The organism is Thalassospira permensis NBRC 106175 (assembly GCF_000714555.1).
GTDB lineage: Bacteria > Pseudomonadota > Alphaproteobacteria > Rhodospirillales > Thalassospiraceae > Thalassospira > Thalassospira xiamenensis.
The window spans coordinates 115344-173014 of sequence record NZ_AUNC01000045.1; the positions used below are offsets into that span (position 1 = coordinate 115344).

Below are 57671 nucleotides of genomic sequence, written 5' to 3' on the forward strand. Positions count from 1 at the left end.
GAGGTTCACATCCTGCCCGAGGATCTGCGCCCCGACCATATGCGCAGAGGGTAATCATACCCGGCGATAGACGCGCCCGCCGCCGCGCTTTTGGCCGGTATCCTCGACCGTGGGGAATTTACCGGCCCGGACCGCATTGAGAAATTCCCGCCCGATCCTGACCTTGTCGCCGATATAAAGCGTGTCCCAGCCGGGGCCGTAGATTTCCGGAAAGTGAAATGTGCCGGGCGCACGGGCGGCGAGGCGGCTTTGCAGGCGGGTGATTTCGTTGGCATCCATGAGGGGAGCCATGATGGCCTCCTTTTTTTGCGGGCGGCTTTCCTTCAGGTAGTTTTCAGGCGGGCATAAAGAAAGGGCGATGCCGGGATGGCACCGCCCTTTTGCCTTTGAGATCGGCAGGATCAGACGAGTTCGCCCAGCGTTGCCGGATCAAAGCCGAGCAGGGCATCGGTTTGATTGTCGCGCACCTTGGCGGTCCATGCCGCGTCGGTGATCAACGCGCGGCCGACCGCGATCAGATCGAACTCGTTGCGTTCCATGCGTTCGATCAGGGCATCGAGGCTGGTGGTCTTGGAGCCTTCGCCCGCGAAAGCGGTCAGGATGTCGCCTGAAAGCCCGACGGAGCCAACACTGATGGTGGCTGCCCCGGTCAGTTTTTTGGCCCACCCGGCACAGTTCAGGCCCTTTTCGCCGTCCAGTTCGGGGAATTCCGGTTCCCAGAAACGGCGTTGCGAGCAATGCAGGATATCAACTCCGGCATCGACCAGCGGGCCCAGCCATGCGGTCATTTCATCGGGAGTGGGGGCAAGACGGACGGTCAGGTCCTGCTGTTTCCATTGGCTGACGCGCATGATGATCGGGAAATCCGGGCCGACGGCGGCGCGCACGGCACGCACGACTTCGACCGCGAAGGTTGATCTTTCGGCGATGGTTTTGCCGCCAAAGCGATCGGTGCGCAGATTGGTGCCCGACCAGAAGAACTGATCGATCAGGTAGCCGTGCGCGCCGTGAATTTCAAAGGTATCGAAACCGGCATTTTTGGCATCAAGGGCGGCCTGGGCGTAGGCGGCGATGGTGTCGGCAATGTCGGCATCCGACATGGTGTTGCCGTGCGGTTCATTGGGCGCGATAAGGCCGGACGGGCTTTCGACCGGAGCATCTGGCACCCATTCGGTCTGGGCGCTTTTGACCGATCCGGTATGCCAAAGCTGCGGGCCCATTTTGCCGCCGGCTTCATGAACGGCATCAACGACGGCCTTCCAGCCGGCAAGGGCATCGGCCCCGTGGAAAAGCGGAATGCCCGGTTCATTGCGCGATGCCGGGCGGTTGATCACCGTGCCCTCCGACAGGATCAGGCCAACGCCGCCTTCGGCGCGTTTGCGGTAATATTGCGCATTGGCGGCACCCGGAATGCCGTTCGGGGCGCTGGAACGGGTCATCGGGGCCATGACGATACGGTTGGGAAGCTCAAGGGTTTTCAGCTTGAAGGGCTGAAACAGAATGTCGGTATTTGACATCGGATATTCTCCGTTTGGAAATGGGTGTATGGTGGCTACTAGATATACGTTGTATACCTACTGTCAATCAGGCACCTTGAGGTTACCAGGTATACTTGAGGAAACCTGCATGACAGTGCGCCGGAGGAAATGACATGGAAATTAAGGAATGTTCTGCCCTGATGTTCCGCTCGAACTGCCCGAGCCGGGAGCTTCTGGACCAGATTGCCGATAAATGGTCGATGATGATCCTGGCGGTTCTGGCGGAAGGGCCATTACGGTTTAACGCGATCAGGCGCGGGCTTGAGGGCATTACGCAGAAGGCATTGACGCAGACGCTGCGCAAGCTTGAGCGCAACGGCATTGTCGCGCGCCACGTGATCGCGACATCACCGGTCGCGGTCGAATATGAAATCACCGAACTTGGCCGGTCGCTGGTCGGGCCGTTCAAGGCGCTTTATCTGTGGACGCGCGATAACTACGACGAAGTGGAAAAGGCGCGGGCAGAATTTGATGCGCGGATGGAGGAGCGGGTTTAGTTGGCCTTTATTGTCTTGCCTTAAATCGAAATAATATTTATAGTTATTTCGAGTGTTGATTAAGGGCAGGGCATGCTGAAAATCACGATATCGAAGCAGGCGCTGAAGGTTTTGCAGAAGATGCAGCCAAAGCAGGCGCGGCGCATTCGTGATGTCATCAAACTCATCGCGGAAAATCCGGCACGGGATGATCTTGATATCAAAAAGATGGTCAATATGGATGCGTATCGCGTGCGTGTCGGCCAGTATCGGGTGATCTATAGCGAGGATGGTCACATTCTTGATGTGATCCGGGTTGGTGTGCGCGGTGATGTTTACAAGGCCTGAGCTTTTTCGGCTTTCCGGGAAAGGGAATGGATGAGATGAGCAAAATCAATCTTTTGCGCGACGAGCTTTCAAACAAGCCGGTTGCGGTGACGATGTCTTTTCAGACGTTTCGCGACATTGCACCGGAAATGGCCGAGAGCTTTCTGAGTGACGAGGAACTGGCGGAGCTGGCCATCGGTGAGGATGACGGCAGCCGTTATCCGTTTGAGCTGGCAAGCCGGATTATCGATGGGGAGCATCCGCTTAAAGTTTATCGCGAATGGCGCGATATGACCCAAACCGAGCTTGCGGAAAAAGTCGGCGTTGCCGGGAACTATATCAGCATGATCGAGCGGGGGAAAAACCTGCCGTCGCGCAAGTTGCAGCATGCCCTGGCCAGGGTGCTTGATGTGGACTACGACATGCTTGAGGCGGGCCCTGCCTTTGAAGGCGAATAACTCCGCATCTCAGCATTCGGCAGCCGATGCTCTGGCTGTTGCCTAGTGCAGCGAACGTATGTCGGGTTTTCTTGCCTGACAGGAAAACCGCAAATGTCAGAAATAACTGACAAATCCGTTGGCTTTGGCATTTCCCCCATAAATGTAAGATATATATGACATATGGCATTGAGTGCGGATCATGACGGGGTGTCTGTCGCACGGGCCTTCAGGGCATTGATCCTTGCCCCGTTCCCTTACACAGCGTAAGAACAGGGCAGGTATTTACAAGCACGGAGCAGGTCGCGTGGGGTGGTACAAGTCACTGGTTTTGCCGGTTGTGCGCTGGATCGATGCGGAGACCGCGCATGGTCTTGCGATTTGCGCATTGAAAAACAATCTGGTGCCGCGCGATGATGATGCGCTGGATGCCACGCCGATCCTTGAGACCGAGGTTTTCGGGCGCAAATTTGCCAATCCGGTCGGGCTTGCCGCAGGGTTTGACAAAAATGCCGAGGTGCCCAATCAGATGCTTCGCCAAGGGTTCGGCTTTGTTGAAATCGGATCGGTGACGCCCGAACCGCAACCGGGCAACCCCAAGCCCCGGCTTTTCCGGCTTTATTCCGACCGGGCGGTGATCAACCGCATGGGCTTTAACAATGAGGGTGCGCAAGTGGTGGCTGATCGCCTGCGCAAGCGTGCGCGGCGCGGCATTTTGGGTGCCAATCTTGGCAAAAACAAATATTCCGAAGATGCGGCGGCCGATTATGTGAAGGGCGTTGCGGCCCTTGGTCCCTATGCCGATTATCTGGTGGTCAATGTATCCTCGCCCAATACGCCCGGTTTGCGCGCACTTCAGGGGCGCGGGCCGCTTGAGACGCTTCTGACGTCGGTTTTAAAAGCGCGGGATAGCCATGCCAATGGTGTGCCGGTCCTGCTTAAGGTGGCACCCGACCTGACGGAGGAAGACAAGGCCGATATTGCCGCCGTGGTCTTGAAGCTCCGGCTTGATGGCATGATTGTTTCAAACACCACGATTGACCGGCCGGTCGGGCTTAATTCCTATGATCAGGATGAAAAGGGCGGTCTTTCCGGCCCGCCGCTTATGGAGCCCTCGACCAAGGTTCTTGCCGATTTTTACCGCCTGACCGAAGGCAAAATCCCGTTGATCGGGGGCGGCGGGATTGCATCGGGCAAGGATGCCTATGAGAAGATCCTCAATGGGGCGTCGCTGGTGCAGCTTTATTCCGCCCTTGTCTATCACGGGCTGGAGCTTGTGACCGATATCAAGGAAGACCTTGCACGGCGGTTGCGCAAGGATGGGTTTGCCAGTGTTGCCGATGCGGTTGGGGCGGCGTATCCGGAAATTTCCGGGCGGAAGGCTCCGGTTGATGAGGCACGCGCGGCCAAGGCGGCAGTGAAGGCGAAGGCGGAAACGGCCCCGGCCCCGGCGACTAAAAAGCCCGCTACGAAGGCCAAGCCTGCGGCGAAAAGTAAGGCTGCGCCGAAGGCGGCACCAAAGGCTGGGCCAAAGAGCGGACCGGCGGAATAGATTTACCTGTGGCGGCATGGACTCCCGCCTGCGCGGGAGTGACGGATATTGGGGATGGTTTTGGGCTTTTCCGTCAAACCCGCCGCGACAATGACGACGATTTTAACATGAAGTGGAATGGGTGAATGACGGTTGGCACCAGCTATCAGATGATCAACGGCCTGTCGGAAGTGATCGAACAGTACGATGCGGTGATCCTTGATCTTTGGGGCGTGGTGCATGACGGGGTCACACCCTATCCAAGCTCCATCCCGGCGATGCGCGCCCTTCAAAATGCCGGTGTGCCGGTCGCCCTTCTGTCGAACGCGCCGCGCCGGTCAAGCGTCGTGGTCGCACGCATGGAAGATATGGGTATCGCGCGCGACCTTTATGGCCCGGCGGTGGCTTCGGGCGAGATCGCCTATAGCCAGCTTCTCGCACGGACCGACCCTTGGTACGCCAAGCTTGGCCGCAAGGTCATGAGTGTCGGCCCGGTGCGCGACATGTCGATGTTTGAGGGGCAGGATATCGAGATTGTGAAAGATGTCGCCGATGCCGACTGGCTTCTGGTGACGGGGCCGAATGACGATTATGACGCGGTTTCGGTCTATGAGGATCTGCTGCATGCCGCCAAGGCGCGGGATTTGCCGATGCTGTGCCCGAACCCGGACCGCGAAGTGATCCGCGGCGGGGATCGCATCATCTGTGCCGGTGCGATTGCCGCACGTTACGAGGTGCTGGGCGGCAATGTCCGCTGGGAAGGCAAGCCGCTGGCGAGTGCCTATGATTTCTGCCTGCAACTGTTTGACAAGGGGCCGGATGCGAAGCTTCTGGTGGTGGGTGACAGCCTTTCGACCGACGTTGCCGGATCAAACAATGCCGGGCTTGATGTTGCGCTTGTGACCGGTGGCATCCATGCCGAGGAACTTGGCGCACCGCGCGGGACATTGCCCGAAAAGGGCAGGCTTGACGCGCTGCTGAACGCGACCGGGCGCAGCATTACCTATGCGGTTGGGGATTTTTGTTGGTAACGCTTTATTGGTGACACATGGCCTATCGTGATGACTTTGTCAGTATTCTGGAATTGTTGTCGCGTGCTTTCGACGTCGTTGAAAGCAAAGGTTTCAGGCGTCCGGTGATTGTTGGCGGGGCGGCTGTCGAACTTTATACGCAAGGTGCGTTGGTTTCCGGCGATATCGACATTGTCACACCGTGGCAGGTGGAACTTGAAGACGCGCTTGAGGGCATTGGCTTTGTCCGCAGCGTTGGGGCTGGTGCCTTTGCACGCGGGTTCCAGCATCTTGACCTTGGTTTTGGCGTCGAGATTGTCGGCCGCACCCTGATGGAAGGCCATGCCGATCAGGACAGGATACTGATCATTGATCTGGCGGGTGGCGGAAGTGTCGATTTCATCGCGGTCGAGGATTTGATTGCAGATCGCATGGGGCAATACAATGCCCCGCCAACGATGCGTCCCGATATGCTCCATCAGGCAGCCGAACTGCTGAAACTTGCAGAAATCATCGATAAAGCTTATCTTGATCGCAGGATTTCCGAAGAAACCGCAGGTGATTTCGGACTTTCATTTTTGGAAGAGCACATTGATGCGCAGAATGACGCTTGAACAGCTTTCAGACTCCATTGACCGGAAAAAGGCCGAGCTTGGCTATTCCGGAACGGATTATGTTGCGCGCAATTCCGGGAAATACCGTACCCAAAGCAAACGCGACCTGCTGCGCAACATTGCCGAAGCGGCAGCGGCGCGCGGTGAAAAGCCGAAGTTTGACGCGAATTACTGATCGGTTGTAACCGTCGTTTTGCACCCGCCTTTCCCGTTGGAAGGCGGGTTTTGTTTTTGTGGTTGCGGCAGCGCCGACTGGATTCCCGCGTTCGCGGGAATGACGGTTTGGGGGAGCATCAGCTTTCGGCCACGCGCTTTTCGCGGAAGATGATGAAGATGCCGCTTCCGGTGATGATGGCCGCACCGACAAAGGTCAGAAGATCGGGTGTTTCGCCCCAGAAAAACCAGCCAAGCCCGGTGGCCCAGACAAGGGCGGTGTAATCAAACGGGGCGACGGTTGGGGCGTCGGCAACCCGGAAGGCCTGGGTGATCAGGGTCATGCCGCTGGTGCCGACAAAGGCGATGGCGATGAAAAGCCCGATATCCTCCGCCCGGATCGGGGTCCAGAAATACCAAACGGCACAGGCACTAAGCAATGTGCTGGTGAAGCTGAGGTAAAACAGAAGCGTCCACATGCTTTCGCGGGGGTCGAGCAGGCGCGCACTTAGCATCAGAAGCGCATAGGTAAAGGCGGTCGCCACCGGCAAGAGCGAGACGGGCTCAAACGTTGCCGCACCGGGGCGCACAATCACCAGAACACCCAGAAAACCGACCATCACGGCCACCCAGCGCCGCCAGCCGACCCGCGCAATCAGCACCGATGAAATCGCGGTGATGAAGAGCGGGGCGACAAAGGCAAGGGCGGTGGCTTCGGCCAGTCCCATCAGATGGATGCTGGTGAAGAACATGATGGTCGCGGCGATCCAGATGACGGTGCGCATGAAATGCACGCCGATCCGATTGGACCGCAGGCCGCCCAACCCGACCATTTTAATCGCCAGCAGGGCGGCAAAGGGCAGGGCAATCGAATTGCGCAGAAAGATGATCTGGATCGGTGAATAATGATCCATCAATCCCTTGGCCAGGGCATCATTGACACACAGCAGGGCGACACCGGCACACATCAGAATGATGCCGGTCAGGTTGTGCTGGGGCTGTTGTGCATTCATGGTTCGTGGCGCTTTCCCTGTGTGATGGTGGGTTATCGCAATCACCATCTGTTTTCCGAGCTTTAGGGCAAAGTGCCGGTTGAGGCCAGAAAAGAAAGCGGTCGGTGGGGCTGCGGGTTCGATGGGTGGTTTTGAGGATGTGGCACGAAGGACTGGATTCCCGCCTGCGCGGGAATGACGGTTTAGGGGGGGAGGGCTATGCGCAACTTTATCGTCACTCTCGCGAAAGCGGGAGTCCATGGGGCCGTGGGTTCGGTCGCGAGGCCCCGATTATTGTCACGTGCCACAAAAGGCGGCATTCGGCTTTCTGCGAAATCAATTACTTAACATTTTCGATTGCCAGATAAGTTGTAAGCGTCGTGTCACGACTACCTTGACAGGGCCTGCGATATCCTTTCGGAGAGTGGATCAGTCCTGGGGGTCTATGTTCCAAGGAAGCAGGGCGTCGATCTTGTTGATCGGATGATCTGCAATGCGCTCAAGGACGGCGCTGAGGTATTTGCGCGGATCAAGGCCCTGCATCTTTGCTGTCTTGATGAGACTGTAAATGGCCGATGGCCAAAGGCCGGATGGCGCGTTCTGCGGCATTGTTGCTGATCTCGCATCTGCCATCATAAGCATACGTCCCACCGGGTCAGGGCATAACGCAACGCTCCGGCCAGATCGCTTTTGTCCGGTATCTTGCGCAAGGAATGCGCGAAGCAGTTTTTTGTTTCGCCAAGTTGCCTCAGGCTGTGAGACTGACGCACCGCCAAACGGTCATCAGGCGGCTTGTTGATAATTTGACGTTCAATGTCGAACAGATGCCCGATATGATCGAGTGCCTCCTTCGTCGGCTTCGATATGGAGATGACCGGTAAAGTCTTGCAGAACCGTCTGCGGATGAAGGCCCTTGCGATCAGGTGTATAGCTATAAAGGGCGGCTGGTGGCGTATCACCGCCATGCGGCCGTTCTTCTCGTGAAGATAAATCCATAACCGGTCCTGCCTTGTTTTCCCCCGGCCAAGCTCAAGGACAGGCACCGGTGTATCGTCGCATGGATATGCGACCCGGCCAGAACATGCCGTTCAATCGCATCAATCAGCGGCTCCATCAGGCTTGAACATTTGCCAACCCAGTTGGCCAGCAATGATCGGGACAGCTCCATGCCGCCGCAGGCATAAATGCCGCTTTGCCAGTACAACGGTAAATGATCGGCATATTTCGAGACCAGCACATGGGCGAGAAGATTGGCCGTGGGCATGCCGCGCTCAATCGGCAGGGACGGCATCGTTTCGCGCACTTCAAAAAGACGGCCATTGGACAGGCGAACAGTCCATCAAAAAGTTTGCCACGACGGATTTTCTGCCGGTCGGGAATCGTATTCTTCACGCGATTTTCGAAACTGATCCGAATTTTCAACAACCCATGTCCAAAGCGGGATCATGCGAATAAGCAGCCCCATTCCCAGCTCTGTCAGCTCGTATTCCACGCGTGGCGGCATCTCCACGAGATCATAACGTGTGACCAGCCCATCCCTCTCAAGCTGACGGAGGGTACGTGTCAACATTCTCTGGGTAACGCCATGCATTCGTCGTCCGATATCCGCATGGCGTAGTCTGCCATAGACACCCAAGGTGTGGATGATGCCCAGCGACCATCTGTTCCCTGCGTGGGTCAGAACTTCGCGCCTTACTCCGTCTTCATCCTCGCGAAGACCGTCGCAGACAGCTTGAGAATAGCTCAGCATTTCGTCTCTGGTCATCTTCCTGCCCTCCGGTATCACGCGTGTGCCTTCTTACGACAGCTTTCGAACTATGTCATCTATCCGGTCATATCAACGATGAGATTAGGAAGGATTTCCACGATGAACTATTCGCAAACAGTCGACGCACAGTCGATCTTGGTCATTGGTGCCGGAGAACTCGGCATGCCGGTTCTGCGCAATCTTGCACGTAAAGCCAAGGCGCATGAAGGGACAACGGTCAGCGTTCTCTTGCGGGCGGCCACCGTTGAATCCATCGATCCAGTGAAAAAGCGCGACGTCGCTGAAATTCGCGCATTAGGGATCGAGATCGTACCCGGAGATATCCTTGCCGCTTCGATAAGCGAGCTGGCAGCGATCTTTGCACCTTATGATACAGTGATCGGCTGCGCAGGCTTTTCCGCCGGTCGAAACACTCCAATGAAACTCGCAAAGGCTGCGCTTGAAGCCAACCTGAAGCGATATTTTCCTTGGCAGTTCGGTGTCGATTTTGACGTCATCGGTCGCGGCAGCCCCCAGGACCTGTTCGACGCCCAGATTGATGTGCGTGAACTCCTGCGCGGCCAAGACAAAACGGACTGGGTCGTAATTTCCACGGGAATGTTCACGAGCTTTTTATTCGAACCAATATTTGAGGTCGTTGATCTCAAAAAGAATGCGGTCCACGCGCTGGGCAGCCTGGATACGGAAGTTACGCTGACGACCCCTGATGATATCGGTGCCTTGACCGCAGAGGTGGTCTTTGCTCAACCGGCGATCCGAAACGAGATCGTCTACCTTGCGGGTGACACGGTGACGTATGGGGAGGTTGCAGACAAGCTTCAGACTGTGCTTGGGCGTCCGTTTACGAAATCGGAATGGACAGTTCCTCAGCTCAAATCGGAGCTTGCACAGGACCCCGACAACCACATCAAGAAATATCGGGCTGTCTTTGCCGAAGGGAAGGGTGTGGCATGGCCCAAACGCGACAGCTTCAATGAGCGGAATGGCATCAATGTCACGACCGCTGAGGAGTGGATCAGAGAAAACCTTCGCTCCTGAGGGCGATGATACGGTCTACAGTCTCAGATGCTGTCGGGTTGTGGAGTTTCCTGGGGCGTGATGATTTCATCATTTCCGGCGAGAATTTCATCTTCTCTGGCGAAAATTTCAACTTTTCTGGCACTCGACAATTATTTCAGACAAACAAAAAAACGCCGCCCCGAGAAGGAGCGGCGTTTTGCGTTTGGGACGCGAGATGCGGATTGATCAGATCGCGGTGGCGCGGTTGGCTTCGATATAGATTTCGCGGAGCCGCTTGGCGATCGGGCCCGGCGTGCCGTCGCCGATTTTTTTGCCATCGACTTCGGCGACCGGGCAGACGAAGGCCGAGGCCGAGGTTGAGAAGGCTTCCTTGGCGGCATAGACTTCATCGACGGTGAACAGGCGTTCTTCGACCTTGAGCTGCAATTCTTCGGCGCATTTCAGGACGGCCTTACGCGTGATGCCGTGCAGGATGTCGTTGGAAAGCTGCCGGGTGACGATGACGTTATCCTGCGTCACGATATAGGCGTTGTTTGACGAGCCTTCGGTGACATAGCCATCGAGCACCATCCACGCATCATCGGCCCCCTTGGCGGCGGCTTCGGTTTTGAGAAGCGACGCATAAAGAAGCTGCACGGTTTTGATGTCGGAGCGGCGCCAGCGGACATCCGGGTAGGTCAGGATTTTCTGGCCGCGTTCGGCCAGCGGCGATTTGATCAGGGATTTCGACTGCGTGAACAGAACAACCGTGGCCGGGGTGTCATCCTTGATCGCGAAATCACGGTCACCGGCCGATCCGCGCGAGATTTGCAGGTAAACCAGGCCTTCGGTGATGTTGTTGCGTTTGACCAGTTCGCGATGGATTTCAAGCAGTTCGTCGATATCGGCCTTGTATGTAAAGCCGAGTTCCGAGAGCGAACGCGCCAGACGGGTCATGTGGCCGTTGAAATCGATCAGCTTGCCATCAAGTACCGAGGTGACTTCATACACGCCGTCGGCAAACAGGAAGGAACGGTCAAAGATCGAAATCTTGGCTTCATTTTCCGGCAGATAATCGCCGTTCACATAAACAGTACGCATGTCATCTTCCTGTCTGTTCGGGAACCGGTCGCAATGGTGCGGGCATTCGCGAGCGTTACATCATATACCATTTCGATAGCACAGAGCAGGCGGGTTTGTCGCGCCGCGCTTTGGTTGTTGCGTATAAAAGGTGGAAAATTGCCTTTGTGGCCTTTGGGATGCCGCAATGTTGCACATATATGCGTTTATTGGTGTTCAGGGCCGCAGAACATTCGATGAAAATCTTTTGAAATTAGTGTTTGACCTGAACTTAACTTGAGGTCCTATGGTTCTGCTCCTGAGATAGAAGTTCTTCGATATACCGCCCATACCGCCCCGAACGGACAAGACACGGAGCCACCCGATGAATACGCATCTGCCGATGAGTGCCCCCAAATTCGATGATGCCACGATCCATTCCAGCGTGCAGAACGCGATTGACGCAAGCTGGGCGAAGCCCTTTAACCTGCCGGAACCGCAGGTCGATCTGGATGCCTATTTTGCCCGGATCGGCTATGACGGCCCGCGCGAGGCGAGCCTTGAGGTTTTGCGCGATCTGCATGCGCTCCATCCCGCGCATATCCCGTTCGAGGCGATCAATGTGCTGTGCCGCAAGGGCGTGAGCCTTAACCCCGATGATATCGACCGCAAGATCATTTTTGACGGGCGTGGTGGATATTGCTTTGAGCAGAACGGCCTGTTCCGGCGTGTGTTGCGCAGCCTTGGTTTCGAGGTCGAAAGCCTTGCCGGGCGGGTGTTGTGGGGCTATTCCGAGAGTGATGGCCCGCGGCCGCGTTGCCATATGGCGATGCGCGTCACACTGGATGGCGAGGCGTGGCTGGTTGATGTCGGGCTGGGCGGATGTGTTCCGACCGCGCCGCTTTTGCTGGGCGTTTCGGTGCCGCAGGTGACCCCGCATGATACCTTCCGCGTGCGGGAACGCAATGGCCGTTACCTGACGGAGCTTGAACGCGACGGGGTGTGGAAGCCGGTGCATGAGGTCGATATCGTCCCGGTCGAGGATATCGATTACGAAGTGATGAACTTTTATGCCAGCACCCATCCCGAAAGCGGCTTTGCCAAGGTTCTGATGGTGGCGCGCAGTGCGCCGCATGCAAGGTTTACCTTGTTAAACAACCGTCTGACCATCCGGTTGCGGACGGGCGAGGAAGAGGTGCATCACCTGTCGGTCGGCGATGTCGAGCAGACATTGAGCGATATTTTCGGGATCAGCGTTGATCCGTCGTGGCGGAGCTACCTTGAGGACGTGATCGCCAGTGCCGAGGCCGTGCGCAGGCAGGGGTAAGGCCGCGAAATTCAGATAATAAAGGGCCGTGGCGTTGATGCTGCGGCCCTTTTGCATGTGGGGTCAGTAATTGACCGTCAATTCATGCCGGTTCATCAGGCTTTCAAACGTGCCGTTCTGCTTGACGGTGGCGAGGGCTGTGTTGAAGCGTTCGAGCAGTTCATCGCCGTTCGGGTAATCCTTTGAGGTCATCAGGAAAAGCCCCGATCCTTCAAGCAGCGGTTTTTCAATCGTATAGAATTTTTCGACTTCTTTTGGCGGGAAAAGGTTTCGGATGGTGTACCAGCCGACGGAGCGCGCGGTGGAGAACAGGTCAATCCGGCCGATGTGAAGCATTTTGAAATTCTGTTCTTCGGTCAGGGCATATTCGACGGAAAGCCCGGCTTCCTCAAACCATGGCTGATAATAATATCCCTGTATCCCGCCAAGGCGGTAGGGTTTGAGATCAGAGAGTTCTTCATAGTGAATGGCCGGTTTGCGACCGTTCGCGTTATAGGCGAAAAACGGGGAATCTTCGATATAGAGTGCATCAGAGAAATTGAATTTTCGCGCGCGTTCTTCGGTGCGGCGATAGGGCAGCGTGCCCCATGCTTCGAGATTTTCAACATCCTGTTCGCCGCGCTTCCACGGTTTGAAATGAAATTCAAACGTGACATTCATTTCATGGCCGATGGCATCAAACAGATCAGGCAGGAAGCTTCCATCCGCGTCGGCGTGCGCATAGGGCGGGTAATCGTTGGTGACGATGACCAGCGTTTCGGTTGCGTGTGCCGATGGCAGTTCATGCGCGTTGGCGTGCGTCTGAACGTTTGTCTGGGCGAGCAGCAAAAGGGCGGCTGCGAGCCCGATTTTGCGAAAAAATGTCATCCGCGTCCTTTCCCGATGCCCCGGGGCGATTGGTTGCGGTGTTCTGTGGTGGTCGCAATTCAACCGTGTGTTTCATTGTATATGGGTAGGGCAGAAGAACTTTGCAGGGGGATGCAGGTTTGGCTTTGAGGTATCGGGCATAAAAAAAAACGCGCCGCATGGGGGATGCGGCGCGTGAAGTCGGGCAGATGTTGAGGGAGGCAGGGGTTGAAGATCAGTTGGTGTTGGCGGCCTTCAAGATCAGGTCGGCAACAGCTTTGGGGTGGGAAACCATGACGACGTGGGAGGCGCCATCAATCACGACGGTTTCCTGTGAATTCGCACGTTCCGCCATGAATTCCATTGCCGCCGGCGGGATGTTTTTATCAGCCGTGCCATAGATGTGGTAGGACGGCAGGTCTTTCCATGCGGTATCGCCAGACGGCTCGTTCAATGCAAAGTCGGTGACCGGGCGTTGGGCAATCGCCATCAGGCGGGCCTTGTCAGCCGGGACGTCGGCGGCAAATTGCGCGTGGAATTTCGCCGGATCGATATAAAGATCATTCACACCGTTGCCGAGCGGAACCGGGGCTGCCAGGGCTTCACCCAATGTGCCGCCGGGGAATTTTGCTGCCAGTTCGGCAATGGTTTCACCCTTTTCCGGGGCGAAAGAGGCGACATAAACCAGCGATTTCACATTGGCTGCACCGGTTGCGGCGTTGCTGATGACCGGCCCGCCGTAGGAATGACCGACCAGAACCACCTCACCCGGAATGCTGTCGATAAGCGAGCGGGTATAGGCGGCATCGCCCGAAACACTGCGCAGCGGGTTGGCAACGCTGATCACGCGATATCCTTCGTCCTGCAGGATCGGCGCGACACCGTCCCAGCTGTCAGAGGCGGCAAAGGCACCATGGACCAGAAGGATGGTTGGTTTGGTGTTGGCGGCATTCGCGGCCGCAGTGTCAGCGGCAAAGGCCGGAGATTGAGCGGCCATCAGGCCAAAAGCAAAAGCGGTCGCCTTGAGCAGGTTTTTCACATTCAGCATTTTCATCTTCCTTTTCCCGGTTTCGCCGATGACCGGCCAAACGTTGTTTCGATGAAATGCTTGTAGCCGTGAATTTATGATCGCGCAATATTAAATCGTGTGCGATTTAATCACGTGCAATCACATAAGCGTGAGGTCGGTGTTATGGCCCGTGAGCGGGCGGGGCGGGTTCGAGGCCGAAATCCCAAAGTTTGGGGATTGAAATTGCAGGGGGGATCAAAAGGTCGGCAAAAGCAAACAGGCCCGGAGAGTTTGTCCGGGCCTGTTGCAGTTTGCGCGTGTTTTATATCGTTGCCTGTCTTTACGTCAGGCCGCTTTCACGGCGTTCAAGAACGTCTCGACTTTCTGGCGCAGGGTTTCGGCCTGTTCGGACAGGTCCCCCGATGCGGCAAGCACCTGTTCGGCCGCCGCACCGGTTGAGGCTGCGGCTTCGTTGACGCCGTGAATGTTTGAGGTTACCTCGGTGGTTCCGTCAGATGCTTCCTGAACATTGCGGTTGATTTCCTGGGTTGCGGCACCCTGTTGTTCAACGGCGCTTGCGATGGTGGCCGAAATTTCGCTGATTTCGGCAATTGTCGTGCTGATGGAACCGATGGCAATCACCGCTTCCTCGGTTTCGGACTGGATCATTGTGATCTGGCTGGTGATTTCGTCCGTCGCCTTTGACGTTGCATTGGCGAGGTTTTTGACCTCTGCTGCGACCACGGCAAACCCTTTTCCGGCCTCGCCCGCGCGGGCGGCCTCGATCGTGGCGTTAAGGGCCAGAAGATTGGTCTGGGCTGCGATATCGCTGATCAGGCCGACAACATCGCCGATTTTCTGGGCTGCTTCGGCAAGGCCGCGGACCTGGGCGTTGGTGCTTTGGGCTTCGGCAACGGCTTTGCTGGCGACCTGTGCGGACTGGCTTACCTGATGGCTGATTTCAGAAATCGAGGCGCTCAGTTCCTCGGAGGCGCTGGCCACCGTCTGTACATTGTTTGATGCCTGTTCGGCCGCGGCGGCGACAACCGTGGACTGGCGGCTGGTTTCCTCGGCAGTTGCGGTCATGGATGTTGCAGTTGCCTGCATTTCGGTCGCGGCAGATGCTACGGTTTTCAGAACCACGGACACATCGCTGTCGAAATCGTTGGTCAGTTTTTCGATCAGTCTGGTCCGCGCTGCCTGCTGTTTCTGGGCCTCGGCCTCTTGGGCGGCGAGTTCGTCGGCCTTGATCATGTTTTCCTGAAACACCAGAACGGCTTTGGCCATGTCGCCAATTTCGTCCTCATGATTCTGGCCGGGGATCAGGATGGTTTTATCGCCATCGGCAAGTTTGCGCATTGTCGTCGTGATCGCCACAATCGGGCGGGATATTCCGGCCCCGATGAACCAAGCGGCAACCATACCGACAATAACAGCGACAACGGCAATTATTTCGGTAACCACGATCTCGAACTCGATGCCGTTGATCGTCTGGTCCGCAAGTGCATCCTGTTCCTGCTTGCTGGCAATCCGGATCTCTTCGATTGCCGTTGCAATTCGGGCACCAATCACGTCAAGCTCACTTTCGATGATTTCCTGGCGCTCGGATGCATCATTGCTTGCGCTGAATTTATTCAAAGATGCAAGGAAAGCCTGAAAGTCCTGTTCTGCCTGACGGGCAGCCGCGATTTTGCTTTGACTGTCAAGGATGGCGATAAGCTTCTTGTTCATGTCAAGTGCGGTCGACAGCTTGCCGACGGCTTGCTCTCTTAGCGCGCTTGACGAATTGGTTTGATAGGTCGCAATGCCGATACGCGCATCCTGAATATTGGCAAGCACGTAGGATGACTGGTTCGATATTTCCGCCAGCTCGTGATATTTCGCGAAGTTATCTTCTGCGCGATAAAGGGAGAAGACGGAAATAATCGCCAAGACCCCCAAAAGCACGAGAATGATCCCGAACCCGCCAAATACTTTGTGGGATATCTTGATTTTACCAAAAAACGACATTTTAACTCACCAAAATTTCTAAACGCACATCCTCTCGAACGTGCTCTATTTTGAATAGCATTACTACTCATATGGATAGTTATACGATACTTTGGTAGGTTTGGTTTGCCGCCGTGTGATGTTATTCACCTTTGGGTGGAGAGGGAAAAAAACGCGCCGCAAAGAAGGATGCGGCGCGTATGGGATGGCCCAAAGGACAACAGGTTTTTGAGAGATCAGAATTTCATTCTGAACCCGGCACTGGCGGCATGTTCGCGGCGGCTTTTGGAGATCGAGGGCTGGTAATCTGCATAGAAGCTCCAGCCATCGTCATCGGCAAGGGTCATGCCGAGATTGCCGACCAGTGTATCGCGGTCGGTTTCGCTGCCTGCGACCGTGAAGGAGGATGTGCCGGTAAAGGCCAATGTGGTGCTGTTGGCTGTCGGGCCAAGGTGATGGTCCCAGCCAAGACGGAATTGCGGGATCAGGGTTTTGCCATTGCCGGTTTCAAACATGCCCGCCATCCTTAGCCCGAGGCTTGCGGTTCCGGTCAGGGTGCTGACAGATGCGCGTGACAGATTGGCCGATCCGGCCCCGGTTTCGGTAAAGGCGTCATGATCGTTCCAGAGCACGCCCAGCGCGCCATAGGGTACAAGCCGCCAGTTAGGGGCAACGTCAAATCCCCTTGCCAGTTCAAGATTGGCATTGAGCGCATTGTCGGTGTAATCCGCCGTGGCGGTACGATCAATACCGCCAAAAACAAGATTACGGCGGCTGTCATTTGCCGTTCGGGTCCAGCCGGCCTGCCCGGAAAGCCGCAAATCATCGCCAAGGTCACGTGTGCCATAAAGCCCGGCCATGAAATTGCGACTATCGAGGGTGGCATCCCGGCCAGCCTGACGGTTCCTGGCGTCGGCATAACCGAAATAGACCCCCAGAATGGTGGTATCGGAAAGCTGTGTGTCAAAGCCGCCAACCATGCCGGTCCATTGGTAATCGGTGGTGTCGGCATTGCCATCACCATCGATCCGGCCGGTTGCCCCAATCGCCTGAAGCCAGATGGCGGAGGCGGACTGTGGCGCATTTTCAGTGCCCAGCGACAGCATGTTTGCGTCACTTGCCATCGGACCGGAACGGGCAAAGCCGGTAAGTTCGGCGGGGGACAGGGTGCTGGCGGCGACAAGGGACCCGCTGGTGGTTTGGGCAATGGTGCGGCTGCGGTTCAGATCGGCAAGGCGTGCGCCGATCTGGCCGGTGGCCTGATGGGTGATGCGGGCATTCATGGCAGGGGCGGCGGCAAAGATATCGCCCGAGAGCTGTTGATAGGCGTGCTGTGCCCCGGCATTCGTCAGGCCAAGAATGGCGTTGCTGATGGTGGTGCCGTCCGTGCCCGAAAGGTTGCCGATCTGGCCAGCGACGGCTTTTTGATTGGGGGTTGTGGCAATGTCGGTAAAGCCGCTGGCGTTGCGGGTCAGTGTCAGGGAGACATCATTGCCAGTGCCGCCCGTGGTCGAATTGCTGGCATCATAAAAGGCAAGCTGATTGTCAATTGTTGCGAAATCGCCGGTAATTGCATCAACACCATCATTTTCGATAATCACATAATTATAGGTCGTTTGGCCGGAGAAATTGTTCCCCGATACGCCTTTGATCCGCAGCGTCGAGCCGGTGATATCGACCGTGCCAGTCACGATGACCTTATCGGAATTTCCTGCGCTATCCACCTCGATCTCGAGGATGGAACCGGCATTGAGGAGATAGGCACCATTGACGGTTTGTGTGCCGATGGAATTGCCCGGCGCATGAATGCCGCCTGATGAGATGGTGGTTTGCCCGACGGTTCCCGTGCCGCCAAGGGTGGCACCGTTCGCGACCGTGACGGCAGAGGCAATTGATCCATTGACCGCAAGGCGGCCCGCAGAGACGGTCGTGGTGCCGGAATAGGTGTTGGCGCCGCTGAGTGTGACGGTGCCGGTGCCGGTTTTGGCAAGCGCCCCGGTTCCGGCCAGAACGGCACTGATCGTGCCCGACTGGGTCGCGAAAGTGCCCGATGATGACAATGTGCCGTTTGACACGGTTGCGCCATTGATCGTGATGGTGCCGGTGCGGGTCTGTGTTGTCGTGCCGAGATCAAGCGTTCCACCGGTCAGGTTAAGCGTCCCGGCGGCATCCCCGAGTGTTCCCGATCCTGACAGGGTTAATGTTCCCGCCGAAAGGTCCGTTGCGCCGGTATAGGTGTTGGCGGCACTAAGTGTGACGGTGCCGGTGCCGGTTTTGGTCAGCGCCCCGGTCCCTGCCAGAACGGCACTGATGGTGCCCGACTGGGTCGCGAAAGTGCCCGATGATGACAATGTGCCGTTTGACACGGTTGCACCATTGAGTGTGATGGTGCCGGTGCGGGTCTGTGTCGTGGTGCCGAGATCAAGCGTTCCACCGGTCAGGTTAAGTGCGCCTGCGGCATTTCCGAGTGTTCCCGATCCCGACAGGGATAATGTGCCCGCCGAAAGGTTTGTTGCGCCGGAATAGGTGTTGGCGGCACTGAGTGTCAGGGTGCCTGCGCCGTTTTTGGTTAGTGCCCAACTGCCGGTGCCGCCTGATCCGGCCTGATCGGTGATGGTATTGGCAAGGGTTTGCGTGTTGCCGGTATCAGGATTGAAGGTCAGGGTGCCGCTGCCTTGCAGGAAAACACCATCGCCAAAGGCAGAGCCGTTCTGTGCCGTGCCCGCCGCACCGGTTCCGCCGGTTCCGCCGGTGACGGTGTTGTTATTGACGGTCAGGGTTCCGGCGATGGTCAGGGTTGCGCCATCCATGACAAAGATGGCACCCCCGGCCCCAAGGCCACCACCCCCGGCAGCCTGAGCGATGGTGCCGCTCGATACACCGTCGCCAGCGCCAAATCCGCCCTGACCGACATTGGCGGTGCTGCCAAGGCCGCCGCCGCCACCCCCGCCACCAAAACCGCCATCACCCCGGAATGCGCCACCCCCGCCGCCAAAACCGCCATTGCCGATGCCGCCGCCGCCGCCACCAAAACCGCCATCGGGGTCTTCGATAAACGTGCCATCGATGCCGTTGACACCGCCGCCGCCGACCGACTGGTCGCCAGAACCGCCGCCGCCACCATTATTGCCGCCCGTACTGCCACCGCCGCCGGAATCGGCGCCATCCCCACCGGCACCTTCGCCCTGGGCGATCCCGTCACCGCCATTGCCCCCATTTGATCCACCGGTTGCCCCGCTGCCAAGGCCGCCGCCGCCGCCGGAAATGCCACCGGCAGCAACGCCGCCATCGCCCCCCATACCGCCACCCCCGCCGGTGATCCCCCCTGTGGTTTGTGCACCGCCATCACCGCCGGTTGCGGCATTGTTCTGGGCGACAAGATTGCTGATGGTGACGCTTGCGCCATCCTTGACGAACAGGGCCCCGCCAAGCCCGGCCCCGCCGCCGCCGGCCTGACCGGCATCGCCGCCGGAAGCAACGGCGTTTTCAATGGTCAGGTCGTTGATTGCCACGGTACCGGAATAAACGAACAGGCCGCGATACGCGTTATTGCCACTCAGCGTATTGCCATTGCCGTTCAGGGTGATGTTGCTGTTCAGCGCGTTCAGGTCGCCGCTGGTCAGCGTGATGGTGCCCAGGCCGACCTGGACATCGATGGTGTTGGTGCCACCCGCAGCATTGGCATCAAAAATCGCCTGACGCAGGGAACCGGCACCGCTATCGGCGGTGTTGGTGACATTGAAAGTTGCGGCCTGTGCTGATCCGATTGGTGCGGCGCATAACAGGATCAGGGGGACAAGGCCGTATCGGGCATGTGCAAAGATACCACGCCAGCAGGAGAATTGACGTGCCCGCCGGGATGGTTGATGCAGGTCCATATGACAGCACGCCTTCAGTCATGAGAAATGATGATTTCCCATTCCTTTGGGCTGCTTTTGCAAAGGGCACAACCCGCTATCTGAGAGCGTGGACTTTATTCTGCGCAATGTGGATAAGGGCTTGCGCAAAGTGGATAATTGGCAGGTTTTTAGGAAATCAGAACTTCATCCTGAACCCGGCACCGAAAGCATGTTCGTGGCTGTTTTCCGAGATCGAGGGCTGGTAATCGGCGTAAAGGGTCCAGCCGTCGTCATCGGCAAGGGCAAAGCCGAGATTGCCGACCAGCCGGTCGCGGTCGGTTTCGCTGCCCGAGACGGTGAAGGACGGGGTTCCGGCAAAGGCGAGCGTGGTGCTGTTGGAAACCGGGCCGATATGATGATCCCATCCCAGACGGAATTGCGGGATCAGGGTTTTGTCATCGCCGGTATCGATCATGCCGGCAAAGCGCACGCCAAGGCTTGCGGTGCCTGAAAGGTCGTCATCGGCCGCGCGCGAGATATTGGCAGAATCTGCCCCGGTTTCGGAAAAGCTGCCATAGCGGTTCCAGATCACGCCAAGCCCGCCATAGGGTTCCGCCCGCCAGTTCGGGGCAATCGCAAAGCCCTTTGCCAGTTCGAGATCGGCATTAAGCGCATTGTCGGTGTAATCGGCGGTGGCGGTGCGGTCGATGCTGCCGAAATCAAGGTTGCGGCTGCTGTCGATGCCGATGCGGGTCCATCCGGCCTGCCCGGACAGGCGCCAGTCATCGCCGAGATCATGCGTGCCATAGACCCCGGCCATCAGATTGGCGGAATCAAGGGTGGCGTCGCGGCCACTTTGGCGACTGTTGCCATCGGCATAGCCGAAATAAATGCCAATAGTGGTGGTTTCCGAAAAGCGGGTGTCATAGCCGCCGATCATGCCTGCCCATTTGTAATCTGTGGCATCGATATTTTCATCACCGTCAACCCGGCCTTTGCCGCCAATCGCCTGAAGCCAGATGGCAGACCCGGTTTGCAGGCTGCCTTCATTACCAAGGGCGAGCAGGGGCGTGTCCGCATCGGTTACGATATGGTCGGACGCGGCCGGACCGGCGGAAGCAAACCCCGCCAGTGCGGCGGGTGAAAGTGTGCCTGCGGCGACGAGAGTTCCGGCCGTGCTGCTGTTGCTGTTAAGGGAGGCCAGACGACCGCCGATCTGCCCGCCAGCCTGGCGGGCGATCTGGCCGTTGATGGCGGTGGTGCTGGCGTGAACATCGCCGGAAAGCTGTTCATAGGCGCGCTGGACTTCGGCAGTGGTCAGCCCCTGAAGGGCGGCACGGATGGTGGCACCATCAGCCCCCGGAAGATCGTCGATAACAGCCGCAACCGCCGACTGGTTGCCGGTGACGGCGTGATCGGTAAAATCGGTGTCGTTACGTGTGAGGCTAAGTGTTACATCGTTACCGGTGCCGTCACTATAGGCAACGGAGGCATCGTAAAAGGCGAGCTGGTTGTTGATGCTGTTGAACGTGCCAACAACCGCATCGACCCCGTCATTGACGATGATGATGTGGGTATAATTGTCCTGACCGGACATATCATTATCGGGCAGGCCAAGAATGCGCAGCGTCGCACCACCAACATTGACCGTACCATTGACGATCACCTGATCGGCATTGCCTGCTGAATTGACTTCGATTGCCAGGATTGAACCACTGTTAAGGGTATAGTTGCCATTGATGGTCTGGGTGCCGATGGAGTTGCCCGGCGCGTGAATGCCGCCCGAGGCAATGGTGGTGCCGCCAACGGAGCCAGTGCCGCCAAAGGTGGCGCCATTCTGAACCGAAACGTTTGATGCGGCGATTGATCCGTTAACCGCAAGGGTGCCGTTCGAAACGGTGGTGGCACCGGTATAAGTGTTCGTGCCTGAAAGTGTCAGCATGCCGCCGCCCGATTTGTTCAGGCTGCCGGTGCCTGAAACCACCCCGGCATAGGTCAGGTCGTTGCTGCGATTGAAGGCAAGTGCAGCATTGTTTGTAATATTGCCGGTGATTGCCCCGGTGGTGCCACCATTGCCGATCTGGAGCGTACCAGCCGAAATGGTGGTGGCACCGGTATAGGTGTTGTTGCCTGTCAGGGTCAGGGTGCCTGCCCCCTGTTTAGTGAGGCTGCCGTTGCCTGAGGCCACCCCGGCAAAACTCAGATCATTGCTGCGATTAAAGACGAGCGATCCGCTGCTGCTGATGGTGAAGTCCCCGCCAAGTGCCCCTGTGGTGCCGCCATTGCCGATCTGTATGATGCCCGCAACTAGTATGGTTTCACCGCTATAATTCGATGAATCCCCGGTCAGAATCAGCGTTTCCGTGCCGTATTTCCGGAACCGACCGTTGCCGGTCATGACATCGGAATATGTCTGGGAACTGTTGATTGTAAAGTCGACCTGGCCATTATTGGTGAAGTCACCGGTCACCTGCCCGTTTTCGGAGGCAACGAGAAAGCCGGTAATGACGAGGCTGCCGGTATTGTTAAGCGCGGTGCCATAAAGCCGTATGGTTCCGTCAAGGGTGATGGTGCCCGCATTATTCAGAATGCCGGTTTTGGTGCCGGTGCTGTTGCCAATATCTATAATACCATTGATGTCAAGCGTACCGGTATTGGTCAGCGTTCCGTAATTTCTGAGCGTGCCGTTGGCTTCGATGAGGCCGCCATTGTAAGAGCCGGATGCATAGTCCGGTGAGTCGGCAACATCGTCGGAGAGAACCTGAATGTCGAGGGCCGGAACGTTGATGGCTTGCGCCGCGACACTGCGGGGCATGGCAAGCGGGATCAACCCTGCGGCAAGGGAAATGCCGCACAGCACAGTTGTATTGCGCAGCGTGTTACGAGAGCATCGCCGCGATAGGAGATTTTGCATGGTTATCTGCCCGTTAGTCCCAGATTGTCCCCAAGTCGGGCAGTTTTGTTTTCGGGTTGTTTCCCGCCTGTCCCGTGTTTGGCTTTAGGCAGCGGGAAAAAGATACGCAACTGTAAATGGACCAACGAACATGCAGTGTCGACGAATCGACAAAACTGCATATCAAAATCAATCAAATAAGGTATTTGGCGGTGGGGGCGTGGCGAAAAATCCGGATTGCGATTTAGACGCCGAGTTTGCTGCGCAGTTCGCGGCGGTAGGGGCGTGAGACGCTTTGGGTTTCATCAAGAATGCGCAGGCTGACTTCCCAGCGATCTCCGTTGGTGCCGGCATGGCGGTTTAGTTCCGCGACATGATGCAGATTGACAATGGTGGTGCGGTGGATGCGGTGAAAAGTGCCCGGCGGCAGCATTCCGGCCCAGACCGAAAGCGGACGCAGGTCCGTCATGGAGGATCCATCTGACAGAAACAGGGTGGTATAATCCCGTGCCGAACGCAAACAGACGATTTCAGCCGATGTTACGCCCCGGACCCGCCCGAAGGTGCGGATATAGATCAGCGGATCGGCTGACAGGCGGGCAACCGGTTGTCTGTTTTGCTGGACGGGGATGCTGTTGCCATAACGTGCAAGTGCAATCAGGGCGGTACAGCGTGACAGAGCCGATGTGACGCCAATATTCCAGTGCATATGCCCGCGCGTGGCATCAAAACCGATACAGGCGCGAAGGCGGCCTTCGTAAAAGACCGGGATGCAGAGAACGCTTTTGTCGTTCTGGCGCAGCATTTCGGCCTGAAGATCGCGGGCGGGACGCGGAAGGGTGGTTACATCGTTGATCATGACCGCCTGATTGGCCGCAAGGTACTGTTGCAGCCAAGCGATCATGGTGACAGGGGTGTCCTGCAGATCGGTAACGTGCGAGGTGACGGTTTCGCGGCTCCATTCATGGGTGTTGCGAAAGCGCAAAAGCGTTGCGTCATATTCGAACATCCATGCCCGGTCGGCATTGGCGGCAAGCCCGGTCCTTTCGAGAATGCCGGTAATTGCCGCGTCACACGGTTGTGTCAGCAGCATTTGTGCGGTTTGGAAAACCCAGTCGTCGCACGGATCGTTCGCGCCATCCCGATATTCGGGTGACGGCGATGACAGATCGAAAATTTCAAAAGGCGGGTGCGCAAAACCTTGCGCACCGGATTGTGGCACGTCCAATAGCATGGCCTGGTTATCCAACCTGAATTTTGTTTTGCTATTATTTCAGATGGTTACACGTTTGCGAGTGGATCGCAATAGTTTGGCGCATGCTGTCCCGGTCAACTGTGGGGGTATCGGGTGTGTTCGGGTTTAGTTTGCCATCGTCTCGTTCGCCTGATTGGAAAGGTCATCCATATAGGCCAGTAGATCGGCGATGGTTTCAGGCGTGAAGGTGAATTCCGGCATGGTCAGTTGGTCGTGGGAAACGGTGATACCTTCGGCGAGCGCCTCTTCGAGGTTTTCAATCGGCCAGCGCTGGCCGAAGCTTGCCAGCGGCGGGGCGGTGGTGATGGCCGGGTCGGGATAGGGATCACCGGCAAATTCCATATGGCAGCGCAGGCAGGTTTGTTCGGCAATCGATTTGCCGCGCGCGATATCGCCCTGTTCCTCGCCGCGATGGGCCAGCTGGTTGCTGACGATCAGGAAGGTGGCGGCGGCGGCCCCGGTGATCAGGATGACGAGGCTGCTTTTGCGGATTCTGGTTTTCATGGCGGTTTCCCCCTTTCTTGCTTGCGCGGAGTATAGCGCCATTTGGTAAAGGAACGTTTTCGAATGTGGCGGGGAAGATTGCGAAAGATATTGATAATCAGTCTTAATATCTGCTAGTGACGTTTCCGGTTTCCGATACGCCATTGTTTGTGCCGGTCCAGAAGGAAGATACGGCTTTGTCCGCGAACCCCAATGCCCTTGTCCTTTTCATGTCGCACCGTCCGGCGCTGGTGAATTATGCCAGCAGCATCACGGGCAATCGCGTGCAGGCCGAGGATCTGGTGCAGGAAGCGTGGTTGCGGTTTGACGCGGCATCGGACGGGCGGCTGATCGAGGATGCGACGGGGTATCTTTACCGGATCGTGCGCAACCTGGCGCTCGATAGCAAACGCAGGCTGGTGCGTGAAAGCTGCCTGACATCGGCGGGGGATTATGACGAAGCCGCCCGGACATCACCCGATGTCGCCCCGGACCCGGAAACCGTCGCCCTTTACAAGGATGAATATGCGATCGTGATGGCGGCGATGGATGAATTGCCCGAACGCACCCGCATTGCATGCGAGATGCATCGGTTTGGCGGCGCGAAGCTTAAGGAAATTGCCGCCTTCCTCGATATTTCCGTGCCGCTGGCGCACAAGCTGGTGGCGGACGGGATCGAGCATTGCAAGCAGCGGCTGGATCAGGCATGAGCCGGTTTCACAATATTTATAGAAAAAAGTTCCGCAAATGCGTTTAGTAGTTGCAGGGATTTTGGCTTTGGTTTTTTTCGGGGCAGGCCGGTCCGCACCCGCAATTTGCGAGACCGACCGGGGATAGAGACGAGAATGGCAGCGAACACAGATGCGATCCCGCCGCAGGCCTCACGGGAGGCGACCGACTGGCTGATCCTGTTGCAGGAAGAGCCGGACGATCAGGATATTCTGCGCGCATTCGCGGCATGGTGTGATGCCGACCCGGCCCATATGCAGGCATGGAACGCAACCCGCCTGGCAGCCGATGTGATGGCGGCAGGTGTGCCCGAACATGCCGACCGATGGCAGCCGTTTGTGCATGAGATGCGGGCGGGCGGTGACGGATCATCTGTTTCATCATCATCGCGTAAAGACAATATTGTCCGCCCGACGTTCGGACGGCGGAAGATGCTGCTTGGTGGCGGGCTTGCAATTGCCGCATCGCTTTTTGCCGCCGTGGTCGGGCCGGGGATCGTTAGCCGTGCCGTGACCGGCTGGCAGGCCGATTATGTGACCGACACCGCCGAAATGCGGACCATCACCCTTGCCGATGCCAGCACGGTGACGATGGCACCGGAAAGTGCGATCCGGGTGCGGTTTGAGGCGGGGGAGCGCCATATCGCGCTTTTGGGCGGTGAAGCGTTTTTTGACGTGACGCCCGATCCAAAACGGCCATTCCGGGTATCGTCGGAGGATGTCGATGTCACGGTGCTGGGCACCGGGTTTGACGTGCGGCGCAATGATGCCGGTACGCTGGTTGCGGTCGAACATGGATTGGTGCGGGTCGGATTTGATGCGATTAACCCGCCGGTTCATGAAATGCTTGAAGCCGGACAAAGTGCCAGTGTGACATGGCAGGGGGCGGTGGCGCGTGGCAGCCTTCCGGCCGGGCAGATCGCGAGCTGGCGACAGAACCAGCTGATTGCGCAGGATCAGCCGTTGGGCACCGTGATTGACGGGTTGCGGCGTTATTATCCGGGCCGGATCATCATCACCGATGATGCGCTGGCGACCCGGACGGTGACGGGGGTTTATAACCTTGCCGATCCGCTGGCAGCCCTTCGCGGGATTGCGCGGGCGCAAAATGCCGTGGTGCGGCAGGTGACACCGTGGATTTTGCTGGTGTCGGCATCCTGAGAACGGCCTGAAACAGCCCGTTTGACAAAAATCTGAAAAATTTCCCGAAGTTTTTTTGAAAAAAATCCCCTGAGGCGCGTTTTGTGTTTTAAGCGCAAATGAGAAGCGTTTTTATTCTCATTTGCGATCGTGGATGTGACGCAGAACGGAGATGACGGAATGACCACAGGGGGTAAGGCGGGCATGCGGAGCCGCAGCAGACAGACGGTTTTCGCAGGCGCGCTTTTGGTGACAAGCGCATTGGTGCCGGTATTGATTGCGGCACCGGCGATGGCACAGCAACAGGTGGCGCAAAGCGGGGCGGGGGTCCTTGGCGCGTCACATGCGTTTGATATCCCGGCGCAGTCGATGACCAGTGCGCTGGCCCTGTTCGGGCAGCAGTCGGGGCTTCAGATTACGGTGGATGGGGCGCTTGTGCGCGGGATTGATGCGCCTGCGGTCAGCGGCAGCATGACATCGCAGCAGGCGCTGGACCGGCTGTTTGCCGGAAGTGGCCTGAGTTACAATATTTCCGATGACGGCACGGTGGTGGTCGAACAGATCGTAACCGGTGCCGCCGCCGAAGGCGAGGTTCTTGACCCGATCCGGGTCGAGGGCAATGCACAGGGGGCCTATGGCCCGATGGGTCCGACACGCGATAGCGTTGTTGCCAGCCGGTCGCGCACCGCATCGAAAACCGATACGCCGATTTTGGATGATTCCGCCGCCGTTTCTGTCGTGACGCAGAAGGAACTGGAAACGCGCAATGTGCAGGATGTGCAGCAGGCGGTGGCCTATAGTGCAGGCGTGCAGGCGGGCGAATACGGATCGGATGTGCGGTATGACTATATCCGTATCCGGGGATTTTATTCGTCGCTTTCGACCTATCGCGATGGATTGTCGTCGCGGACCTATAACTTCACAACCGCCCGCCAGGAACCCTATGGCCTTCAGCAGGTTGATGTCCTGAAAGGATCGACATCAAGCCTGTTTGGCATGAACGGGCCGGGGGGCCTGGTGAATTTGATTACCAAGCGCCCGCAGGATGAAGCGGGGGGAGAGGTTTTCACGACCTTTGGCGAAGATCACGTAAGGGGTGGCGGCGATGTGACCGGGCCGGTTGCGGAAGGCAGCAACTGGACCTATCGCCTGACCGGGCTTTGGCAGGATGCGGAACGCGAACAGGATTATTCGCAGGATGACCGCATTTATGTGGCACCGGCCTTTACCTATAAGCCGAAGGCGGGAACGGAATTGACGATCCTGACCAGTTACAGCAACCGCGAAAGCAATCTGGGTTATGGCTTCCCGACCGGGATCGAAACCAGCCGCAATGCGTTTTTCGGTGAACCGGATTTCAACACTTTCGATACCGAAGAAACCAATATCGGTTACGAGTTCTCGCACCAGATTACCGACAAGCTGCAATTCCGCCAGAATGCGCGATATACCCATGTCGATCTGGATTACGAGACGGTTTATCTGAACGACACCACGCCGCTTGGCAATCGTTGGGCTTTTGCGATTTACGGCGAGCTTGACCGTTTCGCCGTCGACAACCAGGTGCAATACGATACCGCACTGAATGAAACGTTCGATAGCAAGACGCTGGTGGGTTTTGACTTCAACCGGGATCAGAACCGGGAAAAACGTTTTGACGGGACGGCATCGCCGATTGATCCCTATAACCCGGCTTATTGCGGGCTTTCATGCATCAACTTTACCAGCAGTTCGGACACGGAAATCACGCAGGCGGCCTATGGTCTTTATGCGCAGGAACAGCTTACGATTGCCGATGACTGGATCGCCACCGTGGGGGGGCGTTTCGATTATGTCCAAAGCGATACGGACACGATCAGCAGCGGTACGCTTGACGAACGTGATGACCACAAATTCACATCGCGCGTTGGCCTGACCTATAAGGCGACGGATGAGGTTTCGGTTTACGGGAACTATTCGGAATCCTTCCAGCCGGTTTATGGCAGTGCGGCATCCCGCCCGGACGGGACCGCGCCACAGGAAGGCACGCAATACGAGGTTGGTGTCAAATATCAGCCGATTGCGATTGATGCGATGTTTACTGCGGCCCTGTTTGATCTGACGCAGGAAAACGTTTCGCAGTGGAATTCCACCACATCGACCTATCAGCAGATTGGCGAGATCAATTCGCGGGGGCTTGAGCTTGAAAGCAAGATGTCGCTTGACGCGCGGACCAACCTGACGCTGGCCTATACCTATCTTGATGCCGAAATCAAAGACGATGTGGTGACGGCCAATGTCGGTAACCGTCCGTCAAACGTTCCTGAACATACCGCGTCGGCGTGGCTTGATTATACCATTCCCGAACATGGGGTGTTTGGTGATCTGACGATTGGTGGGGGCCTGCGATTTGTCGGGTCACGCTATAACAACGATGCCAATGCCGATCTGCTGGGATCGCATACGGTGGTGGATGCCATGGTGAATTATATGGTGACTGACAATGTCAGCCTTGCGGTCAATGCGACCAACCTGCTTGACCGGGAATATGTATCGTCCAACACGTTTGGCAGCCGTTTCTATGGCGAGGGTCGCACGGTTCTGGCGACGTTGAAATATAGCTGGTAGGCCAAGGTTCTTTGAAGCATCCGCCGGTTTGCAAAAGACGGTCGTCCCATCGGGGCGGCCGTTTTTGGTTTGCGCATTTTCGCGCCGGGAGGAGGGAGGAGGTGAACTGGTTCACCGATAGCGGATTTGTGATTTGCCTGCCGATGCGGATTGCCGAAAACTTTTCGCATTCCTGCCACCAAACTCATGATTTCCGCCCCGGTTAATACCGAAGGGAGCCTGTGATGAACCGTTTGACGGCCAAAGATTTCTCGCCGCAATTGCTTGAGCTTTATGATTTTTATGCGCACGGGATCATTTCGCGGCGCGAATTCCTTGACCGGGCCGCGAAATATACCGTCGGCGGGGTGACGGCGATGTCGGTTCTGGCGTCGCTTAGCCCGGATTATGCGCTTGCGACACAGGTCGAGTTTACCGACCCCGATATTGTAGCGGAATATCTTATGTATCCGTCGCCCAACGGCCATGGCGAGGTGCGCGGCTATTTCGTCAAACCGGCGAACGCGACCGGCAAGCTGCCCGGTGTGGTGGTGGTGCACGAAAATCGCGGGCTTAATCCCTATATCGAGGATGTCGCACGCCGGGTGGCCAAGGCGGGCTTTATTGCCCTTGCCCCGGATGGTTTGACATCGGTTGGCGGATATCCCGGCAATGATGACAAGGGCCGGGAATTGCAGCGACAGGTCGACCCGACCAAATTGATGAATGATTTCTTTGCCGCCATCGAATTCCTGACCGCGCATGAGGCGACCACCGGCAAGATCGGTATTACCGGTTTTTGTTATGGCGGGGGTGTTTCGAATGCGGCGGCGGTGGCTTATCCCGAACTGGGGGCGGCGGTGCCGTTCTATGGCCGTCAGGCGGACGTGGCCGATGTGCCGCGCATTCAGGCGCCGTTGCTGTTGCATTTTGGCGAGCTTGACACGCGGATCAATGAAGGCTGGCCCGCATATGAGGCGGCATTGAAGGAACATAACAAGGTTTATGAGGCCTATATCTATCCCGGTGCCAATCACGGGTTCCATAATGATTCAACGCCTCGCTATGACGAGGAACAGGCGAAGCTTGCATGGGATCGCACGATTGCGTGGTTTAATAAACATCTGAGCTAGGCTGCGGTGCAGCCCGCACATTCGCAGCAGCCCGGCGGCCAATATTCCGCCGGGCTGTTTTGTTTTCGATGTGTGCTTGACGGGGACTGCTTTTACGATACATCATAAGTTACGTGATTCGATGTGGTTTGTGATGAAGGAGCATTTCCGATGCAGAACGCGACCGAAAGGGCGGAAAACCCGGTTGAATTCTGGGAAGATCATTACCGGACAAAAAAGACCGATTATTCCGGCAATCCGGGGGAATTGCTGGTGCGGTATGTCGCCGACCTGACGCCGGGGCGGGTGTTGGATATCGGCTGTTCGCATGGGGATGATGCGCTTTGGCTGGCCGGGCGGGGCTGGGATGTGACGGGGGCGGATATTTCGCAAACCGCGATTGAGCGGGCGCAGAAGCGCTTGGTGGGGAGTGATTTCTCTGGCCGGGTTCTGTTTGTTGCCTGCGATCTGGAACGCGAGATGCCGGATGGGGAATATGATTTGGTGACCGCGTCCTATTTTCAGTCACCGGTCGCGCTTGCGCGGGCCGATATTCTTCGGCGTGCAATGGCAAAGCTGGTGCCGGGCGGATATTTCCTGTGTATCGCGCACGCATCGGCCCCGCCGTGGCGGAAGGGGAATGGCGAACACCAATTCCCGACCCTTCAGGAAGAGCTGGACGGGCTTGATCTTGGACCCGATGAGTGGATTTTGCACAAGGCCGGGTACGCGACGCGCAACGTTACCGGGCCGGAGGGGGAGAAAGCGGAAGTGAAGGATATCGTGCTGTTTTTACAGCGTGGTTGATTTCTGACGACATGGAAAGGGCGGGGCCAATTGACCCCGCCCGTTGTTTTTCATTCGCGGAACTTTTCGCGGGCGGGTGTGCCGCCGCGCCCGCGTTTGAGGCTGGGCAGGGCCAGCATGGCCAGCACGAAAAGCCCGGTTGCCAGTTTCAGGTCGGGCGGAGGCATCCCGGCGGCCAGGCAAAGCGACACCAGTTGATAATAGATGATCGCGCCGACAAACGGGGCGAGGAGCTGGCGAAAGACGCTTTGTTTGCCAACGATGGCCTCGCCGATCATGAGGGCGGCCAGACCGTTGATCAGGATGCCAAGGCCCATATTCACATCGGCAAAGCCCTGTGACTGGACCATAAGCGCGCCGCTGGTGGCCGAAAAGGCGCTGGCAAGGCCAACACCGCCGATGGTCGAAACCCAGACGGAAATGCCCTGGGCCTCTGCCATGGCCGGGTTGGCACCGACCGCGCGCATGGCTGTGCCCTTTTCGGTTTTGAAAAACCAGTTAAGCGCCACAAACACCGCCGCCCCGATGATCCCGGCAATGATGATCTTGGCCGCCGGGAAACCGGGGGTGACAAAGGGCGCCCAGTCAAACACCGAACCGGTGCCAAAGATCGACAGGTTCGATTTGCCCATGATGCGCAGATTGATGCTGTAAAGCATCGTCATCATCAGGATCCCGGCCAGAAGCGTGTGAATGCGAAACCGCAGATGGATGAGTGCCGTACAGCACCCGGCAGCAAAACCGCACAGAAGGGCCGCGATGATGGCGAGTGCCGGATTGACCCCGGCGGCAATCAGAACCCCGGCAACACAGCCGCCCAGCGGATAGGCGCCTTCGCTGGTGAGGTCGGGAAAATGCAGGGTGCGGAACGGGATCATGATGCCCATGACGACGAAAGCCAGGATCAGGCTTTGTGCCAGCGTGACCGGCACGAGCGCCATATAGCTTGTGAAGGTCGAAGAAAGGAATTCCATCATCAATCAGGCCCCCAGCAACATGGCATCGGATTTGACCGAGAAATGATCGATCAGCTTTGCCACCGTGACACCGGCCTTTTCTTCGCCGCCGATTTCCAGTTTGACCTTTCCGGCATCCAGCATGATGACGCGATGGCCGTAATCGACCGCGTGCTGCATGTTATGGGTGACCATCAGGGTGGTGAGTTTAAGCGCATCAACCGCGCGCACGGTTGCCCCCATGACAAGGTCGGCGGTGCGCGGATCAAGGGCGGCGGTATGTTCATCAAGCAGCAGCAGATCGGGCGATCCGCCGACCGCCATGATGAGGGATAGCGATTGACGTTGCCCGCCGGAGAGCAGTTCAACGCGGGTATCAAGCCGGTTTTCAAGCCCAAGACCCAGGATCGACAGGCGTTCCTTGTAATCCGACAGACGTTTGGCATTAAGCCCACGGGCGAAGGTGCGGCTTTTGCTGCGCAATTCGGCCAGAAGCATGTTTTCGGCCACCGTCATGCTGGCGGCAGTGCCGAGCATCGGGTCCTGAAACACGCGCGCAATGCGCATGGCGCGTTTATGCACGGGCATATTGGTGACATCATCGCCATTGATCAGGATCTGACCGCGATCAAGGGGCATTGCGCCGGAAACGGCATTTAGCATCGTGCTTTTGCCCGCCCCGTTGGAGCCGATGACAACACCGAATTCGCCGGTCTGGAGAGTAAGCGACAGGTCGTCCAGCGCGATCTTTTCGTCGGGCTGGCCTTTGTAGAAGGTTTTTCGTGCAGACCGGATTTCAAGCATCCGTATCCTCCGTAAAGCAAAATTGGCGCCCCCCGGTGATGCCGGAATGCGGGGCGCCAACAAAAAGACGAGGCCGGAATTTATTCGACGATGCAGCCGCAATCGTTGAATTCGGCCGGGATTTCGATGCCAAAGGCGGCGGAGGCCTTTTTCGAAATCATCGGGGCGTGGTTTTCATAGGATGGTGCGGATGGCGGAATGGTCGCCGGGTCCTTGCCATTGAGGATTTCAGCCGCAATTTTACCGGCATTCAGGCCGACCTGTTCGTAATCGACCGAGAAGCTGGCAGGCACGGTGCCATTGGCAACCGCCGAGCTATCGGAATTGACAATCGGAATGCCGATCTGACGCGCAGCGGCGGATACCGCAGCAATTGCCGGCTGGATCAGGTTTGAGGCCGGGGTATAGATGACATCAGCCTTGCCCGCGACGGCGGTGATGCGCTGCTGAATGTCATTGACGTTATCAATGCCGACCGGAACAACGGTAAAGCCTGCGGCGGGGGCGAGTTCCTGAACCTTTTCAAGCAGGGCAACGTCATTGGCTTCGCCCGGGTTATAGGGCAGGGCAAGGCGTTTGGCATCGGGCAGGAATTTGTGGGTGAATTCAAGAACGGCTGCGATGTCCTGAAGATCGGACGCGCCGGTCATGCCGTCGTCGCCCTTATCCCATGACGGGACCAGTTTGGCGGCCACCGGATCGGTCACGGCGGAAAACACGATTGGAATGCCCGAACCCGCCAGTGCCTTTTTGGCGATCTGGGAGACCGGGGTGGTGATGGTATAGATCAGTTTGGGATTTTCGGCCTGCAATTTCGCGATCATCTGGGGCACCAGAGACGCATCAAAATTGGTGTGGCTTTCGGAATAGACAACATCCGTGCCCTCGGCAAAGCCGTTGGCGGCCATGGCTTCCTTGAAGCCCACGATGGACGCGTTAAGCTGCGGATGTTCGCCGAAATTGGCGATGCCGACCTTGATCGGTTCGGCGGATGCGCTGTTCATGGCGGCAATCATTGTACCCGCGATCAGAAGGCCTGAAAGCGCACCGGATTTGAAAAGTTTCATTGAATGAGGCTCCCTGATTTATTGGGTCGGCATGTGGCAGGCCGACCGTGCCACCGGATCATGCGAAGTTCGGCACGGCCCGTCAACAGGATGTCACATGATCGGGTGTACAATTATCAGGAAAAGGGAATGTTGTTATTCGGCGGCCTTTGTTGCCGGGATTTGTTCCTTTGCGCTATCGCGGTCGGTGGCGGGCGGCATGCCGAACATGCGACGATATTCGCGGGTGAACTGTGACACGCTTTCATAGCCGACATCATAGGCCGCCCGGCTTGCGGTCATGCCTTCGGCCATGATCAGGCGGCGGGCTTCGATCAGGCGGAGCTGTTTTTGAAACTGCCGCGGGGACAGCGAGGTGACGGTTTTGAAATGCTGGTAAAACGAGGACGGGCTCATGCCGGCCGTGGCGGCAAGCCGGTCCACCGGCAGGGGGTTGCTGAATTCTTCGCGCAGAATGGCGACCGCGCGTGCCACGCGCTGGGTATGGCTGTCGGGCCAGCCAAGCTGGCGGATGGCGGCACCATGCGGGCTGGTCAGAAGCCAGTAATGCAATTCGCGGATTAGCGATTGATGCAGCATGGGAACGGCATCGGGACGATCCAGCAAGCGCATCAGGCGAAGGGCGGTATCGGCGACCTCGGCATCGGTGGGGGCGACAATGACGGCGGCATCATCGCTTTGCGGCGGGGTGCCCATCTGCAATGACAGGTCGGCAATCACCGATGGATCAAGATCAAGCACCAGCGACATATAGGGCGCATCGGGACTGGCATCGGTGATCTGGCTTACGGTCGGGACATCTGCCGTGATCAGAAGGGTATCACCCGGGCGCAGGGTGAAGGTCCGATTGCCAAGGGCAACCTGTTTGCTGCCCTGAAGGATCAGGCAAACCAGCGGGCGCGAGATCGCATAATCCAGCCCGCTTGGCGTGACGGACCGGATGGTCGTCAGGCCGGGAATGGGTGTCTGGGCCAGTCCACTGTCGATGGCGCGGGTATCAAGCCATGACCGGACCGAGGTGAGAAGCGCGTTTGTCATGCCATGATCCTAATCCCGATTGATGTCGTCGTAAATATGGTTTGGAGGATTAGGCTAAGTATGCCGAGGTTCCGGCAACGACGGACGGGATAGGGCGGCAGTATAACGGACAACACCAAACAGCGTGAACCAACATCACCAAACCAAGGAGTTGTCCGATGACCAAGATTTCAATTGTAACCGGTTCCAGCCGTGGCCTTGGCCGCAATACCGCCCTTGCCATTGCGCGGCACGGCGGAGATGTGATCGTGACCTATCACAGCCGATCTGACGATGCCGATGCGGTGGTTTCGGAGATTAAGGCAATGGGGCGGAAGGCATTGGCCTTGAAGCTTGATGTTGCTGACATTTCCAGCTTTGCCGGTTTTGCCGAAAACCTGCGCACCGGATTGCGCGACATCTGGGGCCGGGACACGTTTGACCATCTTGTCAATAATGCCGGTCATGGCGACATGGCATCGATTGCCGAAACCTCCGAGGCACAGTTCGACAAGCTGGTTGATGTGCATTTCAAAGGGGTTTTCTTCTTAACGCAGGCTCTGTTGCCGCTGATTGCTGATGGCGGGCGGATCGTGAATCTGTCTTCGGGCCTGACAAAGGGGGCATTCCCCGGATTTTCCGCCTATTCGGCGGTCAAGGGCGCGGTCGAGGTGCTGAGCCTTTATATGGCCAAGGAATTTGGGGCACGCGGCATTGCGGTCAATACGGTCGCACCGGGCGCGATTGAAACCGACTTCCTTGGCGGTGCGGTGCGCGATACCCCGGATCTGAACAAGGTATTTGCCGAAATGACGGCACTTGGTCGGGTCGGCGTGCCTGATGATATCGGTCCGATGATCGCAAGCCTGCTGTCGGAAGACAATCGATGGGTCAATGCCCAGCGGATCGAGGTTTCCGGCGGACAGGGTATCTAAGCCCGGTCAGGAACGGATTGCAAAGGCCCGGCTGGAAATCGAAACCGGATTTCCGGACGGGTCTTTCATATTGGCGAATTGATAGCCATCCGCCTGATGGATCGGGCCGACATCAACGCCACGGGCCACCAGTTGCTTGCGGAAGGCGTCGACATTCTTGACGTCAAAGACCAGTTTGATGAGCGACTGGCCTTCTTTCTGGCCCTTGCCCGCGGGATGGAGCATCAGGATCAGCCCATCAAGGGCAGGTCTGAGTTCGACGATGCGGTCACCTTCGAGGCGGATGGCCTTATAGACGAAAAGATCGCAGTAGAAATGGACCATTTCGTCGATCTTTTTCGTGTAGATCACGATCCGGTTGCAGGTCGTCGGCATCAGGTTTTCCGTTTCTATCAGCTGCCACTTGCGGCGCTGAATACCGTTACGCCATTCACGACAATCCGGCCATCGCGCAACAGTTCGACATCGTAATTCGTCATGCCTTGTTGGCCGGGTTCACCGGCGGCAAGGCCATCGACGGCAAAGGGCACCAGCGCGCCCAGCAGGGTCGGGCTTTGCGGGGTGCCGATCAGGTCCTGAAGGCGTTCGCGTCCGATCAGGTCAAGGTCAAGCTGGCCTGCAAAGCCGTAGCGCGCGGCCTGCTGGGCGATGAATTCACCCTTGCCCAGTGCTTCGAGGCCGCGGCCTTCGACATATATTTCATCAATCTTGACCGGGGCACCGTTATCGGCGGCCTTTTGCCAAAGCTCGTTGGCGATCTGGCGGCGGGCGGCGCGCGGCGCAAGACCGGTCAGCATATCATTGAAGCCCTTTTCAATGACTGGTTTGGCTTCGAGCCATGGCAGGCCGGTGCTGCTGCTTTTGATGCGCACGGTGCGCGGTTGCAGCAGGCTTGGCAGCCAAAGGCCATCATGGGCGTAGTCCAGATGGGTTTCGCCATTTTCGCCGGGATAGAGCAGGAAGCTTGTCGATTTGACCGCGCCGCGTTTTTCGCGGTTCGGGCCGGTCCATTCGGCGGCCTGCCAGGAAATCCGGGCTTCGTCAGGCAGCCATCGAATGACAAGTCCGTTCATCAGCCAGTGTTTGCGCGTGATCGGTTCATCACCAATCAGGAAATCGGCGCCGCCGGTGAAATTGACCGCCGTGCCGTTTATATAGTTCCAGCGCAGGCTGCCGAGCGCCTTGCGCATGGTCAGTTCGCGCTGGTCACTGGTGGCATCGGCCAGCATCTTTCCGCGTTCGGGCAGGGCAATGTCGATATCGACCTGATTGGCGATATCGGTATCGCTTAGCGTTACCCGGACATCTTCAAGGGCCAGTTCACGCGCGGTGCTGTAGCCGCTGAGATCAAGGCGCACACCGTCATAGGTGAAGGTGACCGCACCGTTGCTGTTTTCCGCGGATGTTTCGGTTGCGGAAATGCCGTTTTGCATCAGGATTCCATCCATGATTTCGCGCGCCTTTTGCGTTTCAAGCGCAAAGGCATTTGCACCGGCGGCGCAAATGGAAATCAGAGAAACACCAATGCCGATGACAATACGGCGTACAGGCATGATCAAGGCCCCTATGGGTAATGGTTCGAACGGTTCCATTATTTAGCGCAAATTTGGTGAAGATGGGGCAGGGATTGTGGTGAGGACAGGCGAAGCACAGCAGAAGGACACAAGTATGACATGGATCACATCTTGTCCTGGCTGTCATCTGGAAAGCATGGGGGCGTTGCCGGTCAGTCGGTGGCGCAGCCGATTTTGTCACGCTTGCTTTCGACGGTGACCCCGCACAGGAAGACCTCGACGGCGCGTTTGACCCTTTTTGTGATCTCTTCCTCACTGAGTTTCGGAGGAGAGATCATTTTCATCACCTGATTCTGCCAGTCGCCGACAATCATCGCATCGAAAATTTCGGCATAATGATCGGGATCGTCGATGATAAGATTACCAAGGTCGTTCTGGCGTTTCAGGTAGTTTGCAAGGTGTTTGCGCGTGCTTTCGGGGCCGACTTCAAGGAACTTCTCAACCATTGGTATGAAATGCTGTCCCTCGGAGAACAGAATCTGCGTGAAGCGAACGGCTTCCTCGGTTAGTATCTTGGTCGATAGTTTAAAGGCGAAGTCGGTCAAAGCGTCACGAGGGGGGAGATTGGATTCCAGCGAAATATGCAATTCCGCGGAAAACGCCATGCACCGTTCTGTCATAACGGCAGTCAGCAACCCATCCTTTCCGCCAAATGCCTCGTAGAGAGTTGTACGGGAGCCACCGGATCGAGAAATTACGTCATTTAGCGTAACGCCAGAAAAGCCTTTCTCCAGCAGAAGCTGCCATGCAGCATCCATCATCGCGCGTCGCCGTGCGAAGCCGCGACTGGATTGTTTTCCTTGGGTTTCTGACGTTTCGCTCATGGTTTTTCGATCTTTTCTGTCGACGTTGTTTTTGGCTCTTGATCGTGCAGTGCACAATGTGTACTGTACCGTACAGTATTTAATAATTCAATGGCAAAGCTGCCTGATATTCCCCGGCACGGCAGCGCTGCTTACAGGACTGTGAGAAGGAAAATCATTTTGTCGATGCGATCTTGTTTGAAACTTGCAGGCGTTGCTGTGCTTGCATTGATGGTTGCGGCCTGTGACGAGCAGAAAGAAGCGCAACAGTCGGATGCCAGCGCACAGCAGCAACCGCAGGCAACGCCGGTTGGTACCGTGACACTTGAAGCGCAGACCGTCGGTCTGATCGAGGAAATGCCGGGTCGTACCGTTGCCTTCCGCAAGGCTGCCGTGCGCCCGCAGGTCGATGGTATCATCAAGGAACGCAACTTTACCGAAGGCGCGTTTGTTGAAGCCGGTCAGCAGCTTTATATGATTGATCAGGCCGTTTACATGGCGGAACTTGACGCGGCACAGGCGGAACTTGCCAAGCAGCGCGCGACCCTTGATCAGACGACCAAAACCCGCAAACGATACGAAAGTCTTGTGAAAACCCAGGCGGTTTCCGAGCAGACCTTTGACGATGCGATTTCGGCAGAAGCCCAGGCAAAAGCCGCGGTTGCCGCCGCGCGTGCGCAGGTCGATCAGGCGCGGATCAATGTGGAATATACCACCGTAACCGCCCCGATTTCCGGCCAGATCAGTTCGTCTGATGTGACCGAAGGTGCGCTTGTGACCGCCAACCAGACCGAAGCACTGACCACGATCACCCAGCTTGACCCGATCTATGTCGATGTGACGCAGGCCGGTGGCCGGTTAATGAAGATCAAGCAGGCGATCCAGAACGGCCGCATTCAGGGTGTTGAAAACGGCAAGATCGAAGTTGCCCTGATCATTGATGCGACCGGTGTTGAATATCCCCATACCGGGACGTTGCAGTTTTCCGACGTATCGGTGAATGAAACCACCGGAACGATCCGTCTGCGCGCGGTTTTCCCGAACCCGGATGGTGTGTTGCTGCCGGGCATGTTCGTGCGTGGACAGGTGCGTCAGGGCAAGCTTGATGGGGCCTTCCTTGTGCCGCAGAAAGCCGTGATGCGCCGCCCGGATGGCACGGCATATGTTTACACCATCGGTGACGGCAAGGTCGTTTCCAAGGATATCCAGATCGAACAGTCGCAAGGCGAGAACTGGGTCGTGACAGACGGTGTTTCGGATGGCGAACAGCTGATCGTCGATGGCATTCAGCGTATCGCACCGGGGGCGCCGGTAACGGCGCAGCCTGTCGAGAATGCGAATGCTGGCCAGGGTGCCGCCCAAGGTTCAGCCCAGTAAGCTGACGATTAAGGACGATTTCTAATGGCAAAGTTTTTTATTGATCGCCCCGTCTTCGCCTGGGTTGTGGCCCTGGTGATCATGCTGGCGGGGGGGCTGTCCATTTTGCAGCTGCCGATCGAGCAATATCCGTCGATTGCGCCGCCATCGGTGCAGATCGAGGCGACCTATCCGGGTGCTTCGGCGGAAACCGTTGAAAACACGGTGACGCAGGTCATCGAACAGGAAATGAACGGGCTGGATTACCTGCGCTATATGTCGTCGAACAGTAGTGCGACGGGGAGTGCATCCATCACCCTGACCTTTGAACCCGAAGCCGATCCCGATATCGCGCAGGTGCAGGTGCAGAACAAGTTGCAGGCCGCCATGTCGCGCCTGCCAAGCGAAGTTCAGCAGCAGGGCATCACGGTTTCGAAATCAAGCGGTTCGTTCCTGATGGTGGCGGGCTTTGTGTCGGCCGATGGTTCGATGAATGCCGAAGACCTTTCGGACTTTGTGGTATCGACCATCGAAGACCCGATTGCACGTGTGAACGGTGTCGGTTCGGTTCAGGTGTTTGGTGCGCAGCATGCGATGCGCATCTGGCTCGATCCGAACAAGCTGATTTCCTATAACCTGACGGTTTCCGATGTCAGTTCGGCAATCGAAGCGCAGAACACGGAAGTCACGGCCGGTCAGATCGGCGGTGCGCCATCAGTACCGGGCCAGCAGATCAACGCGACGATTACGGCGCAAAGCAAGCTTACGACCGTTGACGAATTCGCCAATATTCTGCTGCGTGTGAATACGGATGGTTCGCAGGTCCGTCTGGGCGATGTGGCGCGCATCGAGATCGGTGGCGAAAGCTACGAGGTCGTTGCGCGGTATAATGCACAGGCCGCTACCGGTATCGGTATCAACCTTGCGACCGGGGCCAATGCGCTTGATACCGCCGAGGCGGTGAAAGCCCGCCTTGAGGAGCTTAAACCTTTCTTCCCGCAGGGGATGGAAGTTGTTTATCCGTATGACACGACCCCGTTCGTCAAGGTTTCGATCGAGGAAGTGGTGCGGACCCTGTTTGAAGCCATCGCGCTTGTTTTCGTCGTGATGTTCGTGTTCCTGCAAAACTGGCGCGCGACCCTGATCCCGACGATTGCGGTGCCGGTGGTTCTGCTTGGTACGTTTGGCGTTCTGGCGGCGTTCGGATATTCGATCAACACGCTGACCATGTTTGGCATGGTGCTGGCGATTGGTCTGCTGGTCGATGACGCCATCGTTGTGGTCGAAAACGTCGAACGCGTGATGCATGAAGATGGCTTGCCGCCGCGTGAAGCAACGCGCAAATCCATGAGCCAGATTACCGGTGCACTTGTCGGTATTGCGCTGGTTCTGTCGGCGGTGTTTGTGCCGATGGCGTTCTTTGCCGGGTCGACCGGGGCGATTTATCGCCAGTTCTCGATCACCATTGTTTCGGCGATGGTGCTGTCGGTGATCGTGGCGATTGTCCTGACACCGGCCCTTTGCGCGACCATGCTTAAGCCGTCCAAGGGCGATCCGCATGCCAAAAAGGGTTTCTTTGGCTGGTTCAACCGCGGGTTTGATAAAACCAACAATTTCTATCAGGGCAGTGTCGGCCATGTTGTGAACCGCAAATGGCGTTACCTGTTCGTTTATGGCATTCTTGTCGGGGCTTTGGCCTTCCTGTTCGTGCGTCTGCCGGGCTCGTTCCTGCCGGAAGAGGATCAGGGGATCATGTTCTCGATGGTTCAGCTGCCGGCCGGTGCCTCGCAGGAGCGGACGGTCGAGGTTCTCAAGAAGCTCGAAAAGCACTTCATGGAAGACGAGAAGGAAGTGGTGAACGGTATCTTTACCGTGGCTGGTTTCTCGTTTGCCGGGAGTGGTCAGAATGCGGGTATCGCCTTTGTGAACCTGAAAGACTGGTCGGAACGGACATCGCCCGGTCAGTCGGTTGAGGCGGTGATCGGGCGGGCCTATGGTGCCTTTGCCCAGATCCGCGAAGCCATGGTCTTTGCCTTTGCCCCGCCTGCGATTATCGAACTGGGCACGGCGAACGGCTTTGACATGCAGTTGGTGGACCGTGGCGGTGCGGGGCACGATGCCCTGATCGCGGCACGAAACCAGTTGCTTGGCATGGCGGCACAGGATCCGCGTCTGGTCGGGGTGCGTCCGAACGGCCTGAATGATACACCACAGTTCGACATCAATATCGATCAGGAAAAGGCAAGCGCGCTGGGTGTCAGTATTGCCGACATCAACCGCACGCTGGCAACTGCCTGGGGCTCAAGCTATGTCAACGACTTCATCGAGAAGGGCCGTGTCAAGCGCGTCTATATGCAGGCAGATGCGAAATACCGCATGATGCCCGAAGATATGGATCATTGGTATGTGCGCAACAGCCACGACGAGATGGTGCCGATTTCGGCCTTCTCGACCACGCAGTGGACTTATGGCTCGCCGCGGTTGGAGCGCTTTAACGGTCTTTCGTCTGTCAATATTCAGGGGCAGGCGGCACCGGGCGTTGCATCGGGTGATGCGATGACGGCAATGCAGGAAATCGTTGCCAAGCTTCCGGGCGGCATCGGCCTTGAATGGCAGGGGCTTTCCTATGAGGAACGCGAAGCAGGCGAACAGGGCCCGGCCCTTTATGCCCTGTCGATGATCGTGGTCTTCCTGTGCCTTGCCGCACTTTATGAAAGCTGGGCCATTCCGGTTTCGGTGATGATGGTCGTGCCATTGGGCGTTTTGGGGGCCGTGATTGCAGCGCTGCTGCGCGGGCTTCCCGATGACGTGTACTTCCAGGTGGCGATCCTGACCACGATTGGTCTGTCGGCCAAGAACGCCATTCTGATCGTCGAGTTCGCGCGCGAACTTTATGATCAGGGGATGGGCCTGCTTGAGGCAACGGTCGAGGCCGCGCGCCAGCGTCTGCGTCCGATCATCATGACCTCGATGGCCTTCACGCTGGGCGTTCTGCCGCTTGCGATCAGTACCGGTGCCGGTGCGGGGGCGCGTATCGCGGTGGGGACCGGGGTGATGGGCGGCATGATTGCGGCCACGATCCTTGCGATCTTCTTCGTGCCGCTGTTCTTTGTGCTGATTGTTGGCACCTTCGCCAAAAGCCGTTCGAAACGCGGTGATGTGAAGGCGGCCCACGAACATCCCGCGGAATAAACCAAAAAGCAAAGCCGGTCTGAATTAACAGACCGGCTTTGTCGGCGCGCTCGCGACGGTTGCAGCCTTGTCTGCGCAGTCCCCCGACCCCGCCGTTGCGCGTGCGTAAGAAGGGCTGGTGCATTGCACCAGTCCTTTTGTTTTGTCCCGATATGGTCATAAGGTCAAGCGGGTAATTTTCCCTACTCATTCGAATGGGTTTCAACTTTCAGGTGCTATTCCTTTGTATTGGATAGGCAAATTGGCGATTTCTGTTTCACTGATCTTGGTTTTTTTCAAGCAATTTAATTGCTTTTGCGTGTGTTCAAGTTGCATTGACATCTAAAAGTTTAGTTCGATAAATCTTTATTAGGGACAGTCGTTTGATTTGCTTAACAGGGGCATACTTTTATGAATAAAGCAGTGTTACGTGGCACGACCGCGCTCGTTTTGATGTCTTTACTTGCCCTTGGGGGATGTAACAAAACTACCGGCCAGACCGTTGGCTCCATCGTTGGGGTGGTTGGCGGAACGATACTTGGTGCACAATTCGGGAACGGCACGGGGCAGCTTGTTGCGACAGCGATTGGGGCAACAGCGGGTTATATGATTGGCGATTGGATCGGGGGAATGCTGGACCCGGCGGACGCCGAAGCCGTGCAGCAAAGAACCAATCAGACACTTGATGCCGGAAATGATGGCGAGGTGGTTACCTGGAACAACCCCGATACGGGGGCAAGTGCGGAAATTGTTCCGACCAACACCCGCCAGGTTGCAGCCAAGGTGGAAGTGCAGCGCCCGAAAGTCGTGGCAAGCCCGGTTGGTATGACGATTGTCGGTGAAGAGCGTGTGGTCACCAAGGGGGCCAATGTGCGTTCCGCGCCTTCGACGGATTCTGATGTCCTGACAGGATTGCGGGCAGGAGACCGGATCAATGCGGTTGGTAGTGTTGCCAACGGTAACTGGTATCTGGTGGGGCGTGATGGCAAGGCCATTGGGTATGTGTATCACACGCTTCTGGCAGAGCCGAATGTGATCCCCGATATGCAGATGGCCGCAGCAGATACGGCACAAGATCCCGAAGCAGCGAAGGTCGCCGAGGAAAAGGTTGTAGAACGCGATAGCGATGTCATTGATCTTGACGCAGAGTTTGAGACCGAAACCCTTATCGTGCAGACGACCTGTCGCGATGTTTCCATGACAGTAAGTGACGGCAGCGAGAGCGAGCAGAAAAACTATTCTGCCTGCAAGTCGCCGGATGGTGTCTGGGAGCTGGGTTGATGGGATATCGGCGTTTTATTTTGGCACCGCTGATGATATCAGCGGTGGCTTTGTCATTGCCGTTTGACGTTGAAGCGGCAGAAACGAAGCAGATCGCGCGGTCCTCGAAGCTTGGCATTGAGCTGTTTGGTGTGGGGGGTGATAATTGGTGCAAAGCGGATGCGCATTTGAAGCTTGCACGCAACGCCGACAGTCCTTTGGTCGATAAGGAAGAAACCCTTTTTCCGACAATCGCAAAGGTATTTGATGCGGAATGCCCGCAGATGGAAACCGCAAGGATCGAGGTAACCGACAGCGCCGGGACTCTGACTCGCGACTTCCGAATTGCGAAGGCCAGTGGGTGGGCTATTGCGCCTGAGGCTGCGGTGGGTGATCCCGCGCAAAAAACTGCGGAGGATGTGACGCCGAAAGACGATGCAGCGAAAGAAATAACCGAAGTACCGGAAGCGCCGCCAGCGCCGACTGTTGCAAAGCAGGAAAAGCCGGTTGTTGTTGAGAAGAAGCAACCAGATGTTAAGCCGGTTTCCTTGACGGCCGAGAATGTCTTTTGGCTTGCAGCGAAATATTACCCGGAAGCTTTAAATGATGATCGTGTGATTGATCAGTTAGCGTCAATAGATGGCTGCAAAGAATATAACGCGGTAAAAAACAATGAATTTGATTATCGGGACTGGCGGGAAAAGGTCAGGCCGGGGGTTTTGGTTAGTTCATTGGCCGCCGGTGACGTCTTTGAGTTTACCCTCGATTTTCGCGTCGACCGGGGCTACGACTTTGATACCTCTATGTTGGATATTGGAAGCTTTACTCCTCGGGCGAAGACTTACTCTCTGACTTGCAGGTATGATAACTTCAATGACAATGTAATTGCAGGGAAGGTGTCCGTTAGTTTCGAAGGGCTACCAGATAGTTTTAACCAAAAAATCTATTTGCCGGATGATTTAGGGCGTAGCGCGGTTGATCGACTGCAGGAAACGCGCAATGAAGTCCATGTTACTTATCGTGCACGGTTAAAGGATGGTGGGCTTGAAGACGAGCGTTGGAACCGGTTTTACAAGCTTAAAGCCGAATTCATTGATGTTAAAATCTATACCGGAAAGCAAAAGGATTATTTGCTGGTCCATCATGATGAGGCGAAGTTTGTTGCGGCGCGTGAACAGCATATGGCCGAAGTGAGGAAGGCCGCAGAAGAGCAGCGTCGGGCCGAGGAACAGCGTCTTGCTGCCCAGCGCAGCCATGAAGAAGAGCTGCGCCGTGTTCAGCAGGAACGCGAGGATGCGCAAGCGCAAAAGCTTTATGAAAGTCTTGCCGGAGATGGTGTCGTTCCGGCCAAGCTTGCGGCCCTGCATCACGATGGCAATCCGTCTTTTGACAATCCCTATGATATTGCCGCCACTGCATTTTCACGCGGGCGGAAATTCCCGGTTCGGGCTTTTGTGGAGGTCGGGGAGCGCGACAGTGTCGGTTATCGCGCCAAATGGCCATCGCGTGTCTATCTGACGGGGGAGGGGCTAGAAGAAGGTGATTGGTATTTTGTTTCCGGCATGGGGGACGGCCAGAAGATCGATGGCGCGCTTTATAGCGTTATATCAGTTGATAAGGCGACGAAATGTGATGGCCGGATTTGCATGAATAAAGAAGATGTTGCGGCTTATGTCCGGTCACAATATCCACAATGGTCAGGCGCAAGGGAATAGGTGTGGATATGGAACAGAATAATAATCATATGTCCGAGCCTTCCCGGAAAGGTCGCAAAAAAGTCGGGCTGATTGCAGCGTTGGTTGCGATTGTGGTTCTTGTGGGGGGATATTTCGCCTTTCAAAGTCATATCGCGAATGAGGCAGAAATCGAGATCGCCCGGTTCCTTCGTGAAAACCAACTTGATCGCGACATCCGTTATCGTGAAATCGATGCGTCCCTCATTGGGCAGAGCGTGACTTTGTATAACCTGCGACTGAGTTTGCAGGGAACAGAGGGCACTGTTGGGGCATTAACTGTTTCGAACTATGATTTGGACGAACGTAGCGGCCAGTTGAGAAGTGTCGATCTTCTGCTGGAAGACGTTGATTTTCCGATTGCAGCAAGTCCGTTCGGACTATTTGGCGGACCGTCGCCGTTTCTGATCGGAATGGACGCTATGCGAGGCGATATTGGTATTGAGTATGAGTATGATATCGCCAAAGGTGACGTGTTGGCGACCGTTGAGGTTTCGATGCCTGATTTACTTGATGGTGAGTTCGAAGTCAGTATCAGCCGTTTCACGGCCCCACCAGTGGAGCGTTTTTCTGCGCGTGGCTTTAATACAATGGGGCGGATGCTTGATGACATGGGGAAGGCCGATTTGAATTCGGTTTCTCTGCGTTTGACGGATCGGGGGCTTAAAGACCGGATTGCAGAATATGCCAGTGTGGAAACTGGGGCTGCTCTTGATGGGGCAGCCTATCGCAAAGAGCTTTTCCATAAGCTGGATCATCAAATTTCGGAAAATCCACCCCAAAGTCGGTTCGAGAATGACATGGCTGAGGTGGCCAAATCAGTACTCGATGCTTCCGGGGGGACTTTAAAAGTTGCCTATGAACCGCAGTACCCGACACCGTTTGAAGATATTGGTTCGGCTGTATTCGAGGTTATGTTTGGTGGCTTTGGGGGGCTTGGAAAACAGGCGACCCGTAACCGTGATGCCTTGTCAGACATGATCGATCGCGATGTGTTGAAAATCGAGTTCGATAGCTGATTAAAAAAGGAAGCAGCCGTCAAAGGCTGCTTCCTTGAAGCAATCTGGGCTAAAAATCTATTTCCGCACCAACACCGACAAAAGCCTATCCAGGAACTTTTCGCAGCGCGCGAGCTGGTCGAGTTCGATGAATTCGTCGGGTTTGTGGGCCTGTTCGATGCTGCCGGGGCCGCAGACGACGGTGGGGATATCGCCCATCGCCGAGAATACACCGGCTTCGGTGCCGAAGCTGACCTTGCCGGTGGTGTTCGCCCCGGTCAGTTCCATGACCAGTTTTGTGACTTCCTCGTCATCGCCGGTGGCAAGGCCCGGCATGTCGGAGACGACTTCGATTTCGACCCCGACATCGTCATAGGTTTCGCGCATTTGCGGGATCAGGGTGTTGTCGAGATAATCGAAGATCAGGCCTTTGAGTTCGTTGCGATCATGATTGGGAAGATTGCGGAATTCGAAATCGACATAGCAATTCTGCGGAATGATGTTGAGCTGTGTGCCACCATGGATCACGCCGCTGTGGAAGGTCGTGTGATTGGGCACGAATTCATCATCATGCGGGCCTTCATTGCGGAATTTTTGGCCAAGGCGGCGCAGGAACACCACGAATTCGGATGCGAATTCAACCGCATTGACACCTTCGCCCGGCAGCGACGAATGGCCCGACCGGCCGGTGAAATGTGCGCGGGCGGAATATTTGCCCTTGTGCTGGGTAATCACCTGCATGTTGGTGGGTTCGCCCACGATGCACATGGCGGGCTTATGGGGCAGGGCGTTGATCGCCTCGACCAGGCTTGGCACGCCAAGGCAGCCGACTTCCTCGTCATAGGTGAAGGCCAGATGGATCGGCACGCGCAGATCGGCATTTTTGAAGGTTTCTGCCTTGGCCAGCAGACAGGCCAGGAAACCCTTCATGTCGCAGGCCCCACGGCCATAAAGTTTGTCGCCGCGGATATCGGTGGTGAACGGGTCGGATGCCCAGTTCTGGCCTTCGACCGGGACCACGTCGCTGTGACCTGACAGGATCACGCCACCATCGACCGCCGGGCCGATGGTGGCATACAGGTTGGCCTTGCTTCTGGTTTCGTCAAACACGACCGCGCACAGATAGCCCAGACCTTCAAGATAGCTTTGCGCCTGTTCGATCAGGGCAAGGTTCGGGGTCAGGCTGACACTTGGATGGCTGATCAGTTTGGCAAGCCAGTCAAGGGTTGCGGCAGACGGCATGGCGGTGGTGTTGGCGGCACTCATTCGACGAATTGTTCCTTAAGAATGCGTTCTTCCAGATTGTGTTCGGGATCGAACAGCAATTTGATTTTCATGTTGCTGTCTTCGCGGATGATCACGCGTGAGACATCGCGAACCTCGGTATAATCGGCCACGGCGGAAACCGGACGTTTTTGCGGATCCTGCACATCAAAAACGACTTCGGCCCCATGCGGCAGAAGCGCGCCGCGCCAGCGACGCGGGCGAAACGGGCTGATCGGGGTCAGGGCCATAAGGCCGCTTCCCATCGGCAGGATCGGACCGTGGGCCGACAGGTTATAGGCCGTACTTCCGGCCGGTGTGCAGACCAGTGCGCCATCGCACACCAGTTCGGCCAGCCGTTCGACCCCGTCGATCTTGATGCGAAGTTTTGCCGCCTGCCGGGTTTCGCGCAGAAGCGAGACTTCGTTGATCGCAAGCGCGCACATGCTTTCGCCCTGCATGGTGTGGGCTTCCATCTGAAGCGGGTGCAGTTGCACGGTCTGGGCCTCTGCAATGCGTTCGGGCAGGTCCATTTCACGGAATTCATTCATCAGAAATCCGACCGTGCCCCGGTTCATGCCATAGATCGGCACCTTGCGCCCCATATAGCGATGCAGGGTTTCCAGCATGAAGCCATCCCCGCCAAGTGCGACAATCACATCCGCCGTTTCCGGTGAGACATGGCCGTAGCGATGCTTTAACCGGTACATCGCGTCCTGGGCAATTTTGGTGTCGGCGGCGACAAAGGCGATGGAATGAATATGCATCTGCTTTCCGATCGAATGCGATCCTGTCATCGCATGCCACCATAATCGTGCCAGGGTGGCGTTGGGCGTGGTTCCGGGCGTGGTTCTGAACGTTTCCGGTTTTATTTCTGGCCGGATATGGGGGCCGTATCACCGGCCCGCAATCCCGTAATAGAGACTGGTTTACATGTAATTGCAAGGGGCTGCATCATCGCACGCGCGGGGATCGCGCGGGGATACTGTGCGCAAGGTCACGTTGGGTTCGATGTGCTCTCATATTGACCTTGGGGCAAAAACAGGGGAACCTTGGGCAGCCTTATCGAACATGGCACAAGATATAAAAATCATGAGCAAACCGCCCTTTAGCATTACTGCCGCACTGGCCCGGATTTCCCATCCGGATGATCCGGTCGATGAGGGCACGATTGAAAATGCCATTGCCGACCATGCGCAAAATGCGCTGGCGACGACCCGACAGCCCCGCAATCCGCAGGCAACCCGCAAGCTGATCCTTGATGCGGCGTTTTATGAAATCCGCATGGCCGGGTTTGCCGGGGCATCAATCAATCAGATCCTGGAACGGACCGGCACGACCAAGGGCGCGCTTTATCATCATTTCCCCGGCAAGGCCAAACTTGCCCATGCCGTGATCGAGGAATGCCTGCCGCAATATATTGATGATGTGTGGCTGCGGCCGCTTGACGGGGCGGATGATATCCTGCCGGTGATGATGGGGCAGGTGGATTGCCTTGGTACCAAGGATGCGCCAAAACTGCTTGAAGGCGGTTGTCCGCTGGCACGGCTGGCGTCGGGGGCGGCGGAACTTGATGAAAATCTGCGCAAGCGGATTGATGGGGTTTACCGATACTGGCGGCGCGGTCTGGCGCTGCATCTGGGCCATGGACAGTTCAATAAAACCATCCGCACCGATATCGAACCGTCTTCGGTGGCAGAATTCATCATTGCCGCCCTGCATGGCTTCCTGACCCGCCCGCCTGCCTTGCGCAACAGCGAAACCCATGGTGCGTTTGCGCGCGAATATGCGCGGTATCTTAATGGGTTGCGGCCCTAGCGTTTAAAGGTTGCGGGGGATGCTCAATCAATAATGTTTGTCGTTATAACAAAAAATAACTGTTATTATATATTAATTGACATCAGATGTATGGTGATTATATAGATTTCACAAACTTCTAATTCACCATATCGGAGACAGGCCCCATGCGTTCTCTTATTCTTTCTGCTGCTGCGGCAGTGGCGATTGTCTTTGGCGGTGCGGCAGCACAGGCCGAGCGCCTGACCGAAAAGCCGCTGGTTGATGCCGCGTGGCTTTCGGACAATCTTGATAACCCGTCTTTGGTGGTGGTCGATATCCGGTCGCTGACCAAGGAAGGCAGCCCCTATGATGCCGGGCATATTCCGGGGGCGGTTTTTGCGCCCTATGGCAAGTTCGGCTGGCGCGCCAAGGTTGGCGATGTTGTCGGCCAGTTGCCGCCGGTTGATGTGATTTCGGCCCGGATCGGCAGCCTTGGCATTGATAATGACAAACAGGTTGTTGTCGTGCCGGCCGGTCAGAATAGCTCGGATTTCGGTTCGGCGACCCGTGTTTACTGGACCTTTAAGGTGCTGGGCCATGATGCGGTGACCATCCTTGATGGCGGGCAGCGTGCCTGGGAAGCAGCCGGCAAGCCGGTTTCAACCGACGCGGTCGCCCGGCAGACCTTGGCATTCAATGCCAATTTCCGCCCGGAGCTTCTGGCGACGGCCGATGATGTTGCCAAGGCGCGTGAAAATGGCGTCGCGCTGGTTGATGCGCGTCCGTCGGCACAGTTCCGCGGCGAGCAGACCAGCCCGGTCGTGGCGCGTGCCGGTGCAATCCCCGGTGCGGTCAATATCGAACAGTCGGCGTTTTATGATGATCAGAAAGGCCAGTTTGTTGCATCAGATGTGATCAGCGGCCTTGTCGAAAATGCCGGTGTGTCGAAAGACGGTGATGAAATCACCTATTGCAATACCGGCCATTGGGCATCGGTTGCGTGGTTTGGCCTTTCGGAAGTGATGGGCAACAAAAACACCCGGATGTATGACGGCTCCATGACCGAATGGGCGGCTGATCCGTCGCGCGACGTGGTCGTTCCGGAATAATTCGGAAATACGGCGTAACACCCCTATAATGCACGATGTTTTGACGGAACCGGGTTGCCCGGTTCCGTGCGTTTTCAGGTTTCCAGTCAGATAGAGCGTCACCACCATGTCTGAAACGACCCTTAATGTCCGTGCTTCGGGCTTTAGTTTTGACAAAGGGCCCGCAGCCGTCACGGCCATCCTGTTTGTGATTGTCGCGGTGCTGATTGCGCGGGCTGTCGATATCCATCAGGCCGTGCTTTATGGCCTTGGCGGGTTGCTGGGCATTGCCCTTTATCATGCGTCATTCGGTTTTACCGGCGGCTGGCGGCGGTTTTCGGTTGAAAAGCGTGGCCGTGCGATGCGGGCCCAGCTTTTGATGATTGGCGTTGCCGCGGCGACGTTTATTCCTTTGCTTGCCATTGGTGCACCACTTGGCACTCCGATTGTCGGCGCGGTGGCACCGGTTGGCGTTTCGGTTCTGGTCGGCGCGTTCATGTTCGGCCTTGGCATGCAGCTTGGCGGCGGATGCGGATCGGGGACGCTGTTTACGGTTGGCGGCGGCAGTGCGCGCATGTTGCTGACGCTTGTGTTCTTTATCGTGGGGGCTGTGATCGGCACCGCGCATTTGCCGATGTGGCTTGAACTGCCTTCCATGCCGCCCATGAGCCTCGGAACCGAATTTGGCATCTGGGGCGGGTTGGGCGTGACCTTTGCCGGTCTGGCTTTGGTGGCGTTGATCACGATTTGGGTTGAAAAACGCGCCCATGGTTCGATTGAAACCGCACCGGTGGCACCGCGTGCGGGCTTTGCCCGGTTGCTGCATGGTCCGTGGCCATTGGTCGGGACGGGTATCCTTCTGGCCGGGCTTAATGTTGCAACGCTTCTGAGTGCGGGGCATCCGTGGTCGATCACGTTCGGGTTCGGGCTTTGGGGGGCGAAGATCGCCCAAGGTATCGGCATTCCGGTTGAAACCTGGGAATTCTGGAACTGGGCCGGTCCGGCCAAGGCGCTTTCAAATTCGGTGCTGGCGGATAATACGTCGGTGATGAATTTCGGCATCGTGATCGGGGCGGCATTGGCCGCAAGCCTTGCGGGCAAATTCGCGCCCAAAGTGAAGGTGCCGTTTGCATCCCTTCTGGCGGCGGCGGTTGGCGGGATTTTGATGGGCTATGGGGCGCGGCTGGCGTTTGGCTGCAATATCGGGGCGTTGTTTAGCGGCATCGCCTCGGGCAGCGTGCATGGCTGGCTTTGGTTTGTGATGGCCTTTGCCGGTAGCTGGATCGGTATTGCGCTGCGCCCGGTATTTGGGATGGACGGATTTAAAAAGTCATGAGCGAGAAAAATACAATCCTGTTCGGTGCGGTGTTCCTCGCGGCCAGCGGTGCGGTGGCGTTTGATCATTATCATCACACCAGCACGCCCGCCAATCCACCGGCAATATCGAACCCGGCCACCAGTCCGGCGGTCGGGTGTAATCCGTGTGCGGGTAATCCGTGCGGATCGAACCCCTGTGCGGCGAACCCTTGTGCCGCAAATCCTTGTGCGGGCTATAACCCATGTGCAGCGAATCCATGTGCCGCAGCGCCGTGCGGTGCCAACCCGTGTGCCGCATATAACCCGTGCGGCGCGGGAAACCCCTGTGCGGCGTTTAACCCGTGCGCAGCAGAAAATCCGTGTGCGGCATATAATCCTTGCGGGGCAGGGAGCCCTTGTTCTGCCAATTAGGAACAAGGATATTTGCAATCAAAACAAGCCCGCGCTGCTTAAGTGACGGGCTTGTTTGCAAAATAAGCGTGGCCCATGACAAACATGGTGTTTGACAAGCAGACAAAACTCTGCGCATGTTGCCCTTGTTATCTGATCGCTCCAGAAGCGTAGAGGGGACTTTATTGGCCTCGCCTGTTGAGTGATCTACCGGAAAACCGCATTGAAGGGCCCTACTACGCGGGCTTTTCCGAAAGAATATGCAAGGCGCAGAGCTGACGTAATACATTCAAGGGCCGATTCCCTTCCCTCTGCTGCCGCAATACCAAGAGATACTTTTATTTGACCCAATTTTCGGATCTCGGCCTGGCCGAGCCCGTCCTTCGCGCTCTCAAGCATGAAGGCTATGATGCGCCAACGCCGATCCAGGCACAGGCCATCCCATCTCTCCTTGAAGGCAAAGACCTTCTGGGGATCGCACAGACCGGCACTGGCAAGACTGCTGCTTTTGCACTGCCGATCTTGGACCGTCTTTCCAAAAACGAAACCCGTACCCCGGCGAAATCATGCCGTGTGCTTGTGCTGGCGCCGACGCGTGAACTGGCCGCCCAGATTGGCGACAGCTTCCGTGCCTATGGCCGCTTCATGAACACCACGGTTGCCGTTGTTGTTGGCGGGGTTGCGCATGGTCCGCAGATCAAGGCGATCACACCGGGTGTTGACGTTCTTGTCGCAACACCGGGCCGTTTGCTTGATCACATTGATGCAGGCAAGCTGAAACTTAACAATGTTGATGTCGTCGTGCTCGACGAGGCCGATCACATGCTTGATCTTGGCTTCCTGCCGCCGATCAAACGCATTATCAAGATGCTGCCGCGTGATCGTCAGAACCTGTTCTTCTCGGCCACCATGCCGTCGCAGATCGGGCAGCTTGCCGGTGATATGCTTTCCGATCCGGTCAAGGTTTCGGTGACCCCGGTTGCCACGACCCAGGAGCGCGTCGAGCAGTCGGTCTATATGATCGAGAAAAATCGCAAGCGTCAGCTTCTGGCGGAATTGCTTGATAACCCGCTTTTCAAACGCACCCTTGTTTTCACCCGCACCAAGCGCGGGGCGGATCGTGTGGCGCGTCATCTTGAAAGCTGCAAGATCAGTGCTGCTGCGATTCATGGCAATAAAAGCCAGAATCAGCGCGAACGTGCCTTGAACGCGTTCAAGGATGGTCAGATCGGCGTTCTGGTCGCAACCGACATTGCCGCACGCGGTATTGATGTCGACGGTGTGACCCACGTTGTGAATTTCGAACTTCCGAATGTTCCGGAAAGCTATGTTCACCGTATCGGTCGTACCGCACGCGGTGGGGCCAGCGGTTCGGCGATTGCATTCTGTGATGAAGAAGAACGCGGTCTTCTGCGTGATATCGAAAAAACCACCCGTCAGTCGATCCCGGTAATCGATCGTCGCGATGCAAAGGCAGCCGCCGAGCAGGACGCGATTTCAAAAGCCGAACGCGATGCCAATCCCGATCGTCGTGCCAGCAATGGCAATGGTAACGGGCGTGGCCGGAATGGCGGTGGTCGTCCGGGTGCAGGTGGCCGTAACGGTCAGGGGCGCAATGATGCCCGTGGTCGTAATGATCGCAATGACCGGAGCAATGATCGTCGTCGCACCGAAGAAACCACGCGCGATGTCGCCAGCGGATCGGAAAATTCCGGCCGTTACAAGGGCGGCATCAAGGGTGGTGCGGATCGCAACGAACGCAATGATCGCAATAACGAACGTACTGATCGCGCAGCGGCCCGTCCGCAGGGGCGTGATGGTGCGCGCCGTGAAGGTCGTGATAACCGCGATGCCCGTGATACCCGCAACGCCAATGGCGATAGCCGGGTTCGGACACCGAAAAAGGTGACTTCGAACGGGACGGGCGGCGGTGACAACCGCATTGCATCCAACCTTTCATTCCTTGGCAGCTCGGACGAGCGCCGCACAACCGGCAACGGTGCGACTGCAAATGGTAAACCGGGTCAGCCCGGCAAACCGGCAGCCCGCAACGCACGTCCGGGTCGTGCGCGCCCCGGCAAGCCAGTCGGTGGTCGTCCGGGCGCACGCCCGAATGGCGAACGCCGTTCCGAAAACAATTCCGGAAACCGCAGCAGGCGCGAAATCGCCTGAGGCAGCTTTCCAAACTGATTGGTGCATCCACGCGGGATGCGCCGTAACGCCAATCGACACTCTAAAGGAGATTTAAAGATGGCAACTGGTACCGTTAAATGGTTCAACGCAACCAAAGGCTTTGGTTTCATTCAGCCGGACGAAGGTGGAAATGACGTATTCCTGCACATCAGCGCCGTTGAACGCGCTGGTATGAACCACCCGCAGGAAGGCGACAAGATCAACTACGAACTGCGCACCGACTCACGTTCGGGCCGCGTTTCGGCTGACGATCTGACCGCTGCCTAATTCGGTTTGCCTTCGCTTGCGAAGGCGCTGATTTGCGAAACCCCCATCCGGGCAACCGGGTGGGGGTTTTGTTTTGCGGGCCTGCTTTTTTATGGGCGCAGAAAGGCGATATTGGCCCGGGTCGCCGCACTTAGCACATGAAAGTGCATGGCATCGCGCGCGCCCGATGGATTGCGGTCGCGTACATAGCGCAGGATCTGTTCATGTTCGCGCAACGGTGCCTTGATCGCGGCTGCATTGGCAAAGGGCAGCATCTGGTTTTCATGGATGGTCTGGGCGGCGGGAAAGATCGCAGCGGCAAATAACGGATTGCCCGATGCGGATAGCAATATTTCATGAAATTCGGTATCGGCATTGGCGGCCGTGATCAGGTCGTCAGCCTCGAACGCGGTTTGCATGTCATCGATGCTGCGTTGAAGGGCGATCAGGTGGTCGCGCGTGCGGGCCTGTGCGGCAAGGCCCGCGACATAGGGTTCTATGGCAAGGCGGAACTGATAGACCTGTGCGGCCTGACGTTTCTGATTGTCATCGCGTGGCATTCCGTCATGGGGATCGGCGACATAGGCGCCCTTACCGGCCTGAACCCGGATCAGTCCCATGGCTTCAAGCGTTGCGAGTGCCTCGCGCAGGCTGGCGCGGCTGATGCCAAGGGTGGCGGCCAGTTCGCGCTGGGCCGGTAAAGAGTCGCCAGGACCTAAGCCGTTGCTTTTAATCAGGTTGCGAATGGCGCGCGCGGCGCGTTCCGGGGCGGTTTCAGTGCGTGTCATGCGTTTTCCATAGCTGGTCTGACCAGTTGCATCAAAATTTATTCGGCGCAAAAATCCAATATATTTAAGGGTTATAGCTTTAATCAGCTTGTGATTTTTCGCAAGTGCGAAATTTATCCATGGACAATAGCGTAAATTTTATGCAGTTATTTTATGCAGATTAAAAATAAGTCTAATAATCCACTTTCATACGGGTAGAGGCAAATGAACAAATTTCTGAAATCAACCATCGCGGCGATTGCCATGATTACGGCCCCGCTGGCAGGCGCATCAGCAGGGGCACTTGATACCATCAAGGAGGCCGGCGTTTTGAAAGTCGCCGTGCCGCAGGACTTTCCGCCGTTCGGAAGCGTTGGCACCGACATGCAGCCCAAAGGCTATGACATCGATATGGCGGCCCTGATCGCAAGCGACCTTGGTGTGAAGCTTGAACTGGTGCCGGTCGCGTCCAGCAACCGCATCCCGTATCTGACCACCGGCAAGGTCGATCTGGTGATTTCCAGTCTTGGCAAAAACCCGGACCGTGAAAAGGTGATTGATTTCACCGATGCCTATGCACCGTTCTATAACGGCGTTTTTGGCCCGGCTGATATCGACGTCAAGGGTGCCGAAGACCTTGCGGGGCATTCGGTTGGTGTGACGCGCGGCGCGATCGAGGATCTGGAGCTGACCAAGATTGCCCCGGCGGATCTCGAAATCAAACGGTATGAGGATAATAACGGCACGATTTCGGCCTTCCTTTCTGGCCAGGTTGACCTGATTGCGACCGGCAATGTCACGGCAGCGGCCATCATCGAACGCAACCCGCCGCGCAAGCCGGAGCCGAAATTCCTGATCAAAAACTCCCCTTGCTATGTGGGGTTGAACAAGGATGAGGATGCATTCAAAGCCAAGGTCAACGAGATCATCGCGGCATCAATTGCCGATGGCCGCCTGAATGCGATTGCCGAAAAGTGGCTTGGCATTCCGCTGCCGAAAAAGCTCTGATCCTGACTTGATTGACTGATGGCTTCACCCCTGACCGGATTGCTTGGTTTCAATGGCTTATGAATTCGATTTCGGTGCAATTGTCCCGCATTGGCAATTGCTGCTTGACGGGGTTGTCCTGACAACCGAACTGACAATCATCGGGGCTGTGGTTGGCGTCAGTCTGGGAACTTTGGGGGCGTGGGCGCGCGCATCGCGTGCCCCCGTCATCAGCCAGATCGTCGGCATATATGTGGAACTGATCCGCAATACGCCGTTTCTGGTGCAGTTGTTTTTCATCTTTTTCGGGCTTCCGGCGCTTGGCGTGAAGCTAAGTGAATTTCAGGCTGCTGTTCTGGCAATGATCGTCAATCTTGGTGCCTATTCGACCGAAATCATCCGGGCGGGTATCCTTGCGATCCCCAAGGGGCAGATCGAGGCCGCCCAAAGCCTTGCGATGAACCGGGTACAGATTTTCCGCTATGTCATTATACGACCGGCGCTCAAGAAAATCTGGCCGGCATTATCAAGCCAGATCGTGATTGTCATGTTGGGGTCGTCGGTCTGTTCGCAGATCGCGGCCGAGGAGCTGACCTTTGCGGCGAACTATATCCAGGCCGTCAATTTCCGTGCCTTCGAGGTCTATTTCGTGGCGACCGCGCTTTATCTGGTGATGTCGGTACTGCTGCGCTGGGGTTTGAAGATATTTGGCAACTTCCTGTTTGAACGGCGCAGTCATGTCTGAATTCAGCCTTTGGGATATTGTTTATAATCTGCTGCTGGCCGCACGCTGGACGGTGTTGCTGTCACTTACCGCCTTTGTGCTGGGCGGGATTGTCGGGCTTTTGCTTTTGATGGTTCGGACCGCTGGTAATCCGTGGGCGATGCGACTGGTGCGCGGCTATGTCGAACTGTTTCAGGGCACGCCGCTTTTGATGCAGCTATTCATCGTGTTCTTCGGTCTGCCGCTGATCGGGATTGATGTGTCGCCCTGGATCGCGGCGATGCTGGGGTTAACGCTGTTTACCAGTGCGTTTCTGACCGAAATC

The 57671-nt window shown here is 56.9% G+C and carries 53 protein-coding genes and 1 pseudogene (2 of these 54 cut by a window edge); 29 read left to right on the forward strand and 25 right to left on the reverse strand.

Annotated elements, in window-relative coordinates; all coding sequences use genetic code 11:
* Nucleotides 1–54 carry the final stretch of a DUF952 domain-containing protein gene (locus SMB34_RS17300; protein WP_065702185.1) on the forward strand. 327 nt of this gene lie to the left of the window's left edge, so 54 of the gene's 381 nt are visible here — the last part of the coding sequence; its start codon lies off the left edge, out of view; its stop codon occupies nt 52–54.
* Here SMB34_RS17300 and SMB34_RS17305 read toward each other — a convergent pair whose 3' ends face one another.
* Together SMB34_RS17305 and SMB34_RS17310 are read right to left on the reverse strand one after the other, a co-directional pair.
* Nucleotides 55–291 carry a DUF1413 domain-containing protein gene (locus SMB34_RS17305; protein ID WP_223305022.1) on the reverse strand — a complete coding sequence of 79 codons (237 nt, stop codon included), beginning with the start codon at nt 289–291 and terminating at the stop codon, nt 55–57.
* 110 nt (nt 292–401) lie between these two features.
* On the reverse strand, nt 402–1517 hold the full coding sequence (locus SMB34_RS17310; protein WP_037991901.1) for an NADH:flavin oxidoreductase: 1116 nt from the start codon (nt 1515–1517) through the stop codon (nt 402–404).
* Between the two features lie 134 nt (nt 1518–1651).
* Between SMB34_RS17310 and SMB34_RS17315 the strand changes: the two genes are divergently transcribed.
* The 7 genes from SMB34_RS17315 (at nt 1652) to SMB34_RS17345 (ending at nt 6108) form a co-directional block, all read left to right on the forward strand.
* Nucleotides 1652–2035, forward strand: coding sequence for a winged helix-turn-helix transcriptional regulator (locus SMB34_RS17315; RefSeq protein WP_037991902.1), 384 nt, complete (start codon nt 1652–1654; stop codon nt 2033–2035).
* A 72-nt stretch (nt 2036–2107) separates the two neighbouring features.
* Nucleotides 2108–2362 carry a type II toxin-antitoxin system RelE family toxin gene (locus SMB34_RS17320; protein WP_037991903.1) on the forward strand — a complete coding sequence of 85 codons (255 nt, stop codon included), beginning with the start codon at nt 2108–2110 and terminating at the stop codon, nt 2360–2362.
* 35 nt (nt 2363–2397) lie between these two features.
* Complete coding sequence (locus SMB34_RS17325) at nt 2398–2799, forward strand: helix-turn-helix domain-containing protein (RefSeq protein ID WP_167332781.1); 402 nt, start codon at nt 2398–2400, stop codon at nt 2797–2799.
* Between the two features lie 286 nt (nt 2800–3085).
* Nucleotides 3086–4330, forward strand: a complete 1245-nt coding sequence (locus SMB34_RS17330) for a quinone-dependent dihydroorotate dehydrogenase (protein ID WP_051682385.1) — start codon at nt 3086–3088, stop codon at nt 4328–4330.
* Between the two features lie 125 nt (nt 4331–4455).
* Nucleotides 4456–5340 carry a TIGR01459 family HAD-type hydrolase gene (locus SMB34_RS17335; RefSeq protein WP_037991905.1) on the forward strand — a complete coding sequence of 295 codons (885 nt, stop codon included), beginning with the start codon at nt 4456–4458 and terminating at the stop codon, nt 5338–5340.
* Nucleotides 5341–5357: 17 nt separating this feature from the next.
* The gene (locus SMB34_RS17340; RefSeq protein ID WP_037991908.1) at nt 5358–5933 is read left to right on the forward strand and encodes a hypothetical protein; all 576 of its coding nucleotides are present in this window, start codon (nt 5358–5360) and stop codon (nt 5931–5933) included.
* Complete coding sequence (locus SMB34_RS17345) at nt 5914–6108, forward strand: hypothetical protein (protein WP_037991909.1); 195 nt, start codon at nt 5914–5916, stop codon at nt 6106–6108. Before SMB34_RS17340 ends, SMB34_RS17345 begins: the two co-directional genes overlap by 20 nt.
* 118 nt (nt 6109–6226) lie before the next feature.
* Here SMB34_RS17345 and SMB34_RS17350 read toward each other — a convergent pair whose 3' ends face one another.
* The 5 genes and pseudogenes from SMB34_RS17350 to SMB34_RS17360 all read right to left on the reverse strand — a co-directional run bounded on the left by SMB34_RS17350 (nt 6227) and on the right by SMB34_RS17360 (nt 8828).
* On the reverse strand, nt 6227–7099 hold the full coding sequence (locus SMB34_RS17350) for a DMT family transporter (protein WP_037991910.1): 873 nt from the start codon (nt 7097–7099) through the stop codon (nt 6227–6229).
* Between the two features lie 408 nt (nt 7100–7507).
* Complete coding sequence (locus SMB34_RS21150; RefSeq protein ID WP_167332782.1) at nt 7508–7621, reverse strand: transposase domain-containing protein; 114 nt, start codon at nt 7619–7621, stop codon at nt 7508–7510.
* Nucleotides 7608–8043, reverse strand: a pseudogene (locus SMB34_RS20765) (IS66 family transposase). Before SMB34_RS20765 ends, SMB34_RS21150 begins: the two are co-directional and overlap by 14 nt.
* Entirely contained in the window at nt 8034–8342 is a 309-nt protein-coding gene (locus tag SMB34_RS20770) for an IS66 family transposase (RefSeq protein WP_167332783.1), read from the reverse strand. Before SMB34_RS20770 ends, SMB34_RS20765 begins: the two are co-directional and overlap by 10 nt.
* A 75-nt stretch (nt 8343–8417) precedes the next feature.
* Complete coding sequence (locus tag SMB34_RS17360) at nt 8418–8828, reverse strand: winged helix-turn-helix transcriptional regulator (protein WP_240478865.1); 411 nt, start codon at nt 8826–8828, stop codon at nt 8418–8420.
* 117 nt (nt 8829–8945) lie between these two features.
* Between SMB34_RS17360 and SMB34_RS17365 the strand changes: the two genes are divergently transcribed.
* Complete coding sequence (locus tag SMB34_RS17365; protein ID WP_037991911.1) at nt 8946–9884, forward strand: aromatic alcohol reductase; 939 nt, start codon at nt 8946–8948, stop codon at nt 9882–9884.
* A 207-nt stretch (nt 9885–10091) separates the two neighbouring features.
* Here SMB34_RS17365 and SMB34_RS17370 read toward each other — a convergent pair whose 3' ends face one another.
* Complete coding sequence (locus SMB34_RS17370; protein WP_037991912.1) at nt 10092–10946, reverse strand: D-amino-acid transaminase; 855 nt, start codon at nt 10944–10946, stop codon at nt 10092–10094.
* Nucleotides 10947–11289: 343 nt separating this feature from the next.
* Between SMB34_RS17370 and SMB34_RS17375 the strand changes: the two genes are divergently transcribed.
* Nucleotides 11290–12231, forward strand: a complete 942-nt coding sequence (locus SMB34_RS17375) for an arylamine N-acetyltransferase family protein (protein WP_205618062.1) — start codon at nt 11290–11292, stop codon at nt 12229–12231.
* Nucleotides 12232–12294: 63 nt separating this feature from the next.
* On the opposite strand, the gene SMB34_RS17380 is transcribed toward SMB34_RS17375, so the two are convergent.
* The 7 genes from SMB34_RS17380 to SMB34_RS17410 form a co-directional block, all read right to left on the reverse strand.
* The gene (locus SMB34_RS17380; protein WP_037991913.1) at nt 12295–13098 is read right to left on the reverse strand and encodes a substrate-binding periplasmic protein; all 804 of its coding nucleotides are present in this window, start codon (nt 13096–13098) and stop codon (nt 12295–12297) included.
* Between the two features lie 214 nt (nt 13099–13312).
* Complete coding sequence (locus tag SMB34_RS17385) at nt 13313–14131, reverse strand: alpha/beta fold hydrolase (RefSeq protein WP_205618063.1); 819 nt, start codon at nt 14129–14131, stop codon at nt 13313–13315.
* 300 nt (nt 14132–14431) lie between these two features.
* Entirely contained in the window at nt 14432–16096 is a 1665-nt protein-coding gene (locus tag SMB34_RS17390) for a methyl-accepting chemotaxis protein (protein ID WP_037991916.1), read from the reverse strand.
* Nucleotides 16097–16311: 215 nt separating this feature from the next.
* Complete coding sequence (locus tag SMB34_RS20775) at nt 16312–19953, reverse strand: autotransporter outer membrane beta-barrel domain-containing protein (protein WP_051682389.1); 3642 nt, start codon at nt 19951–19953, stop codon at nt 16312–16314.
* Between the two features lie 157 nt (nt 19954–20110).
* Complete coding sequence (locus SMB34_RS20780; protein ID WP_084716685.1) at nt 20111–22828, reverse strand: autotransporter family protein; 2718 nt, start codon at nt 22826–22828, stop codon at nt 20111–20113.
* A gap of 223 nt (nt 22829–23051) precedes the next feature.
* Nucleotides 23052–24041, reverse strand: a complete 990-nt coding sequence (locus tag SMB34_RS17405) for a GAF domain-containing DNA-binding protein (protein ID WP_156962703.1) — start codon at nt 24039–24041, stop codon at nt 23052–23054.
* A gap of 126 nt (nt 24042–24167) precedes the next feature.
* On the reverse strand, nt 24168–24566 hold the full coding sequence (locus SMB34_RS17410; RefSeq protein WP_037992035.1) for a c-type cytochrome: 399 nt from the start codon (nt 24564–24566) through the stop codon (nt 24168–24170).
* 176 nt (nt 24567–24742) lie between these two features.
* Here SMB34_RS17410 and SMB34_RS17415 point away from each other — a divergent pair, with 176 nt between their 5' ends.
* From SMB34_RS17415 to SMB34_RS17435, 5 genes are all read left to right on the forward strand, one after another.
* A complete protein-coding gene (locus SMB34_RS17415) occupies nt 24743–25255 on the forward strand; it encodes a sigma-70 family RNA polymerase sigma factor (RefSeq protein ID WP_037992036.1) in 513 nt (170 codons plus the stop codon).
* Nucleotides 25256–25390: 135 nt separating this feature from the next.
* Nucleotides 25391–26434 carry a FecR family protein gene (locus SMB34_RS17420; protein ID WP_051682392.1) on the forward strand — a complete coding sequence of 348 codons (1044 nt, stop codon included), beginning with the start codon at nt 25391–25393 and terminating at the stop codon, nt 26432–26434.
* 159 nt (nt 26435–26593) lie between these two features.
* Nucleotides 26594–29020, forward strand: a complete 2427-nt coding sequence (locus SMB34_RS17425) for a TonB-dependent siderophore receptor (protein WP_037991920.1) — start codon at nt 26594–26596, stop codon at nt 29018–29020.
* A gap of 224 nt (nt 29021–29244) precedes the next feature.
* A complete protein-coding gene (gene yghX, locus SMB34_RS17430) occupies nt 29245–30132 on the forward strand; it encodes a YghX family hydrolase (RefSeq protein WP_037991922.1) in 888 nt (295 codons plus the stop codon).
* Between the two features lie 150 nt (nt 30133–30282).
* Nucleotides 30283–30918: a class I SAM-dependent methyltransferase gene (locus SMB34_RS17435; protein WP_037991924.1), complete on the forward strand. Its 636-nt coding sequence runs from the start codon at nt 30283–30285 to the stop codon at nt 30916–30918.
* Between the two features lie 50 nt (nt 30919–30968).
* On the opposite strand, the gene SMB34_RS17440 is transcribed toward SMB34_RS17435, so the two are convergent.
* From SMB34_RS17440 to SMB34_RS17455, 4 genes are all read right to left on the reverse strand, one after another.
* Complete coding sequence (locus tag SMB34_RS17440; protein WP_205618064.1) at nt 30969–31895, reverse strand: ABC transporter permease; 927 nt, start codon at nt 31893–31895, stop codon at nt 30969–30971.
* Nucleotides 31896–31898: 3 nt separating this feature from the next.
* Nucleotides 31899–32678 carry an ABC transporter ATP-binding protein gene (locus SMB34_RS17445; RefSeq protein WP_037991928.1) on the reverse strand — a complete coding sequence of 260 codons (780 nt, stop codon included), beginning with the start codon at nt 32676–32678 and terminating at the stop codon, nt 31899–31901.
* A gap of 80 nt (nt 32679–32758) precedes the next feature.
* Nucleotides 32759–33745 carry an ABC transporter substrate-binding protein gene (locus SMB34_RS17450; protein ID WP_037991931.1) on the reverse strand — a complete coding sequence of 329 codons (987 nt, stop codon included), beginning with the start codon at nt 33743–33745 and terminating at the stop codon, nt 32759–32761.
* Between the two features lie 135 nt (nt 33746–33880).
* Nucleotides 33881–34783 (reverse strand): AraC family transcriptional regulator, encoded by a 903-nt coding sequence (locus tag SMB34_RS17455; RefSeq protein ID WP_037991933.1) that lies wholly within the window; start codon nt 34781–34783, stop codon nt 33881–33883.
* A gap of 158 nt (nt 34784–34941) precedes the next feature.
* Here SMB34_RS17455 and SMB34_RS17460 point away from each other — a divergent pair, with 158 nt between their 5' ends.
* Entirely contained in the window at nt 34942–35697 is a 756-nt protein-coding gene (locus tag SMB34_RS17460) for an SDR family oxidoreductase (protein ID WP_037991934.1), read from the forward strand.
* A gap of 6 nt (nt 35698–35703) precedes the next feature.
* Here SMB34_RS17460 and SMB34_RS17465 read toward each other — a convergent pair whose 3' ends face one another.
* The 3 genes from SMB34_RS17465 to SMB34_RS17475 all read right to left on the reverse strand — a co-directional run bounded on the left by SMB34_RS17465 (nt 35704) and on the right by SMB34_RS17475 (nt 38032).
* Complete coding sequence (locus SMB34_RS17465; RefSeq protein ID WP_037991936.1) at nt 35704–36072, reverse strand: VOC family protein; 369 nt, start codon at nt 36070–36072, stop codon at nt 35704–35706.
* A 17-nt stretch (nt 36073–36089) separates the two neighbouring features.
* Nucleotides 36090–37250, reverse strand: coding sequence for a hypothetical protein (locus SMB34_RS17470; protein ID WP_037992039.1), 1161 nt, complete (start codon nt 37248–37250; stop codon nt 36090–36092).
* 173 nt (nt 37251–37423) lie between these two features.
* Nucleotides 37424–38032, reverse strand: a complete 609-nt coding sequence (locus SMB34_RS17475; RefSeq protein WP_276202149.1) for a TetR/AcrR family transcriptional regulator — start codon at nt 38030–38032, stop codon at nt 37424–37426.
* Between the two features lie 228 nt (nt 38033–38260).
* Here SMB34_RS17475 and SMB34_RS17480 point away from each other — a divergent pair, with 228 nt between their 5' ends.
* From SMB34_RS17480 to SMB34_RS17500, 5 genes are all read left to right on the forward strand, one after another.
* Entirely contained in the window at nt 38261–39451 is a 1191-nt protein-coding gene (locus tag SMB34_RS17480; protein WP_007090711.1) for an efflux RND transporter periplasmic adaptor subunit, read from the forward strand.
* Nucleotides 39452–39475: 24 nt separating this feature from the next.
* Nucleotides 39476–42622 carry an efflux RND transporter permease subunit gene (locus SMB34_RS17485; RefSeq protein ID WP_037991939.1) on the forward strand — a complete coding sequence of 1049 codons (3147 nt, stop codon included), beginning with the start codon at nt 39476–39478 and terminating at the stop codon, nt 42620–42622.
* Nucleotides 42623–43012: 390 nt separating this feature from the next.
* Nucleotides 43013–43882 (forward strand): SH3 domain-containing protein, encoded by an 870-nt coding sequence (locus SMB34_RS17490; RefSeq protein ID WP_007090713.1) that lies wholly within the window; start codon nt 43013–43015, stop codon nt 43880–43882.
* Nucleotides 43882–45576: a hypothetical protein gene (locus tag SMB34_RS17495; RefSeq protein WP_007090714.1), complete on the forward strand. Its 1695-nt coding sequence runs from the start codon at nt 43882–43884 to the stop codon at nt 45574–45576. The genes SMB34_RS17490 and SMB34_RS17495 overlap by 1 nt, the downstream gene beginning before the upstream one ends.
* A 2-nt stretch (nt 45577–45578) precedes the next feature.
* Entirely contained in the window at nt 45579–46613 is a 1035-nt protein-coding gene (locus SMB34_RS17500) for a hypothetical protein (protein ID WP_156962704.1), read from the forward strand.
* A gap of 57 nt (nt 46614–46670) precedes the next feature.
* Here SMB34_RS17500 and argE read toward each other — a convergent pair whose 3' ends face one another.
* The gene (argE, locus tag SMB34_RS17505; protein ID WP_037991944.1) at nt 46671–47858 is read right to left on the reverse strand and encodes an acetylornithine deacetylase; all 1188 of its coding nucleotides are present in this window, start codon (nt 47856–47858) and stop codon (nt 46671–46673) included.
* Nucleotides 47855–48622 (reverse strand): NAD kinase, encoded by a 768-nt coding sequence (locus SMB34_RS17510; protein ID WP_037992041.1) that lies wholly within the window; start codon nt 48620–48622, stop codon nt 47855–47857. Before SMB34_RS17510 ends, argE begins: the two co-directional genes overlap by 4 nt.
* Before the next feature lie 325 nt (nt 48623–48947).
* Here SMB34_RS17510 and SMB34_RS17515 point away from each other — a divergent pair, with 325 nt between their 5' ends.
* The 5 genes from SMB34_RS17515 (at nt 48948) to SMB34_RS17535 (ending at nt 54889) form a co-directional block, all read left to right on the forward strand.
* Nucleotides 48948–49673, forward strand: coding sequence for a TetR/AcrR family transcriptional regulator (locus SMB34_RS17515; protein WP_110252816.1), 726 nt, complete (start codon nt 48948–48950; stop codon nt 49671–49673).
* A 146-nt stretch (nt 49674–49819) separates the two neighbouring features.
* Nucleotides 49820–50743: a sulfurtransferase gene (locus SMB34_RS17520; protein ID WP_037991947.1), complete on the forward strand. Its 924-nt coding sequence runs from the start codon at nt 49820–49822 to the stop codon at nt 50741–50743.
* Between the two features lie 106 nt (nt 50744–50849).
* Nucleotides 50850–52058: a YeeE/YedE family protein gene (locus SMB34_RS17525; RefSeq protein WP_037991950.1), complete on the forward strand. Its 1209-nt coding sequence runs from the start codon at nt 50850–50852 to the stop codon at nt 52056–52058.
* Between the two features lie 713 nt (nt 52059–52771).
* Nucleotides 52772–54601: a DEAD/DEAH box helicase gene (locus SMB34_RS17530; RefSeq protein WP_037991951.1), complete on the forward strand. Its 1830-nt coding sequence runs from the start codon at nt 52772–52774 to the stop codon at nt 54599–54601.
* Nucleotides 54602–54679: 78 nt separating this feature from the next.
* Nucleotides 54680–54889, forward strand: a complete 210-nt coding sequence (locus SMB34_RS17535) for a cold-shock protein (protein ID WP_007090722.1) — start codon at nt 54680–54682, stop codon at nt 54887–54889.
* Nucleotides 54890–54978: 89 nt separating this feature from the next.
* Here SMB34_RS17535 and SMB34_RS17540 read toward each other — a convergent pair whose 3' ends face one another.
* On the reverse strand, nt 54979–55656 hold the full coding sequence (locus SMB34_RS17540; RefSeq protein WP_037991953.1) for a FadR/GntR family transcriptional regulator: 678 nt from the start codon (nt 55654–55656) through the stop codon (nt 54979–54981).
* Nucleotides 55657–55860: 204 nt separating this feature from the next.
* Between SMB34_RS17540 and SMB34_RS17545 the strand changes: the two genes are divergently transcribed.
* The 3 genes in view from SMB34_RS17545 to SMB34_RS17555 are tightly spaced (at most 52 nt apart) and all read left to right on the forward strand, a layout consistent with a single transcriptional unit that may run on beyond the window.
* Nucleotides 55861–56643, forward strand: coding sequence for a transporter substrate-binding domain-containing protein (locus SMB34_RS17545; RefSeq protein ID WP_037991955.1), 783 nt, complete (start codon nt 55861–55863; stop codon nt 56641–56643).
* A 52-nt stretch (nt 56644–56695) separates the two neighbouring features.
* Nucleotides 56696–57367 carry an amino acid ABC transporter permease gene (locus SMB34_RS17550; protein WP_037991958.1) on the forward strand — a complete coding sequence of 224 codons (672 nt, stop codon included), beginning with the start codon at nt 56696–56698 and terminating at the stop codon, nt 57365–57367.
* Nucleotides 57360–57671 carry the start of an amino acid ABC transporter permease gene (locus SMB34_RS17555; RefSeq protein WP_007090726.1) on the forward strand. It continues 342 nt past the right edge of the window, so 312 of the gene's 654 nt are visible here — the first part of the coding sequence; its start codon is at nt 57360–57362; the stop codon falls past the right edge of the window. Before SMB34_RS17550 ends, SMB34_RS17555 begins: the two co-directional genes overlap by 8 nt.

Excerpts from the sequence above, each read along its gene's own strand:
- SMB34_RS17305 (WP_223305022.1), bottom strand. The coding sequence starts at position 291 with ATGGCTCCCCTCATGGATGCCAACGAAATCACCCGCCTGCAAAGCCGC.
- SMB34_RS17310 (WP_037991901.1), bottom strand. The coding sequence starts at position 1,517 with ATGTCAAATACCGACATTCTGTTTCAGCCCTTCAAGCTGAAAACCCTT.
- SMB34_RS17315 (WP_037991902.1), top strand. The coding sequence starts at position 1,652 with ATGGAAATTAAGGAATGTTCTGCCCTGATGTTCCGCTCGAACTGCCCG.
- SMB34_RS17320 (WP_037991903.1), top strand. The coding sequence starts at position 2,108 with ATGCTGAAAATCACGATATCGAAGCAGGCGCTGAAGGTTTTGCAGAAG.
- SMB34_RS17325 (WP_167332781.1), top strand. The coding sequence starts at position 2,398 with ATGAGCAAAATCAATCTTTTGCGCGACGAGCTTTCAAACAAGCCGGTT.
- SMB34_RS17335 (WP_037991905.1), top strand. The coding sequence starts at position 4,456 with ATGACGGTTGGCACCAGCTATCAGATGATCAACGGCCTGTCGGAAGTG.
- SMB34_RS17340 (WP_037991908.1), top strand. The coding sequence starts at position 5,358 with ATGGCCTATCGTGATGACTTTGTCAGTATTCTGGAATTGTTGTCGCGT.
- SMB34_RS17345 (WP_037991909.1), top strand. The coding sequence starts at position 5,914 with ATGCGCAGAATGACGCTTGAACAGCTTTCAGACTCCATTGACCGGAAA.
- SMB34_RS17350 (WP_037991910.1), bottom strand. The coding sequence starts at position 7,099 with ATGAATGCACAACAGCCCCAGCACAACCTGACCGGCATCATTCTGATG.
- SMB34_RS21150 (WP_167332782.1), bottom strand. The coding sequence starts at position 7,621 with ATGCAGGGCCTTGATCCGCGCAAATACCTCAGCGCCGTCCTTGAGCGC.
- SMB34_RS20770 (WP_167332783.1), bottom strand. The coding sequence starts at position 8,342 with ATGCCCACGGCCAATCTTCTCGCCCATGTGCTGGTCTCGAAATATGCC.
- SMB34_RS17360 (WP_240478865.1), bottom strand. The coding sequence starts at position 8,828 with ATGCTGAGCTATTCTCAAGCTGTCTGCGACGGTCTTCGCGAGGATGAA.
- SMB34_RS17365 (WP_037991911.1), top strand. The coding sequence starts at position 8,946 with ATGAACTATTCGCAAACAGTCGACGCACAGTCGATCTTGGTCATTGGT.
- SMB34_RS17370 (WP_037991912.1), bottom strand. The coding sequence starts at position 10,946 with ATGCGTACTGTTTATGTGAACGGCGATTATCTGCCGGAAAATGAAGCC.
- SMB34_RS17375 (WP_205618062.1), top strand. The coding sequence starts at position 11,290 with ATGAATACGCATCTGCCGATGAGTGCCCCCAAATTCGATGATGCCACG.
- SMB34_RS17380 (WP_037991913.1), bottom strand. The coding sequence starts at position 13,098 with ATGACATTTTTTCGCAAAATCGGGCTCGCAGCCGCCCTTTTGCTGCTC.
- SMB34_RS17385 (WP_205618063.1), bottom strand. The coding sequence starts at position 14,131 with ATGAAAATGCTGAATGTGAAAAACCTGCTCAAGGCGACCGCTTTTGCT.
- SMB34_RS17390 (WP_037991916.1), bottom strand. The coding sequence starts at position 16,096 with ATGTCGTTTTTTGGTAAAATCAAGATATCCCACAAAGTATTTGGCGGG.
- SMB34_RS20775 (WP_051682389.1), bottom strand. The coding sequence starts at position 19,953 with ATGGACCTGCATCAACCATCCCGGCGGGCACGTCAATTCTCCTGCTGG.
- SMB34_RS20780 (WP_084716685.1), bottom strand. The coding sequence starts at position 22,828 with ATGCAAAATCTCCTATCGCGGCGATGCTCTCGTAACACGCTGCGCAAT.
- SMB34_RS17405 (WP_156962703.1), bottom strand. The coding sequence starts at position 24,041 with ATGCTATTGGACGTGCCACAATCCGGTGCGCAAGGTTTTGCGCACCCG.
- SMB34_RS17410 (WP_037992035.1), bottom strand. The coding sequence starts at position 24,566 with ATGAAAACCAGAATCCGCAAAAGCAGCCTCGTCATCCTGATCACCGGG.
- SMB34_RS17420 (WP_051682392.1), top strand. The coding sequence starts at position 25,391 with ATGGCAGCGAACACAGATGCGATCCCGCCGCAGGCCTCACGGGAGGCG.
- SMB34_RS17425 (WP_037991920.1), top strand. The coding sequence starts at position 26,594 with ATGACCACAGGGGGTAAGGCGGGCATGCGGAGCCGCAGCAGACAGACG.
- yghX (WP_037991922.1), top strand. The coding sequence starts at position 29,245 with ATGAACCGTTTGACGGCCAAAGATTTCTCGCCGCAATTGCTTGAGCTT.
- SMB34_RS17435 (WP_037991924.1), top strand. The coding sequence starts at position 30,283 with ATGCAGAACGCGACCGAAAGGGCGGAAAACCCGGTTGAATTCTGGGAA.
- SMB34_RS17440 (WP_205618064.1), bottom strand. The coding sequence starts at position 31,895 with ATGATGGAATTCCTTTCTTCGACCTTCACAAGCTATATGGCGCTCGTG.
- SMB34_RS17445 (WP_037991928.1), bottom strand. The coding sequence starts at position 32,678 with ATGCTTGAAATCCGGTCTGCACGAAAAACCTTCTACAAAGGCCAGCCC.
- SMB34_RS17450 (WP_037991931.1), bottom strand. The coding sequence starts at position 33,745 with ATGAAACTTTTCAAATCCGGTGCGCTTTCAGGCCTTCTGATCGCGGGT.
- SMB34_RS17455 (WP_037991933.1), bottom strand. The coding sequence starts at position 34,783 with ATGACAAACGCGCTTCTCACCTCGGTCCGGTCATGGCTTGATACCCGC.
- SMB34_RS17460 (WP_037991934.1), top strand. The coding sequence starts at position 34,942 with ATGACCAAGATTTCAATTGTAACCGGTTCCAGCCGTGGCCTTGGCCGC.
- SMB34_RS17465 (WP_037991936.1), bottom strand. The coding sequence starts at position 36,072 with ATGCCGACGACCTGCAACCGGATCGTGATCTACACGAAAAAGATCGAC.
- SMB34_RS17470 (WP_037992039.1), bottom strand. The coding sequence starts at position 37,250 with ATGCCTGTACGCCGTATTGTCATCGGCATTGGTGTTTCTCTGATTTCC.
- SMB34_RS17475 (WP_276202149.1), bottom strand. The coding sequence starts at position 38,032 with ATGATGGATGCTGCATGGCAGCTTCTGCTGGAGAAAGGCTTTTCTGGC.
- SMB34_RS17480 (WP_007090711.1), top strand. The coding sequence starts at position 38,261 with ATGCGATCTTGTTTGAAACTTGCAGGCGTTGCTGTGCTTGCATTGATG.
- SMB34_RS17485 (WP_037991939.1), top strand. The coding sequence starts at position 39,476 with ATGGCAAAGTTTTTTATTGATCGCCCCGTCTTCGCCTGGGTTGTGGCC.
- SMB34_RS17490 (WP_007090713.1), top strand. The coding sequence starts at position 43,013 with ATGAATAAAGCAGTGTTACGTGGCACGACCGCGCTCGTTTTGATGTCT.
- SMB34_RS17495 (WP_007090714.1), top strand. The coding sequence starts at position 43,882 with ATGGGATATCGGCGTTTTATTTTGGCACCGCTGATGATATCAGCGGTG.
- argE (WP_037991944.1), bottom strand. The coding sequence starts at position 47,858 with ATGAGTGCCGCCAACACCACCGCCATGCCGTCTGCCGCAACCCTTGAC.
- SMB34_RS17510 (WP_037992041.1), bottom strand. The coding sequence starts at position 48,622 with ATGCATATTCATTCCATCGCCTTTGTCGCCGCCGACACCAAAATTGCC.
- SMB34_RS17515 (WP_110252816.1), top strand. The coding sequence starts at position 48,948 with ATGAGCAAACCGCCCTTTAGCATTACTGCCGCACTGGCCCGGATTTCC.
- SMB34_RS17520 (WP_037991947.1), top strand. The coding sequence starts at position 49,820 with ATGCGTTCTCTTATTCTTTCTGCTGCTGCGGCAGTGGCGATTGTCTTT.
- SMB34_RS17525 (WP_037991950.1), top strand. The coding sequence starts at position 50,850 with ATGTCTGAAACGACCCTTAATGTCCGTGCTTCGGGCTTTAGTTTTGAC.
- SMB34_RS17535 (WP_007090722.1), top strand. The coding sequence starts at position 54,680 with ATGGCAACTGGTACCGTTAAATGGTTCAACGCAACCAAAGGCTTTGGT.
- SMB34_RS17540 (WP_037991953.1), bottom strand. The coding sequence starts at position 55,656 with ATGACACGCACTGAAACCGCCCCGGAACGCGCCGCGCGCGCCATTCGC.
- SMB34_RS17545 (WP_037991955.1), top strand. The coding sequence starts at position 55,861 with ATGAACAAATTTCTGAAATCAACCATCGCGGCGATTGCCATGATTACG.
- SMB34_RS17550 (WP_037991958.1), top strand. The coding sequence starts at position 56,696 with ATGGCTTATGAATTCGATTTCGGTGCAATTGTCCCGCATTGGCAATTG.